The organism is Flavobacterium sp. (assembly GCF_036741995.1).
Taxonomy (GTDB): domain Bacteria; phylum Bacteroidota; class Bacteroidia; order Flavobacteriales; family Flavobacteriaceae; genus Flavobacterium.
Genome location: NZ_DAINRG010000005.1, coordinates 1 through 57,671, shown reverse-complemented (window position 1 = coordinate 57,671; position 57,671 = coordinate 1). Strand labels below are relative to the sequence as shown.

Below are 57,671 nucleotides of genomic sequence, written 5' to 3'. Positions count from 1 at the left end.
GGATTTCAGACGATGAAAACAAAATACCATTGCGAATAAAAGCCAGTCTTGCTGTTGGTTCTATCAAAGCCGATTTAGAAGGATTCAAAGGATTGAAAAATCCTTTTATGGTTAAATTAAATGACTAATGAACACTAAGACACAAACTGACCAATTACTCGAAGCTTTAGAACAAAAATTTGAAGCCATCAATCAAAAAATCGACACTCATCTCGAAGGTTTACTTTGGTCAAAACCTATAACCTACTGGGATTATATTCAAACCGATGCACTACTGAATTTACAAACACAAAGAACCGTTTTGCCTGACGAAATGGTTTTTATCATGTACCATCAGGTCAATGAATTGTTGTTCAAAATGATCCTGTGGGAAATCAATCAGTTGTGTCATACCGATAAACCCCAAACCAATTTCTTTACCGAAAAACTACGCAGAATCAGCCGTTATTTTGACATGCTTACCACGTCTTTCGACATCATGGGCGATGGTATGGAAGTAGCGCAATACATGAAATTCCGAAACACTCTGACTCCGGCCAGCGGGTTTCAAAGTGCACAATATAGAATGATAGAATTCTCTTCAACCGATTTGATTAATTTAATTGATTATCGTTTCAGAGCTTCCATTGACCGAAATACACCTTACACCCATGCCTTTGAACATTTGTACTGGCAAGCCGCAGGAAAAGACCATGCGACAGGTGAAAAATCGTATTTGATTTTGGAGTTCGAAAGAAAATACAAAGAGGAGTTTCTTCGCTATATGGAAGAATACAACACTATCAATATTTGGCAAAAATTCAAACAACTCCCTGAAGCCGATCAAAAAGATTCAAACCTGGTAAAAGCGATGCGTCATTATGACCATACGGTTAATATTACTTGGGTCATGGGACATTTAAACGCTGCCAAAAAATACATAGAAAGCGGTCAAGGCAACGGTGAAGCCACCGGCGGTAGTGATTGGAAAAAATACATGCATCCCAAATACCAACGAAGAATATTTTTCCCTGAATTGTGGAGTGAAGAAGAATTAAAAAACTGGGGCGAATAATCCTGCCCTAAAAATCAGAAGTTTGAAACGAATACTCATACTCTTTTTTGCATTGGCAACATTGGTATCTTGTGATAAAACCGAAAAAAAATCGGAACAAAAACACAAGATGATGCCAATTACCATTGATTTTGGTTTTAAGCTAAATGAATTTAATGTCGTTGAAGACACAATACAGTCCGGAGATACTTTTGGAAGCATTTTAGAAAAACAAAACTTAAACGGGAATCAGGTTTACGATATAGTTGCCAAAGTAAAAGACACTTTTGATGTGCGTTCCATCCGAAAAGGAAAACCTTATCTTTTATTAAGAACGAAAGACAAAACCAATAAACTTCAGGCCTTTATTTACCAACCTGACCGACTGAATTATTACATCGTTGATTTCAGGGATTCGGTGGTGGCTCACAAAAAAACCAGACCGGTAAAATTCACCACCAGAACCATTGCCGGTGCCTTAAACGGTTCCTTATCCGAAACGTTACAAAACTTAAAAGTAGACCCGGCTCTGGCACCAAAAATTGCCAAAATCTATGCCTGGTCCATCGATTTCTTTAAGCTTAAAAAAGGCGATAAATTCGCCATGACCTTTACCGAAAGATTTATAAACGATACTGTTTATGATGGCGTTGACAGCTTAAAAGCTACTTATTTTGAATACAAAGGCAAGAAAATATACGCTTTTCCATTCTCTCCGGATGGTAGCAAAGGCAAGCAACAATACTATGATGACGAGGGAAAAACCCTGAAAAACTTTTTCCTGAAAGCTCCTTTAAAGTTCGTCAACATCACGTCACACTATTCGGCCAATAGATTCCACCCGGTACAATTAATCTGGAAAGCCCACAAAGGAACCGATTATGCCGCGCCAACCGGAACACCCATCATGACCACCGCTGCCGGAGTGGTAGAACAAGCCGGTTTCACCACAGGAAATGGAAATTTTGTAAAAGTAAAACACGACAAAACCTATTCGACACAATATTTACACATGTCCAAAATCTTAGTGAAGCGTGGTCAAAGAGTAACACAAGGCCAAATCATTGGGAAAGTGGGCAGTACCGGCTTAGCCACCGGACCACACGTTTGTTATCGTTTCTGGAAAAATGGCGTTCAGGTAGATGCGTTGAAATTGAATTTGCCAACTTCCACTCCAATGGATTCTAGGCTAAAACCAAAATTCATGGCGCAGATGCTACCTTTGAAAAAAGTTTTGGATAGCATTTCGGATTTGAAATTCAAAAAATAATTCTCAACTACATCGTTAGCGTAAAATATTCCCCTTTTTTTACCAATCAATAGTTGTAAATTTGTCATTCAAATGTAAAAAAATGGCATTACCCAATACAAACCCAACAAGCACATTGGCTTGGCAAAAACTACAACAGCATTTCGCTCAAATGAAGAACGTTTCCATGCCCGAAATGTTTGCCAGCGACAAAGCCCGAGCCGAAAAATTTCACATCCAATGGAATGACTTTTTAGTTGATTATTCTAAAAACATCATCAATCAAGAGACATTAAATTTACTTCAGGACTTAGCCAAAGACGTGAAGCTGAAAGATGCTATTGCCAGCTATTTTGGTGGCGAAAACATCAACCAAACTGAAAACAGAGCTGTACTCCATACTGCTTTGCGTTCTCCGGAAAATGCTACTGTTTTAGTGGAGGGTCAAAATGTAATGCCGGAAATTTTCGAAGTAAAAAACAAAATCAAAACCTTCACAAACGAAGTCATCTCCGGAACCCGAAAAGGGTTCACCGGAAAGGCTTTTACCGATGTAGTGAATATCGGAATTGGCGGTTCAGATCTTGGTCCGGCAATGGTGGTGGAAGGATTACAATTCTATAAAAATCATTTGAATGTTCATTTCGTTTCCAATGTGGATGGCGATCATGTGAATGAAATCATCAAAAAAATAAATCCGGAAACCACGCTTTTTGTGATTGTTTCTAAAACCTTTACCACACAAGAAACGCTAACCAATTCGGAAACCATCCGTTCTTGGTTTTTGAAATCAGCAGCACAGGAAGATGTGGCCAAACACTTTGTAGCGGTTTCTACCAACATTCAAAAAGTAACTGAATTTGGCATCAATCCAGCCAATATTTTTCCAATGTGGGATTGGGTTGGCGGCCGTTTTTCGCTTTGGAGTGCCGTTGGTTTATCCATCAGTTTAGCCGTTGGTTTTGATAATTTTGACGACTTATTGCAAGGCGCTCACGACATGGACAACCATTTCAAAAACGAATCGTTTGACAAAAATATTCCGGTGGTTTTGGCGCTGTTGAGCATTTGGTATAACAATTTTTTTGGTGCCGAAAGCGAAGCCTTGATTCCTTACACGCAATATTTACAAAAGCTGGCTCCCTACCTACAACAAGGCATCATGGAAAGCAATGGGAAAAGTGTGGGACGCGATGGGAAACCTGTTAATTACCAAACTGGAACCATTGTTTGGGGAGAGCCGGGCACCAATTCGCAACACGCTTTCTTTCAGTTAATTCATCAGGGAACCAAATTGATTCCGACCGATTTTATTGGCTTTGTAAAACCTTTATATGGCAACCAAGATCATCATGACAAATTGATGTCGAACTTTTTTGCACAAACCGAAGCGTTGTTAAACGGAAAAACCGAGGCGCAGGTCAAAGCCGAATTTGAGAAACAAGGTGTATCCGGAGAGAAAGTAGCATTCCTGTTGCCTTTTAAAGTATTCGCCGGCAACAAACCAACCAATACTCTTTTGATACAAAAACTAACGCCCAAATCGCTGGGTTCCTTAGTGGCTTTGTACGAACATAAAATTTTCGTTCAAGGGATTATCTGGAATATTTTCAGTTATGATCAATGGGGCGTTGAATTGGGGAAACAACTGGCAAATTCCATTTTAGACGAAATTCATTCCGCCACTGTTAAAAACCATGACAGTTCAACGGAATTCCTTTTAAATCATTTTTTAAAAGCCAAATAACCACAATACAATCTAAAACCTCACCACATCGTGAGGTTTTTTTGTGCGTTTTCTCTATATTTGTTATTCCAAAACAAAATACCATGTACGACTTTATTCAAAAATTCCACTCCGGTTGGGCTTATGTAGCACTGACATTATTAGTTTTCGCCATAATTAATTCACTTATCGGAATGACATCCAAAAGAGAATTTGCCGCCAAAGACAGAAAGATTGCGCTCTTCGGTTTAATTGCAACTCATATACAGTTATTGGTTGGATTAATCTTGTATTTTGTTTCTCCACTTGGTTCAGCCGTTTTTGGTCAAATGAAAGATGCCGCTTTACGACTCACTTCACTAGAACATCCGTTAGTAAATATCATAGCCATTACACTGATAACTATTGGCTGGTCTAAACACAAAAAAGCACAGACCAGTAAGGCAAAATTCAACAGTATTGCGGTTTTCTATGCTTTAGGTTTACTTTTTATTATGAGCAGAATTCCGTGGAATTTGTGGTTCAAACAATAAAAATAAAGTCCTGAAAAGGGCTTTTTTTATCAAGGTATGGTTTTTGCCAAACCTTTTAAACTAAAAAAAGTTCATTTATGAATACCAAAATAACAACCCTTATTTTTTCTTTTATAACCCTTGTTTTTTGCGTCAATGTATGGGCAATCCATCCAAAGCAAAAAGAAAAAAACAAAGGAAAAAGCAAAGAAAAAACAGTTACGCCAAAAGAAACTAAGGAGAAAACCAAAGTAATCTCAGCTGCGAAAATAGATTCGCTGAAAAACAAACCAACAGCCGAAACTCTTCCAATGGTAGATTCTGTGAAAACGGAGATGAATTTAAAGTTCAAATTCTACAAAAAAGATGCACACGCTTCCTATTATGCTCAAAAATTTCACGGCAAAAAAACCGCCAGTGGCGCCCGATTTGACAATACAAAATACACCGCAGCGCACAAAAAATTGCCTTTCGGAACCAAAGTAAGAGTCACGAATGAAGCCAATGGTAAATCAGTAATTGTTGAAATTACAGACCGTGGCCCTTTCTCAAAAGTTCGTGAAATTGATTTAACCAAAAAAGCCTTTATGGAATTGGTAGACAATAAAAATACAGGAGGAGTTATTGTAAAACTAGAAGTAGAAGACAAGTAAACTACCAGCTTTTAAAAGGATGGTTGCTTAAGTAAGCGTTATAATAGCGAGCATCATTCGTTACTTCTTCCCCAAGCCAACTCGGTTTTTCAAAAGCTTCAAATTCGGATTGCAACTCAATTTCGGCAATAATCAATCCTTCATTTTCGCCTGAAAAAACGTCCACTTCGTAGATGTGATTCCCTACTTTTATTTCGTGTCGGATTTTGTCAATCATGCCGCTTTCGCAAATGGCTAGTAGTTTTTCAGCATCCGTCACGGCTATCTGTGTTTCCCATTCCAGCCTAGTTGTGCCAGTTTCGTTTCCTTTGCCTTTGATGGTCAAAAAGCCTTTGTCGTCTTTAATTCTAATGCGAACCGCTCGTTCCGGATTGGAATTTAGATACGCTTGCACAATTCTTTTTTGGGAAAAAGCTTCTTTTGTAAAATCATTCGAAAGGACTAAAAACTTTCGTTCTATTTCTATCATCGGACACAAATTTTATCGAAAGATACTATAAATTTGTGATATGGCTGAACCGATTGCTTACCGAAAAATTATCCACATTGACATGGATGCTTTCTATGCTTCCGTCGAGCAAATGGACAATCCCGAATTAAAAGGAAAGCCATTGGCAGTGGGCGGTAGTGAGATTCGCGGCGTGGTTTCGGCGGCTAGTTATGAAGCTAGAAAATTCGGTGTAAGAAGCGCAATGAGCGGCATTCAGGCCAAGAGAAATTGCCCGGAGTTGATTTTTGTGCGCCCACGATTTGACCGCTACAAAGAGATTTCGAAAAAGATTAGAAAGATATTTCATGACTACACCGATTTAGTGGAACCTCTGTCATTAGACGAAGCTTATCTCGATGTTACGCAGAACAAAAAAGGGAATCCCAGCGCTTCCCTGATTGCGCAGGAAATCAGAAAGCGAATTTTCGAGGAAGTGGGTTTGACCGCTTCTGCCGGAATTTCGGTGAATAAATTTGTGGCCAAAATTGCCAGCGATTATAACAAACCCAACGGGCAAAAAACAGTAAATCCGGAAGAAGTGGAAAGCTTTTTAGAAAACCTGGATATCAAAAAATTCTATGGCATCGGCAAAGTAACCACCGACAGAATGTATCATCTGGGTATTTTTACCGGCAAGGATTTGAAATCAAAATCAAGAGAATTTCTGGAAGAGCATTTCAATAAAAGCGGCTTACATTTTTACAATATCGTCCGCGGCATTCACAACAGCGCGGTCAAGCCCAATCGCATTACCAAATCAGTCGCTGCCGAGCATACCTTTAACGAAAACCTGACTTCGGAGATTTTTATGATAGAACGTTTGGAACGTATTGCCGGCGAATTGGAAAACCGCTTGAAGAAGTATAACATTTCCGGAAAAACGGTAACACTCAAAATCAAATACAGCGACTTTACGACACAAACGCGAAGTAAAACACTGCCTTATTTCATTTCCGACAAAGGATTGCTCTTAGAGGTCGCCAAAGAGCTCCTGTTTCAGGAACGGATGAAAGATTCAGTTCGCTTACTTGGCATTTCGTTAAACAACTTGAATACCGAAATTAAGAAAACAGTGGTAGTGCAATTAAAATTTGAGTTTTAGTCATAAAAAAACCAGCCCGAAAGCTGGTTTACTATTTTTATAAAAAGAATGATTAGTTTCTTCTGCTCATCAAAATCCTTAAAATATACCAGAATAACAACATTACTGAAGCAAAAAGTTGTAAAGAAGCCCCAACATATTGTTGTGTTCCGTACTTGTTTTTTATTTGATCGGTTTGATAAAGGATACTAATCGAAGCCAAGACTACCATTCCTACAGAGAACCAAAGTCCAAGATTAAAACCAAAAATGGCTCCAACAACAATTGTTCCCAAAGAAACGAATCCACCAACGATAAGTATGGTTCTTAAAAAGGAAAAATCGGTCTTGGTTAAGAAAACGACAGCCGTTAAACCCGTGAACATAAACAAAGTCGTCATTGCTGCCTGCATCAATATATCGCTACTACCAGAATAACCGGCGGCAATATAAATCATCGGTAAAAAGATTATAGATTCTAAAATCACATACAATCCTAATCCTAAATACTGTTTCTCTCTTGAGGGATGATACGCTAATTTATTAGATAATACCGAGCCCAACCAAAACAATCCAATGATAAACAACCAAATAAATCTACCGCTAAACATCCATAGAATTACTTCAACGGGTACTGTTTTGACTAAAACGGATTCAACAACTATAAAGGCTAAAATCGCTAAAGCTAAATGCTGATAGGTTTTTTTATAAAACGTTGCTTTTTCAATATCAGTAGCGCTTGAAACTAAAATGTTTTCATTATCCATAAGTTCTGAGTTTTAAAATTTTGTCTAAAATATGTTTTTTTTGGTAAAAATAAAAATCCACTTAAAAATTTTAAGTGGATTCCATACTATGGTTTAAAAAAATTTATTCTATTTCAGAAACACGCAAAGTGTTTACCATTCCTTTATCGGCAACCGGCATAGCGGCTAAGTTGATCAGCATGTCGCCTTTTTTCACGTATCCGTTAGCTTTGGCAATTTCGTTTACATCACCAACAGTATCATCGGTGCTAACAAATTTGTCATAATAAAAAGCATTCACTCCCCAAAGCAGATTCAACTGCGTCAAAATTCTTTTGTTGGAAGTATAAACCAAAATATGTGCTTTGGGTCTCCAGGCCGAAATTTGAAAAGCCGTATAACCACTATTCGTTAATGTCGAAATAGCTTTGGCTTTTATTTCATTGGCCATAATAGCCGCGTGATAACAAATAGATTTGGTGATAAAACGCTTAGTTCTAACGTGAGGCGGATTTTGTGGCACCATAATCAGTGGAGAATCTTCAACCGCTTCAATGATTTGTGTCATTTTTTCGATAACCTCCACCGGGTAATTACCCACCGAAGTTTCTCCGGAAAGCATCACTGCATCAGCACCATCCATCACCGAGTTGGCCACGTCATTTACCTCAGCACGTGTTGGCGTTAAACTCGTAATCATCGTTTCCATCATCTGTGTCGCTACGATTACCGGGATTCTGGCGGTTTTGGCTCTGTGGATTAATTTCTTTTGAATCAGAGGCACTTCGTGCGCCGGAATTTCTACCCCAAGATCACCACGAGCTACCATCAAACCATCACAAAAAGCCACGATTTTATCAATGTTTTCGACGGCTTCCGGTTTTTCGATTTTGGCTACGATTGGAATTTTATAATCCGAATGTTTGGCAATTAAATCCTGTAATTCTTCTAAATCTTTTGGTGTTCTAACGAATGAAAGTGCAATCCAATCCACTTTTTGCTCAATGGCAAACAAAGCATCTTTAATATCTTTTTTGGTCAAAGCCGGTAACGATACTTTGGTGTTTGGCAGGTTGACTCCTTTTTTAGATTTTAACGGTCCGCCTTGAATTACTTTACAAACCACTTCAGTAGTTCCGTTAGTCTCTAGGGCTTCGAACATTAATTTTCCGTCATCCAAAAGAATTTTTTCTCCCGGATTTACATCTCTCGGGAATTCTTTGTAGTTCATGTAAACACGTTCTTTAGTTCCCGGAACGTCTTCAGCAGTTTGGAAAGTGATAATGTCACCGGGATTCACCACTACGTCTTCTTTCATTACGCCTACCCGGAGTTTTGGTCCTTGTAAATCGGCTAAAATAGCCGTGGTATATCCAAATTCATCATTCAATCCTCTGATAATATCGATTCTTTCTTTTACATCTTCATAATCGGCGTGAGAGAAATTAACACGAAACACATTCACTCCGGCATCAATCATTTTTTTAATCACTTCTCTCGAACTACATGCAGGCCCCAGTGTGGCTACAATTTTAGTTTTTTTTCTTGTTGGCATTATCCTTAAAAAATTAAATTATTTTTTGATTTTATTTTTTCTACTTCTACAGCGTAAACCGTGCTTACTCTGTCGATTTTCTTGATACAATTGGCAATTTTTAACACATCTACTGTGGCTTCGGCGTTTTCTATTTTTAAAAAGTAATCTACTTTTTTAAACTCCGGAATCAGATAGATTTTGGTCGAAAATTTGGTGTTGCTTTCGGCAAACAAGCCTTGATTACCTGTTTGCGACGAAACAAAAACAGCGTTTTGATTTTGAATTAAATTCCAGGAAATATCCTTAGTGTCATCTTCAAAAATAAATCTAGTAAATTGGGTTTCCCCTTCTTTACTGCTGATATGAATGTTACAATTGCTCTTTTTAAGATTGATAGGCAGATTTTGATTGATGTAATACGCTAATCGATAATCCTCTAAAGGCGAATGAATAGCAATCAATTGATAATCTATCTCGTCAAACTCATCCAAATGCAATTTGTGAACGGTCATATCTTGCAATTTAAGTTGTAAATATAGCATATCTGTTACAGATTATCACTACCAAGGGATTGAGTTAACGATATTTTATGAACGAAAACGTTATAGTTTTTTGAGAATCTATATTATTTTTTGTTAATTTTTTCCTGAAATGCAAAATAAGCGCGTTGGGATGCTTTTTCTTCTGCTTTCTTTTTGGAAGTCGCCCTGGCTTTGGCCACCACTTTATCATCGATACTCAGTTTGACACCGAAATATTTTTGCCCGTCATTGCCATTGTCATCAAAGACATCGTAATGGAATGATTTTTTTTCTTTTTGACACCATTCAATCAGTAAGCTTTTATAACTGATGACTTTACCCTCTAATTTTTCAATGTCAACATAGGGAGTAATAACACTTCTTTGGATAAATTTTTCACAGAAATCGTAGCCTTTATCCAAAAAAATGGCACCCACTAAAGCTTCAAAAATATTTCCGTGAATGTTTTCGCCAAAGTGTTGTGTGGGCACTTTACTTTCTACAAATCGGATTAAGTTTAGGTCTCTTCCCAATTCGTTTAAATGTTCGCGGCTGACAATTTTAGAACGCATTTTGGTCAAATACCCTTCGTCACCGGCAGGAGCTTTGTTATACAAATGTGCCGCAATTACAGCACTTAACATGGCATCTCCAAGAAATTCGAGACGCTCATAATTCATAGGATTACCTTTCAAATCCATTCGGTTGGTTGAACGATGGGTGAAGGCTTTTTCGTAGTAGATTATCGTTTGGGGCCTAAAACCTATAACTTTTTCAATCTCTTTAAAAAAAATCCCGTCCTCAGTTGAACGGGAATTTTTAAATATTTTTTTTAGAATTCTCATCTAAAGTTTAGTCTTCTAATTTTTTGAATAAAACGCAAGCGTTATGACCTCCGAAACCGAAAGTGTTACTCATAGCTACTTTAACCTCTCTTTTTTGAGCTTTGTTCAATGTTAAATTTAAGCTTGGATCAATGTTTTCGTCCACAACCGTATGGTTAATGGTTGGTGGAACAATACCATGTTTCATAGCTAATATAGAAGCAATAGCTTCAATAGCACCAGCAGCACCAAGCAAGTGACCTGTCATTGATTTAGTTGAATTGATGTTGATGTTTTTAGCATGAACACCAAAAACAGCACTAATGGCTTTCAATTCGGCTACATCACCAAGTGGCGTTGACGTTCCGTGGGTATTGATATGGTCTACTTGATCTGGCAACATTCCTGCATCGCGCAAGGTGTTTTCCATAACAGCGATTACACCAATTCCTTCCGGATGGGGAGCAGTTAAATGATAAGCATCTGATGACATTCCGCCACCGCCAACTTCACAATATATTTTGGCTCCACGAGCTTTCGCATGTTCGTATTCTTCTAAAACTAAGGCACCGGCACCTTCTCCTAAAACAAATCCGTCACGGGTAGCATCAAAAGGTCTTGACGCTGTTTCCGGACTCTCATTTCTGGTAGATAATGCCTGCATTGAGTTAAATCCGCCCATACCGGCAATAGTCACGGCTGCTTCTGAACCTCCTGAAATGATAACATCACACATTCCTAAACGAATGTAATTGAAAGCATCAATCAGGGCATTGGCCGAAGAAGCACAAGCTGAAACCGTGGTATAGTTAGGCCCCATGAATCCATTTCGCATTGAAATGTGTGCAGGAGCAATATCGGCAATCATTTTCGGGATAAAGAACGGATTGAATCTTGGTGTTCCGTCACCTTTGGCATAACTGATAACTTCCTCCTGGAAAGTTTCCAAACCGCCAATTCCGGCACCCCAAATAACCCCTACTCTTTGCTTGTTAATATTGGTATCGGTAATTCCTGCATCTTTAATGGCTTCTTCGCTGGCTGCAATAGCATATTGAGCGAATTTGTCCATTCTACGGGATTCTTTACGATCCATATAGTCTTCGATGTTGAAGTTTTTGACTTCGCAGGCAAATTTTGTTTTATGTTTTTCGGTATCGTAATAGGTGATTGGTGCAGCACCACTTTTCCCGTTTACGAGAGCATTCCAATATTCTTCGATGGAATTTCCAATGGGCGTTAGCGCACCTAAACCTGTTACTACAACTCGCTTTAATGCCATAATGTCTTTTTTACAATTGTATTTAAACAAATAATACCCATGTTTTCTTCAAAGTTAATCATTAAAGAGACAAGGGTATTTCAATATTTTTTAGATTGAATGTCAATCTGTTTTACTCTTTTCAGTAAAAATAATAAAAACCCCGTGAAAAATAGGATTTCTCACGGGTGAATTATTATTATTTTTTTGCTTCTTCGATGTAAGAAATAGCTTGACCTACAGTAGCAATGTTTTCTGCTTGGTCGTCCGGAATTTGGATATCAAATTCTTTTTCGAACTCCATAATAAGCTCAACAGTGTCTAATGAATCAGCGCCTAAATCATTTGTGAAGCTTGCTTCTGTTACAACTTCGTTTTCGTCAACGCCTAATTTGTCTACAATAATCGCTTTTACTCTTGATGCAATGTCTGACATAATTTCTAAATTTTTAATTTTAATTGTTGGCAAAAATAAAAAACTTTATTTTAAAACAACCTTTTTGTTACTAAATGTGTTCACGAAATTAAAAAATTAATTTCAAAATCTTACATAATCATGGTTTTAATTCGCGTAATTATTCTTTTTTTTGTGCTGTCAAACAGCTTTCCCCAATGAAAAAAATTTTGCTTTTCGCCTCAGGCGCGGGTTCCAATGTAGAAAACATCATTCAGTACTTCAAAAACAATAACGAAGTTGCTGTCGTTGGCGTGTTTTCCAACAATCCGGAAGCCAAAGTTTTAGAAAAAGCGCAAGTGCATCATGTTCCAACATTAGTTTTTAATCGAGCCGAACTGAACGAAGGTTTTGTTTTGGCAAAAATCAATGAACTGCAACCTGATTTGATTGTATTGGCTGGTTTTTTATGGAAAATGCCTGAAGAAATTGTGCATCACTATCCAAACAAAATCATCAACATTCATCCGGCACTGTTACCAAAATATGGTGGAAAAGGCATGTATGGCATGAACGTACACAAAACTATTTTGGAAAATAAAGAGCATGAAACCGGTATCACCATTCATTATGTAAACGAACATTATGATGAAGGCGAATTCATTTTACAGCAAACAGTCAACATAGAAAGCTGCCAAACTCCTGAAGAAATTGCTGCTAAAGTACACGAACTGGAACATGAATTTTTCCCAAAAGTAATTGAACAAATCCTAAACCCTAAATCCTAAAATGTCACACCAAGTCCACATCTACACCGACGGCGCTGCTAAAGGAAATCCCGGGAACGGCGGTTATGGCGTGGTAATGGAATTAGTTGGCACACCTTATAAAAAAGAATATTACGAAGGTTTTCGATACACCACTAACAACCGAATGGAATTATTGGCGGTAATCGTAGGTTTGGAAAAACTAAAAAATCCGAACATGAAGGTTTTAGTAGTTTCCGATTCGAAATATGTGGTGGATGCTGTGGAAAAAAAATGGGTCTTCGGTTGGGAAAAGAAAAACTTTGCCGGCAAAAAGAATCCCGACCTATGGATGCGTTTCCTCAAAATTTACCGCAAACACCAAGTAGATTTCAAATGGATTAAAGGTCACAACAACCATCCGCAAAACGAAAGATGCGATGAATTGGCTGTTTATGCTTCGGGGTTGAATAAACTTTCGATTGATGCTTTTTACGAAAAGGAAGAAGGAAAGTTACTCTAAAACATTACAAATTAGCACTAAGACTTCGGTGTTGCAACTCTGAAACTTAAAACTTATCTTTGCGCCTTTAATTTGAATCGCAAATAATGAACAAACTTTTAATAGTAGGAACGGTGGCATTTGATGCTATCGAAACGCCTTTCGGAAAAACAGACAAAATATTAGGGGGTGCCGGAACCTTCATCGGTTTATCTGCCTCACACTTTAATGTAAAATCAGCAATCGTATCGGTGGTTGGAGATGATTTCCCACAGGCTTACTTAGATTTATTAACTGATAGAAATATTGATATTTCAGGAATAGAAATCGTAAAAGGCGGAAAGACTTTCTTTTGGAGTGGTAAATACCACAACGATTTGAACTCTCGTGACACTTTGGCAACCGAACTAAATGTTTTGGCCGATTTCAATCCTGTGGTTCCTCAAGATTTTAAAGATGCTGATGTTGTAATGTTAGGTAACTTACATCCTATTGTACAAAGTGGTGTTTTAGATCAAATGACTGAAAAACCAAAATTAGTAGTGCTTGACACTATGAACTTCTGGATGGATTGTGCGTTACCGGAATTATTAGACGTTATCAAGCGTGTTGATGTAATTACGATTAACGATGAAGAAGCCCGTCAATTATCAGGCGAGTACTCATTGGTAAAAGCGGCTGCAAAAATCCACACTATGGGACCAAAATATGTGGTGATTAAAAAAGGAGAACACGGAGCGTTGTTGTTCCATAACAAAGAAGTATTCTTTGCTCCTGCTTTACCACTAGAAGAAGTATTTGACCCAACAGGTGCCGGAGATACATTTGCCGGTGGTTTTGCCGGTTATATTGCGCAAAGTGAAAACATTTCATTTAACAATTTGAAAAACGCGATTATTCAAGGATCCAACTTAGCTTCTTTCTGTGTAGAGAAATTCGGAACCGAAAGAATGACTAGCCTGAAAAAAGAAGAGGTGCAGGAGCGCTTGAAACAATTCAAAGCTTTAACACAATTTGAAATAGAAATACAATAAATTTATGCCTCGAAACTTTCGGGGCTTTTTTTATGCTAAAAAACACTAAACAAACAACTTACAAACAGAAACAACACAACAACTACTATGAGCGACGCCATTAAACACGAATGTGGAATTGCCCTTTTACGATTAAAAAAACCGTTAGCCTTTTACAAAGAAAAATACGATTCGGCTTTTTACGGAGTACAAAAAATGTATCTCCTAATGGAAAAGCAGCATAACCGCGGTCAAGACGGTGCCGGATTTGCTTCTATCAAATTTGATGTAGAACCCGGCGAAAGATACATCAGTCGAGTACGCTCGAACAAAGCGCAACCGATTCAGGACATTTTTGCACAAATCAATGAAAGAATCAACGAAGAGCTGAGCCTGCATCCGGAATACCAGGAAGACGTACAATTGCAAAAAGACAATATCCCATACATCGGTGAATTATTCCTGGGGCATGTTCGTTACGGAACTTTTGGCAAAAACAGTTTAGAAAGCGTACATCCTTTTTTGCGTCAAAACAACTGGATGCACCGAAACCTCATCGTTGCCGGAAACTTCAACATGACAAATGTTACGGAGCTTTTCAATAGCTTAGTCGAATTGGGACAGCATCCCAAAGAAATGGCAGATACTGTAACTGTGATGGAAAAAATTGGTCATTTCCTGGATGATGAAGTAACCGATTTGTATCAGGAATGCAAAAACAACGGTCTGTCCAAAAGAGAAGCTTCACCAGTGATTGCCGAGAAATTAGATTTAGCCAAAATATTAAAAAAAGCCTCCAAAGGTTGGGATGGCGGTTATGCGATGGCAGGCTTGTTGGGTCATGGCGATGCTTTTGTTTTCAGAGATCCCGCTGGAATCCGTCCTGCTTATTTTTATGAAGATGACGAAATTGTAGTAGTGGCTTCAGAACGACCGGTTATCCAAACCGTTTTTAACGTTCCGTTTGAAAAAGTACAGGAATTACAACCCGGCCATGCTTTAATCGTAAAGAAAAACGGAATCATTTCGCAAGAAGAAATCATCACGCCAACAGTAAAAAAAGCGTGTTCGTTTGAACGCATCTACTTTTCCCGCGGCAGCGATGCCGAAATTTATCAGGAGCGAAAAGAGCTCGGGAAATTAATTTTACCAGCTGTATTGGATGCTATTGACAATGATACTGACAACACCGTTTTCTCTTATATCCCCAATACGGCGGAAACTTCTTTCTACGGAATGGTGGAAGCCGCGAATGACTTTTTGAATCACAGAAAAAATCAATTTATCCTTGACAACCGAAAAACGTTAACCAAAGAAAAATTGGAACAAATCCTTTCGGTAAAAATCAGAACCGAAAAAATTGCCATTAAAGATGCCAAACTCAGAACCTTTATAACTGAGGACAGTAGTCGGGATGACTTGGTGGCACATGTTTATGACGTAACGTATGGTGTGATTAAACCGGAAGACAATTTGGTTATCATCGACGATAGCATCGTGAGAGGAACTACTCTTAAGAAAAGCATCCTCAAAATGATGGATCGCTTAAATCCGAAACGCATAGTGGTGGTTTCTTCAGCTCCTCAAATCCGTTATCCGGATTGTTACGGGATTGACATGGCCAAGCTGGAAGGATTGGTAGCATTCCAAGCGGCACTGGCTCTATTGAAAGAACGCAATTTATATCATATTGTAGATGACGTTTATACCAAGTGTAAAGCGCAAGCCAATTTCAAAGACAAAGAAGTAATAAACTATGTTACCGAAATATACAATCCTTTTACAGACCAAGAGATATCAGATAAAATAGCTGATTTACTAACTTCTGAAGATATTAAGGCAGACGTTAAAATTATCTTCCAAAATGTGGAAAATCTGCACAAAGCCTGTTCTAAAAATCTAGGGGATTGGTACTTTACCGGAGACTATCCAACACCCGGAGGAAATAGAGTTGTAAACAAAGCCTTTATGAATTTTTATCAAGGAAAAGATGCTCGCGCTTACTAAAATTTTAACATTTTTTGAAGTTAAACGATTATTGATGCAGTTCATCTAAATTTTTTGTGTGCTGAATATCAATGTACTTACATTTGACCTTACCATAGCATTAGTAGGTTAAGTTTATGGTAGATTTGGGGCAAAAAGGGTGAAAAGAAATTTTCACCTTTTTTATTTTATACCCTCAATACTTCAGCCAAAAAACCTTTAACGATTATACTTGCCGTTTGTCTATTTTATTTTTTTAACAAGGGTTACACCAATACATTTGAATCACCATAGCATTAGTAGGTTAAGTTTATGGTAGATTTGGGGCAAAAAGGGTGAAAAGAAATTTTCACCTTTTTTATTTCACAAAAGTCTTAAAATTATTAAAAAAAGGCAGTTTACACTCTCATTTGCCTATCATCCCAATATATTTTTAACAAAAACTCTTGTTTTTTAGACGGTTGTCCTTAGTTTTGTCCTACCATAGTATTTAGTAGGTTAAGTTTATGGTAGATTTGGGGCAAACAGGTGGAAGCAATTCCGCCTGTTTATTTTTATCCCAATTCCAAATAAAAAAACCGATTGCTTTCACAATCGGTCTCTTCTGAACAAATTATATATTGTTTTTATTTTTCAGTAGCGTATAGTCTGGCTACTTCTGTCCAGTTGATTACATTGAAGAACGCTTCAATATAATCCGGACGACGGTTTTGATAATTTAGGTAGTAAGCATGCTCCCAAACATCCATACCAAGAATTGGGAAGCCACCACAACCAGTATCCGGCATTAACGGATTATCCTGATTTGGCGTTGAACATACTTCCAGCTTTCCACCTTTGTGTACACAAAGCCAAGCCCAACCTGAACCAAAACGAGTAGCCCCGGCTTTTGCAAATAAAGCTTTGAATTCTTCAAACGATTTAAAATCTCTTTCGATAGCTTCCAGAAGCTCTCCTGTTGGCAAACCTCCAGCGTTCGGAGCCATTACTCTCCAGAATAAATTGTGATTGTAAAAGCCGCCACCGTTATTACGAACCGCAGCGTTTTTCATATCGAGATTAATCAGAATGTTTTCAATTGTTTTTCCTTCCATATCTGTTCCTTCAACGGCGGCGTTCAGATTGGTGGTGTAAGCGTTGTGATGTTTTGAATGATGAATTTCCATCGTTCTGGCATCAATATGGGGTTCTAATGCATCGTATGCATAAGGCAATTGCGGTAATTCGAAAGCCATGATATTTTTATTTTAGTGATTATTAAATTGAATTCAAATTTATACATTTAACTTCGTAAAAAGAAATTCTATTTCTTAATTAAACCATAAATAAAACCAATAATGCCGTTTGACCTTCAGCCTGTCCATTTACAAAATGAATTTATTCAATTGATTCCGCTTCAAGAAACTGATTTTGAGGAATTGTATGCTGTGGCCTCCGATCCGTTGGTTTGGGAACAGCACCCGAACAAATTGCGGTATCAGCGCGACGTTTTTCAGAATTATTTTGAAGGCGCAATGCTGTCCAAAGGCGCATTTCTAATTCGCGACAAGCAAAACGGTGAAGTGGTGGGCAGCAGTCGGTTTTATGATTATGACGAAAAGAACAATTCCGTTTTGATTGGCTATACATTCATTGGGCGGAAATTTTGGGGCAGCGGACACAACAAGGCTTTGAAAAAACTGATGCTCGAGTATGCTTTTCAGTTCGTAGATAAAGTTTACTTCCACATTGGTGCTTATAATATCCGTTCGCAAAAAGCGATAGAAAAAATCGGTGCAGTGAAAGTAGATGAATATGAAGTCGAATACTATGGCGAAGACTCGAAGTTGAATTTTGTTTACCTAATCAACAAACCCTAATGCAAAAACCAGCTTTCTCCATTTACGACGCATCCGCCGGTTCGGGCAAAACCTATACTTTGGTAAAAGAATACCTGAAAATTATTCTCCTATCCAAAAAACCCGATGCGTATCGCAACATTCTTGCCATTACGTTTACCAACAAAGCGGTACACGAAATGAAAAGCCGTGTGGTGGAAAGTTTGTCGGAGTTTGCCAAAGAACATCCTTCGGACAAAGCCCTGCAATTGATGCAGGATATTCAAGTAGAAACCGGATTGTCATTGGCCACTATTACCCAAAAAGCCAAAAGCATCATCAAAAATCTGATTCACAATTACGCTGCTTTCAACATTTCGACCATTGATAAATTCACCCACAAAGTCATTCGCGCGTTTGCTCACGATTTGAAGCTGCCCATTACATTTGAAGTGTCATTGGATACCGAAACTCTTTTGACCGAGGCCATCGATGCCATTATTGCGCAAGCCGGAGAAGATGAAACACTAACTAATCTGCTCGTGGATTATACGATGGAGAAAACCGATGATGATAAAAGTTGGGATGTGTCGCGCGACATTATGGAAACCGGAAAGCTGATTTTGAATGAAAACAATCGCGAAGAAGTGGCGCATTTTCACCATAAAACCATCGCAGAATTTATTGAAATCAAAAACAAACTCTCGGAATTTTGTGCAGAACTGGAATCGGAAACCGTTGATTTGGCAACGGAAGCTTTTGTAATACTCGAAAACAATGGCGTTGATCTGAATTCCTTTCCTTATGGCACTTTCCCGAAGCATCTGGAATTTATCCGAACTAATGACAGCAGAGCCAACAACCATCGATTCAAAGCCATTGAAGACATCAAAATAAAAAAAGACGCACGAGATTCAACCATAATTGAAAGTTTGATTCCGGGTCTTTTGAATATTTTAGATTTGATTTATAAAAAACTGGAAAAGAAAAACTTCTATGAAGCTTTCTTAAAAAACATTACGCCGCTTTCGTTGTTGCATACCGTTAGCAACGAGTTGGCCAAAATCCAAAAAGAACAAAACATTCTTTCAATTGCTGAGTTTAACAAACTGATAAACGAACAAATCCAAAACCAACCGGCGCCTTTTATTTACGAGCGTTTGGGCGAAAAATACAAGCATTTTTTTATTGATGAATTTCAGGACACTTCCGAAATGCAGTGGCAGAACCTGATTCCGTTGATTGATAATGCGCTTTCGAGCGAAGATTTGAGTGGCGAAAGGGGTTCGCTAATGATTGTTGGCGATCCCAAACAATCCATTTACCGCTGGCGTGGTGGAAAAGCGGAGCAGTTTATTGAACTGAGCAAAACCAAAAATCCGTTTATTAATCCTGATAAGAAACTGTTTTCCCTAGGAACCAACTATCGCAGTTATTCTGAAATCATTGATTTTAATAATCAACTATTTGGCTTTTTATCGGGACAATTTTCGAATGAAGATTATAAAGATTTGTACCAAAACCACAGCCATCAGCAATTCAATGCCAAAACCGGCGGCTATGTCAACATTTCGTTTATTCCGAAAATTGAAACCACTGACGAGGATAGTTTAGACAAAACCGGATTGTATCTGCAAGCCACGCTGCATAAGATTTTGCAAGTGCAGCAAAACGGATTCCGTTACAAAGACATCGTCATTCTGACCCGGAAAAAAACACACGGAACACAAGTCGCCAATTATTTGACCGAAAACGGCATTCCGATTTTGTCTTCGGAAAGTTTGTTGCTTGGCGCCTCTTCGGAAGTGCAGGGCATCGTGAACGTTTTGCGTTATCTAAAAAACAACAACGATTTACAGTCGAAAGCCAATTTTCTTTACTATTTGGCTTCGCAGCAAGAGGCATTGGCGATTCACGATTTCATTGCCCAAGGTATGGAGCAAAGCAACGAATCGGATTTTCAACAATGGTTAACAGAATTTAATATCGATTTTTCATTTCAACATATTCGAAAAAAATCGTTGTATGAAGCTGCCGAAATTATCATTGCCAAAGTTATACCCATGGCAAAACGCAACGCTTATGTACAGTTCTTTTTGGACATAGTGTTGGAGCGCGATATAAAAAACCAAGCGGGGATTTCGGATTTCCTGTATTATTGGGACAACAATTCCGAAAAACTGAGCATCCCATCGCCGGAAGGCAATGACGCGGTGCGCATTATGACCATTCATAAATCGAAAGGATTGGAGTTTCCTGTCGTGATTTTCCCATTTGCAGAAGAAGATTACACCAAAGGGCCACGCGAAAAAATGTGGCTCAATGCCGATGAAGAAGAAGTAGGTTTGCCCAAAGCTTTAGTCGACAAAAACAGCAAAGTAGATGACTATGGCGAAGACGCTTCGGTAGTTTACCAACAAAAAAAACAGGAAGAATTGCTGGACAACATCAATGTGTTGTATGTGGCGCTGACCCGTGCCGAAGAACAATTGTACATCATTTCCGCTATGAACATTGGTAAAACAGGAACGTTACCCAACAACATGTCTTCCTTTTTCATCCAATTTCTCGAAAACAAAGGTTTTGAAGAAAGCAAAACGGAATATGAATTTGGCAAAGCCCAAAAACTTTCCGATAGCAAAATACTTCAAGACGCGACCGAAACCATTCCGCAATTATCGGCAACACTGAATCCGAAGAGCATTAAAATTGCGCAGCGCGAAAGTTTGATGTGGAATACCACTCAGCAAAAAGCCATTGAATACGGGAATATTTTACACGAAATTTTATCTTTTGTCAAAACCAAAGACGATATTGATTTGGCACTCATCAAAGCGATAGAAAACGGATTGATTGTGGCTTCGCAACGTTCAACAGTGGAAAAAACGATACAGGAAATTGTCAATCATCAAGATTTACAACTGTTTTTTTCCAGTCAGCACACTGTTTTAAATGAAAAAACCATCATTCAAAAAGAGGGCGGCCTGGTTAAACCTGACCGCATGATTATTAACCACAAAGAAATTTATTTACTGGATTACAAAACCGGATCCCATCAAGCCAAATATACCCTGCAATTAGAAAATTACCAAAATGCCATTGAAAAAATGGGCTTTAAAGTCACTAAAAAAGCGTTGGTTTATATTGGAGACGGAATTGAAATTGTAAATTTGTAACCTCTAAAATGGAGAATAGACTTTGACAAACACTTAACTACAAATAACAATCATGTACGGAAAAATTCAGCAACACCTACAAAATGAATTGAATACCATTGAACAAAACGGTATTTTCAAAAGAGAAAGAATCATCACTTCACCACAAGGCGCCGAAATTACGGTAAACGGCAAAACCGTTTTGAACTTTTGCGCTAATAATTATTTAGGGTTATCATCACATCCTGAAGTGATTCAGGCGGCAAAAGATGCTTTAGATACGCATGGTTTCGGAATGTCATCGGTGCGTTTCATTTGTGGTACTCAGGATATTCATAAAACCTTGGAACAAAAAATCGCCCATTTCTACGGAACAGAAGATACCATTCTTTATGCAGCCGCTTTTGATGCCAATGGTGGTGTTTTCGAACCGTTATTGGGCGAAGAAGACTGTATTATTTCGGACAGTTTGAACCATGCTTCCATTATTGATGGCGTTCGTTTGTGTAAAGCGGCTCGTTATCGGTATGAGAATTCCAATATGGAAGATTTGGAAAACCAATTGAAAAAAGCCGTTGAAGCCGGGCATCGTTTCAAACTAATCGTTACGGATGGAGTTTTCTCTATGGACGGATTGGTAGCGCCATTGGATAAAATTTGCGACTTAGCGGATAAATATGATGCTTTGGTGATGGTTGACGAATGCCACGCAGCCGGTTTCATAGGCGCCACCGGAAAAGGCACTATGGAAGCCAAAGGCGTTATGGGAAGAGTGGATATCATCACTGGTACTTTGGGAAAAGCATTGGGTGGTGCTATGGGTGGTTATACTACTGCCAAAAAAGAAGTGATAGAAATCCTGCGTCAGCGTTCACGCCCTTATTTGTTTTCAAACTCTTTAGCCCCGGCAATTGTTGGCGCTTCTATCAAGGTTTTTGAACTTTTGGAAAAAGACACTACCCTCAGAGATAAACTGGAGTGGAATACCAATTACTTCAAAGCCGGAATGAAAGCGGCAGGGCTTGATATCATTGATGGTGATTCGGCTATTGTACCGGTTATGTTGTATGATGCCAAATTATCGCAAGTAATGGCAGACGAGTTGTTAAAAAAAGGAATTTATGTGATTGGCTTCTTTTATCCGGTAGTTCCTAAAGACAAGGCCCGAATCAGAGTTCAGCTCTCTGCTGCCCACTCCAAAGAACATCTTGACAAAGCCATTGCTGCTTTTACAGAGGTTGGAAAGATGTTAAATGTTATTTAATCAGTAGTTAACTTTCAAAATTTATCAAAATGATTACATAATTTCCATATTTTAACCATAACATTTTGATATTATATTAATACGTATTACTTTTGCTTCATTATAATTATTATAATCTAATCAAATTAAGTATGAAACATCTTAACAAATTATTCGTTGTTATGCTAATGTTAGCTGGTTTCAGCTCACAAGCTCAAGACAGCAACAATCCTTGGGCGATTTCGTTTGGGGTTAACGCAGTAGATACAAGAGTAAGTGCTGCATCAAAATTAGAGGATCAGTTCTCTCAGTATTTTAATGCTAAAGACAACTGGAACATTCTTCCTTCTGTATCTTACGTTAACGTATCTAAGTACGTTGGTAGCAATTTCTCTTTCGGAGTTACTGGTTCTGTTAACAAAATTACCAGATACGTACTTCCAAGAGTTGGCGAAGGTCCTTATGAAGTAATAAATCCTGGTGATTTAAACTATTATGCAGTTGATGGAGTAATCAACTATAGCTTGATGAGCTTAATCAAATCTAAAAAAATTGACCCATCTATCCATATTGGTGGAGGTTACACTTGGATTGGTGAAGATTTACACGCTGGTACATTAAACGGAGGTTTAGGATTAACATATTGGTTTACTGAAACTGTTGGTTTATCAATCCGTTCAACTTACAAACAATCTTTCGAAGATGTACGTGAAGATATGCCATCTCACATGCAACACTTTGCTGGTCTTACTTTCAAATTTGGAGGAAAAGATACAGATGGTGATGGAATCTACGATAAAGACGATGCTTGTCCAGAAGTTGCTGGTTTAAAACAATTCAACGGTTGTCCTGATACAGATGGCGACGGAATTGCTGATAAAGATGATGCTTGTCCAGAAATTGCTGGTCCAGTTGAATTCAACGGTTGTCCTGATACAGACGGAGATGGAATTGTTGACAAAGACGATGCTTGTCCAGATGTAGCTGGTTTGAAATCATTAGGCGGATGTCCTGATGCTGACGGTGATGGAATTACTGATAAATCAGACAAATGTCCAGACGTTAAAGGTCCAAAAGAAAATGGTGGATGTCCTTGGCCAGATAGAGATGGTGATAAAGTTTTAGATAAAGATGACAAATGTCCAGATGTTGCAGGTACTGTAGCTAATAATGGATGTCCAGAAGTATCTGACGAAGTAGTTAAAAAATTAAATGACTACGCTAAAACTATCTTATTCAACTCAGGTAAAGCTACTTTCCAACAACAAACTTACCCAGTGTTACAATCAATTGCTGCTATCTTAAAAGAATATCCTTCTTCTAAATTCAGCATCGAAGGTCACACAGATAGCGATGGAAAAGATGCTGCTAACCAAAAATTATCTGAAGACAGAGCTAGTGCTGTTAAAAACTACCTAGTTGAAAATGGTGTTGCTGCTGAAAGATTATCTTCAGTTGGTTTCGGTGAATCTAAACCAATCGACACTAACAAAACTAAAGCTGGTAAAGCTAACAACAGAAGAGTTGAAGTGAAATTAGTAAAATAATTTCTTCTCAAAATATTTTCTAAAAACGCCCCGAAGTTCGGGGCGTTTTTTTTATTTTTATACAATGTCAAAACCAACTTTTCTTCACCAACTAGCCCAAGAAATTTTAAAAAATCATCCTGATTCCTTTTCAGAGTTGGTCGTGGTGCTTCCCAATAAAAGAGCCAAAGTTTTCTTGTTGGAAGAACTAAAAAAGTTAGTCCCTACTAATGTTTTTGCCCCAGAAATCATTAGCATTGAAGAGTTTGTCCAAGATGTGGCTGGCATTCGTTCCATTGACAGCGTCGAAATCCTTTTTGAGTTTTATGATGTGTATCTTTCGGTAACCGAAAAAGACCAACAGGAATCCTTTGAAACCTTTGCCAATTGGGCCAAGACATTACTACAGGATTTTAATGAAATTGACCGCTACCTGTTAGATCCAAACCATGTGCTGAAATACCTCGAAAACATCAAGGAAATTGAGCATTGGGCTGTTGACAGTAACAAAAGAACCGAACTCATCGAAAACTATTTAGTCTTTTGGAAAAAACTTCCGGATTACTACCATTCGCTTTACCAACATCTGCTTAACAAAGGCGTCGGCTACCAAGGATTAATCTATCGCGAAGCCGTGGAGAATTTGAATCATTTTTCCGAAAACAACAGCAACCAATTTGTATTTGCCGGTTTCAATGCCCTCAATCAGGCCGAAGAAAAGATTATTCAGCATTTATTAGCTTTAGATAAAGCCCGAATTTATTGGGACATTGATGAGACCTTGCTCCACGATTCCTTTCATGATGCCGGCTTATTTCAGCGCAAATTCAAATCGGATTGGATTTACTATAAAACCCATCCTTACGAATGGATGGTCAATGATTTTACCGAGACCAAAAACATTCAAGTCATTGCAACATCAAAAGCTATCGGCCAAGCCAAAATTGCCGGAAGCATTATTGAAAAACACGCCAACGAATCCAATTCTAATCTGCAAAACGTGGCTTTAGTACTTGGCGAAGAAAACCTATTACTTCCCGTTTTACATTCGTTACCGGCGAATGTTACTGCTTTGAATATCACCATGGGGTTTTCGAGCAAAAACAATCCGGCGCAGTTGCTTGTTGCCAAATTATTCAAAATGCACACCAATGCCTTGTCGAGAAATGCTGCTAATTATGTGCTCTATTACAAAGATGTACTCGATATTTTGACGCATCCGCTGATTGAGCCTTTTGTCAATGCCAATCCATTGGTTACTCGCATTAACAAAAACAACTATTCATTCCTTACCCATAAAAAACTCGAAGAACTGCATCCGGAAGGCAATGAATTGTTTCAATCGTTATTCCAAAAATGGAACAGCAGTTCCGTGACAGTGCTTGAAAATCTGTCCCAAATTTTACTCAAGGTTAAAGCCAATTTGAGTTATGAAAACGTGGAAGAAAAAATCACTAACGCCTTTGTGTATTCAATCTTCAAAGTCATCAACAAAATGATTTCGTATTTTGATGAACATCGCAACATTGACGATATCAAAACACTATACGCCATTTACAAGCAAGTCATTGACGTGGCAGAAGTTTCTTTTGAAGGCGAGCCTCTAACCGGCTTACAAATCATGGGTGTTTTAGAAAGTCGCGTCCTCGATTTTGAAACGGTTATCATTACTTCGGTGAACGAAGGCAAATTCCCGGCGGGCAAAAGCATGAATTCTTTTATTCCGTATGATGTGAAACGTGAACTGGGTTTGCCAACCTACAAAGAGAAAGACGCTATTTACACCTACCATTTCTATCATTTGCTGCAACGAGCCAAAAATATTTATCTCATTTATAATTCTGATAGCGATGGTTTTGATGCCGGCGAAAGAAGTAGATTCATCACCCAGCTGGAAGTCGAAAAACAACCGAACCACCACTTGTCTTTTCACTATTACAACCCCGATGTGCCCAACATTGCCCATCAACCGATAGTAGTTCCAAAAACAGAAAGCATCCTGTTGCGCTTGCGCGAAATTGCCGAGAAGGGCTTCTCTCCTTCTTCACTCACGACTTATATCCGCAATCCGATACAGTTTTATTTTCAGCGGGTGCTGCGCATATCCGAAACCGATGAAGTAGAAGAGAACATCGCAGTCAATACGTTGGGAACTATTATCCATGGCGCTTTGGAAGAATTGTACAAACCGTTTATCGGAAGACTTTTAACCAAGGAAGACCTAAAAAGCTGCATTACTAAAATTGATGCCGAAGTTTTGGCACAGTTCAAAGAAGTGTACAAAGAAGGAGAAATTAAAAAAGGCCGCAACCTATTGGCTTTTGAGGTGGCCAAACGCAATGTGCTGAACTTTCTGAAACTCGAACTGGAAGCTTTGGAAAACGGTGACGAAATACAAATCATAGCTTTAGAAGCCACCTTTGAGCGAGTATTAGAAGACGCCCGCCTGCCGTTTCCGATATTGATTAAGGGGAATGTGGATCGCATTGAACTTCGCAACGGAAAAATTAGAATCATTGATTATAAAACGGGGAAAGTGGATAAGCTAGGCGTAACTTTAAAAGACTGGAATGGTTTGACAGAAGATATCAAAAACGACAAAATCATTCAGGTTTTAGCTTATGCCTTTATGTTTGAGAAAGACGCCAACGACCGTGAAATTGAAGCCGGTATTATTTCGTTTAAAAATTTAAAATCGGGATTTTTGCCGTTTAATTTCAAGCAGGACAAGGAGGTTTCAGAAAGCATTACGCCAGAAATTATGGAAAACTATCTGGAACAAATTGTAATCTTACTACAAGAAATTCTGAATATCGAAATTCCTTTTGAAGAGAAAATCAACTAAACTTTCTTTAGGAAATCTGTCAGTACTTTTAGCAATTCTTTTTCGTTTTCTATGTGCGACATGTGTCCGTCAGGGAAAGTGGTGAGTTCTACTTTCGTGCCTTCAATTTGGTCGATGTTGTCTTCATAAATCAAAACGCCGTCTTTTTTACCCAAAACCAATTGGATAGGATAAGGTGCAAAATGCAACAATACTTCACGGTCTTTCCGGATTTTCATGCCTTCGAGCGCCGCGACTATCCCTTGCAACGGTGTTTTTAAAGCTTGTTCCTTAACTCTTTCAATGTCTTCGGCTAAACGTTCCCGGTTATCTTCGCTGAATAAATTAGCGATAGACATGCTGACGAAACTAGTGTAGTTCTGCTTCACGCAAACCACAGCCCGATCGCGGTTGATTTTCCGTTCGGCACTATCTGCCCGGGAAGTTGAGTTTAAAAGAAATATTCCTTTAACATTATCCGGATACAATTCAGCGAAAGCCAAAGCCACATAACCACCCATAGAATGACCCACCAGCACTATCTTCCTGATTTTTAAATACAGCATCAAAGCATACACCATATCGGCCTGGTCTTCCATCACATGCACATAACCGAGACATTCGGTTTCGCCGTGGCCCAATAAATCAATAGTGATGACGCGGTATTTGTTGGCAAGCACCCCCACATAAGCATCCCACATCGTTTTGTTTTCCAAAAAACCATGCAGCAAGACTACCGCCGTGCCTTTGCCTTGGTCGGTATAAGAGATTTTAGTGTTTTTGTAAACGAGTAGTCTAGTCACAGTTATCAGTCGCAGTTATCAGGGTCAAAAATAGTGTTTCGCTATGAATGCAGGAAGGGTTGTTGATAAATAAGCTGCTCATTCCACTCATCCCATAGGTAACTGTTGCTTTTCCGAAACTTGTATATAGTGTCTGTTCCGGATTGCTTTTTTAGATGATACGGTTCCAAAAAGGATTGTAAGCGTACCATAAAATCAAATGATAAGGAAGTATTTTTTAATTCCCGTACAGGAATTGTATAATTGCTGTACAGAAATGACCTCATTTCCGTACGGAAGTTGAGTCATTTCCGTACGGAAATTAAAAAATGGTTCCGGATGAGATAAAAACCCAGTACTGATAAGACAAAAAAGATTCCCTGAGTAGTTTATTTTCTTTACCTGAAAAGTCTTTTAACTTTTGAGATTGCAATTCTTCTATTTGAGGAAAGGATTTGAATATAACAGATAGCCCTGAATTAAGGACATAATTACAAAACGGCCTGCCAAGGTGAATCATATTTTTCTTGTTTCTTTTATCTTTGCTTAAATTATCATTTTTAAACCATTATGTTCACCATTCCACAAATTAAAGAAGCCCATTCCAAAGTAAAAAGTGGTGCTGATTTTCCGCGTTATATGCAGGATATTATTGCCCTTGGCGTAACTTCGTTTGAAACGTTTGTCTTTGATAATCACACTAATTATTATGGAGAAGACGATTTTAAAATTGCTTCAACAGGTTTTACAGCAACCTTAACAGTAATGGATAAAAGCGATATTGAACAATTCAAATTAGATTTAAAATCACACCAACAAGGTCATACGGATTATGGGACTTTTTTGCAGGACTGTGCTAAATCGGGGATAGAAAAGTGGATTGTGGTGATGGCTAAAATGACTTGCACCTACTATGACAAAAACGGGAATGCCCTTTTAGTAGAAACCATCCCGGCAGTTTAGTTTTGTAGAACAAAAAAACGACCCACTTCCGTGAGTCGCTTATACTGTAAACTGTGACTGTGACTGAAAACTAATTACGAATTCATAATACTCTCAATCTCCTCCACCTCAATCGGAATGTTTCGCATTAAGTTGAACGCTTCGCCTTTGGCTTGAATTACTACATCATCTTCAATACGAATTCCGAAACCTTCTGCCGGAATGTAAATCCCAGGTTCTACGGTGAAAACCATGTTAGCTTGCATGGGTTCGTGTAGTAATCCGTAATCATGGGTATCGAGTCCCATGTGGTGGGAGGTTCCGTGCATGAAATATTTTTTGTAAGCCGGCCAATCCGGGTTTTCGTTTTGTACATCGACTTTGTCGATTAGACCAAGACCCAGCAATTCCGAAGTCATGATTTTGCCTACCTCAACGTGGTATTGTTTCCAAAGCGTACCAGGAACCAACATTTTAGTAGCTTCGTTTTTCACACGCAACACAGCATTATAAACTTCTTTTTGTCTGTCTGAAAAACGTCCGGAAACCGGAACCATACGCGTCATGTCGCTGGAATAATTGGCATACTCAGCACCAACGTCTAGCAATATCAAATCCCCGGCTTTGCATTGCTGGTTGTTTTCGATGTAGTGCAATACATTGGCGTTGTTTCCTGAGGCGATAATGGGTGTATAAGCAAATCCTTTGGAACGATTTCTTAGGAATTCGTGAGCAAACTCAGCTTCGATTTCATATTCCATCACATTAGGTTTAACGAAATTCAAAACTCTGCGATAGCCTTTTTCAGTGATGTTGCAGGCTTGCTGAATCAAATCGAGCTCTTCACTTTCCTTGATGGAACGGATGCGTTGCAGAATAGGATTTGATTTTTCGACTTTGTGTGCCGGATAGTTTTCTTTCCACCATTTCACAAAGCGGGCTTCGCGGGTTTCAGTTTCTATTGAGGCTCGGTAATGCTCATTCGTATTGATATACATTGTTTCGGCGTAAGCCATCACTTCTTTCAAAGTCTTGTGAAAATCCTGCAACCAAATTACTGATTTGATGCCCGATACTTCAAAAGCCCGGTCTTTAGTGAGCTTCTCGCCTTCCCAAATGGCAATATGTTCGTTGGTTTCTTTCAGAAAAAGAATTTCTTTTAGATGCTCGTAAGGCGCATCCGGGAAAAGCAATAAGATGCTTTCTTCCTGGTCAACTCCACTTAAATAAAAGATATCGCGGTGCTGTTCAAACGGCAATGAACTATCGGCTGACACCGGATAAATATCATTGGAATTGAACACTGCCACACTGTTCGGTTTCATTTGTGCCGTGAATTTTGCTCTGTTTTTGATAAACAATTGACGGTCTATTTGATGGTATTTCATGTTTAGATTGTTAGATTATTAGACTGCTTAGATTGTGGTATCAAAATTACACAAAGAAAAAAACTAACGAGTAGCCAAATGGCGTTATTTTATAGTTTTTCGGATTCGGCTCATGTGTCGGGAAGAAATTCCCAGAAAAGTGGCTAAGTAATGCAACGGTACTTCCTGCAGCAACTTTGGTTCGGAAGCTAAAAGCTTCACATACCGTTCTTCGGGAGTCATTGTAAGCAAATCAATTCGATACTCATCGATTAAGCAAATTTGTTTTTCGAGGATGGTGTAATACAGTTGGAAAAAGGCTTTGTTCTCTTTTTTTAATTTCAAAAACCTTTCTAAATCAATAATCCAAAGGGTACAATCCGTCAGGGCTTTGATGCTTTTGCGCGATGGGGTTTGATTTAAAAAACTGTAAAGCGAACTGGTCACCGAGTTTTTCAACGCAATGTAGGTTGTCTTCTCGCTCCCATCTACTTCAATAGCGTGTTGCAAAATCCCCGTTTCGATATAACAGAAATAGCGACAAACTTCCCTTTCTCTGACTAAAAAATCATTCTTTTTTACTTTCCGTAATTGGAACGCTTCGGTTATTTCCTGTCTTTCTTTTTCTGAATCTTCGGGAGTGGCTGTTGTAATGAAATTGACAAACATTTTATTTAATTTGTATTTATCAAATGTAATAAAAATAGATATTTGCCGTTATTATGTAACACTAAGTGACTATAATCGTCTTAGTTTATAAATTCGTTTGAACTAAATCCTTTCACAAAAATGAAAAAGATCTATATAATTTTAGTGCTATTGCTGGCGGCTATTCCTTTCTTTTCCTGCACCAGCGATGCTACAACCACAGAACCCATGTTGATTATCAAATTTAAGTTTGATCCTAATCAGGCTCGATTAAATAATTTGGGACAACCTGCTGCTGTAGCTGCCGGGAATGCGGCGCAAAGCCCGATTTTCAACACCATTTCCTCGCATTATGTAGAAATGGCACCAACAGCAACTACCCAACTAGGAAATGGAACGATTTTATACCACGCCCCGGAAACTACAGCCGGCGGCACCAATGCGATTGATTTTAGCAAGGCTAAAATTGTAGCCGAAGGAGAAACCTTTTTAAAAATACCGTTAAAAGATGTTTTGGCCGGTACCTATCAATGGATGCGGGTTTCCTTATCGTATCAAAATTATCAAATCGCTGTACGGGCCAGTAACGGAACAGATTATACCGGTAATTTAGCCAGTTTTGTTGGGTTCAATACTTATATTACTACTTTCAATATCGGAAATTATCCTTTTACGGTAAATGCCAATAGAGCTCAGGGTTACTGGGCGTTTGGGTTAAATGGGTTCAATTATTCCAACTCAGGCCAGGCAGCCGCCGGTGCCACAACCGTTCCGAATCCGATTAGTTCAACCTCTCCAATCCCTGCCGGTTCTTGCGTAGTGACCGGAAAATTCGCCAATGATTTAGTGATTGATGGTACCGAAACTAATGATGTGGTGATTACCCTTTCGTTGTCTATCAACAACAGTTTTGAATGGCATGAAGTGAATGCTGACGGAAAATACGAGCCTTCAGCGGGAGAAAATGTGGTTGACATGGGATTACGCGGTTTAGTGCCAACTTATACGAAGTAGATTTGTTGAATGTTTTATGGTGAAAATCACCATATAATCCTTTGAAAATCAACAACTGTTAAAGCCACTTTAAATTCATTATAAATTACTCCGAAAAGGTTGTAGTTAATATCAAATAGCTGTATTTTTGTGTGATTTTTTTAAACAAATTATACACAATTATGGCAAAATCTGCACTTTTAAAGTCATCTCTGGCAAAGAAATATTGGATGGCTCTTACAGGTTTATTTTTATGCTTGTTTTTAGCGGGTCATTTAGCTGGAAATCTCCAATTAATCTTTAGTGATGCATTACATTTCAATCAGTATGCATTGTTCATGACCTCTAATCCTGCGGTAAAAATCCTTTCTTATCTTACTTACGCTTCTATTTTATTTCACGCCGTTGATGGTTTTTTATTGACCTATCAAAACGTAAAAGCTAGACCTATTGGGTACGCCAAAAACAATCCGTCTAAAAACAGTAGCCTTTCTTCAAGAAATATGGCGGTTTTGGGAACTTTGATTTTAGTTTTCATTGTAACACACATGGTTAATTTTTGGGCTGTAATGCATTTTGACAAAAACATGCCGTTGCAAGCCATCACTATTGATGCAATGGGACAAAAACAAGATTTGTATGTTACGACAAACGGTGGTTATATGCCAGTCAATCAAGTGGCGAAAAGTTATGAGGAAGCAACAAAAATGGGTGCTCAAAGTTACATAGATCACAAAACAGATTTTTACAATACGCAAGCGAGAGTTAAAATTGGCGAAGGCTATAAAGATTTGCACAAAATCACTGTGGCGTTCTTCAAGAGTCCAAAATTTGGTCTAATCGCTACTTTACTGTATGTTTTAGCCATGTTGGTGTTGGCATTCCATTTGCTACACGGATTCAGCAGTGCATTCCAATCCCTTGGAATAAACAACCCGAAATACACTCCGGCTATCAAAGGTTTCGGAAAAGCATTTGCCATTATAGTGCCGCTATTATTCGCCATTATTCCGGTTTACATTCACTTTTTTCTAAAATAATCAACATCAGTATAAATCATGAAGTTAGATTCTAAAATACCAGAAGGACACATTTCTCAGAAATGGACCGATTATAAAGATCATTTAAAATTGGTTGCTCCCAACAACCGCCCAAAAATTGACATTATTGTAGTAGGAACAGGCTTAGCCGGAGCTTCGGCTGCTGCTTCACTGGGAGAAATGGGGTATAATGTAAAAGCCTTTTGTTTTCAGGATTCACCAAGAAGAGCACACTCCATTGCGGCTCAGGGTGGAATCAATGCTGCCAAAAATTATCAAAATGACGGCGACAGTGTCTTCCGTTTGTTTTATGACACTATCAAAGGTGGCGATTACAGAGCCCGTGAAGCGAATGTTCACCGTTTGGCAGAAGTTTCCGGAAATATCATCGACCAATGTGTGGCACAAGGGGTTCCTTTTGCCCGTGATTATGGCGGATTATTAGACAACCGTTCGTTTGGCGGAACACAAGTACAACGTACATTCTACGCTGCCGGACAAACCGGACAACAATTATTATTAGGTGCCTATTCGGCTTTATCCAGACAAATCGGATTGGGGCGTGTTGAAATGTACAACCGTCACGAGATGTTGGATTTGGTAAAAGTAGACGGAAAAGCCCGTGGCATCATAGCCCGTAACTTAGTTACCGGTGAAATCGAAAGACATTCGGCTCACGCGGTTATCATTGCCTCAGGAGGCTACGGAAATGTATATTTCCTTTCCACCAATGCGATGGGAAGTAATGTAACTGCCGGTTGGAAAGTACACAAACAAGGAGCCGCTTTTGCTAATCCGTGTTATGTACAAATTCACCCAACCTGTATTCCGGTTCATGGAACTAATCAATCAAAACTGACTTTGATGTCGGAGTCGTTGCGTAACTCAGGCCGTATTTGGGTGCCTAAGAAAAAAGAAGATGCCGAAGCGATTCGTGCGGGTAAATTAAAACCAACACAAATTGCCGAAGAAGATAGAGATTACTATTTAGAAAGAAGATATCCTGCGTTTGGTAACTTGGTACCACGTGACGTGGCTTCGAGAGCTGCCAAAGAGCGTTGTGATGCCGGTTTCGGAATTGAAGCGAATGACACCAATGAAGGAGTTTATCTTGATTTCTCTACCGAAATCCAAAATAAAGGAAAGCAAGCGGCTTACGCCAAAGGAAACCATCATCCGACAGCGGAAGAAATTACCGCTTTAGGAAAACAATGGTTGGAAGAGAAATACGGGAACTTGTTTACCATGTATCAAAAAATCACTGACGAGAATCCATACGAAACTCCGATGAAGATATATCCTGCTGTTCACTACACTATGGGTGGTGTTTGGGTGGATTATAATTTACAGTCTACTATTCCGGGTTGTTTCGTTGCCGGAGAAGCGAACTTCTCTGATCACGGTGCCAACCGATTGGGAGCCTCTGCTTTGATGCAGGGATTAGCGGATGGATATTTCGTATTGCCTTACACGGTTTCTGATTACTTGGCCGATGATATCCGAACAGGTAAAATATCTACACAATCGGCAGAATTCGATGAAGCCGAAAAAAGAGTAAAAGACTCTATCCACTTCTTCCTAAACAATAACGGAACTAAAACCGTAGATCATTTCCACAAGCGTTTGGGATTGATTATGTGGAATAAAGTAGGGATGGGCAGAAATGAGCAAGGATTGAAAGAAGCTATTGCCGAAATCGCAGCCTTAAAAGAGGAATTCTACAAAGATGTATTCGTGCCGGGCAGTGCTGACGAATTAAATCCTGAGTTAGAGAAAGCACTCCGTGTAGCTGACTTCATCGAATTAGGACAATTGATGGCGATGGACGCTTTGCAACGTAAAGAATCATGCGGAGGCCACTTCCGTGAAGAATACCAGGATTCCGAAGGAGAAACCCTTCGTGATGACGAAAACTTCAAATTTGTTGGCGCTTGGGAATACCAAGGCGACGACATCAGCAAAGAAATTCTGAATAAAGAAGAATTGAAATACGAGTTCATTAAAATAGCCGCTAGAAATTATAAGTAATAGAATTATGAGTACAGCAAAAAATATCAATATAAACCTTAAAATTTGGCGTCAAAAAAACGCTAAAACGAAAGGGAGCATGGAAACTTATAAATTAGATAATGTTTCTACCGCGAGTTCGTTTTTGGAAATGTTAGACCAATTAAACGAACAATTAGTAAACGAAAGAAAAGAACCCATCGCCTTTGATCACGACTGTCGTGAAGGAATCTGCGGAATGTGTTCCCTATACATCAATGGCCGTGCGCACGGACCGGATACCGGAATCACCACTTGTCAGTTGCACATGCGTATGTTCAAAGATGGCGATACTATTTATGTAGAACCATGGAGAAGTAAGGCATTCCCCGTAATCAAAGATTTAGTAGTTGACAGAAGTGCTTTCGACAGAATTCAGCAAGCCGGTGGTTTCGTTTCGGTAAATACTTCCGGAAACACCATTGATGCCAATGCTACGCCAATCAACAAAGACGATGCTGACAAGTCATTTGAAGCAGCCGCTTGTATTGGTTGCGGAGCTTGTGTAGCCACTTGTAAAAACGGTTCGGCTATGTTGTTTGTCGGCGCCAAAGTATCGCAATATGCTTTATTACCACAAGGAAAAATCGAAGCTACCAACCGTGTGTTGAACATGGTGCGTCAAATGGACGAAGAAGGATTCGGAAACTGTACTAATACTGGTGCCTGCGAGGTAGAATGTCCAAAAGGAATTTCTTTGGAAAACATTGCGCGCATGAACAGAGAATATTTAAAAGCAAGCATCAAGTAATTCATTACTGATTATAAATACAAAACGCATTCATTGATTTGAGTGCGTTTTTTTATGGCGTAAAATCAAATCCAGTATCTTTACGTAAACAAACAACACATTTATTCACATGAAAAAAATCTTCTTTTCAGTGCTGACATTTTTGGCTTTAGGCGCTACATCTTCGGCGCAAAACCTAAAACTAATCACCTACAACATCCGTTTAGATTTGGCTTCTGATGGCGAAAATGCCTGGCCCAATCGAAAAGACTATTTCTGTTCCCAATTGGCTTTTTACGAACCCGATATTTTCGGTATTCAGGAAGCCCTGCCACATCAAGTTACGGATATTGCTTCGTTATTACCCAAGTACAACTATGTTGGAATTGGTAGAGATGGCGTGGGCAAAGGAGAATCTTCGAATATCTTTTTCAAAAAAGACCGATTTAAAGTACTGGAAGAAAACACCTTTTGGCTTTCGGAAACTCCGGAAAAAATATCTAAAGGTTGGGATGCTGCGCTGAACAGAGTCTGCACTTATGCTTTGTTAAAAGACAATCAATCAAAAAAAACATTCTGGGTCTTTAATACACATTTGGATCATATTGGCGAATTGGCTCGTACCAATTCCATTCTCCTGATACTCTCCAAAATTAAAACCCTTAACACTAAAAACTATCCGGTTATTTTCATGGGCGATTTTAATTCGGAACCCACAGAAGAGAGGATTATTCACTTAAAAACCGAAATGCTCGACACCCAGGCCATCTCGGAAGAAAAGCCTTTCGGCCCATCAGGAACTTTTAACGGATTCAAACATAACGAAGCAGTAACCACCAAAATTGATTATATCTTTTTATCCAAAAACAGTCCGTTTAAAGTTAAGAAATATGCCGTTTTGAGTGATTCCAAAGAGTTGAAATATCCGTCCGATCATTTGCCGGTGTATGTGGCATTAGTTTTTAAGTAAAGCGTTTTTTATCTTTGGATTTACAAACACACTACACTTTGAAAAAACTTCTTTCTTTTCTCCTTTTAGGCCTGTCGCTAGTTACTTTTGGTCAAAACTACCGTCAGTATGTCAATCCAATGATTGGTACCGGGGGTCATGGCCATACTTATCCCGGCGCCACAGTTCCCTTCGGAATGGTGCAACTATCGCCTGACACTCGCATAGATGGCAGTTGGGATGGTTGCTCGGGTTATCATTATTCGGATACTGTAATTTACGGTTTTTCGCATACGCATTTAAACGGCACCGGCTGCTCGGATTATGGCGATATCATGCTGATGCCTTCCATGGGAAAAGGGAAAATTCTAAATCCTGATTTCTATTCTTCCTCTTTTTCTCATTCTAACGAAAAGGCTACCGCAGGTTATTATGCCGTCAAACTCGATAAGAACAACATCGATGTACGCTTAACTTCCTCAACGCGTGTGGGTTTTCATGAATACACCTTTAACACTGACGGCGATGCCAATATTACACTGAATTTAAACCACCGGGATAAACTATTATTCGGTGAAATACGCGTTATTGACAATAAAACGATTGAAGTTTTTAGAAGAAGCGAAGCCTGGGCGAAAGACCAATATGTATATGCGCGGATAGAGTTCAGCGTTCCAATGAAAATACAGGGACAAGCAAACCAAACTCAAAGCGAAAAGTTATTTTCCGGGACAGAAGTTGCCGTCTACTTTACCAAAAAAGTAACTAAAGGTGAAAAAATACTGGCTAAAGTCTCATTGTCTCCAACAAGCTATGAAGGTGCCAAACTAAACATGACTGAAGTCAAAGGGTGGGATTTTAACAAGGTGAAACAAAAAGCCGAGCAGCTTTGGGACAAACAACTTTCCAAAATTGATATTACAGACTCCAATAGGGACAAACTAACCGTTTTCTACACCGCTTTATACCATACGATGGTGCAGCCGAATATCGCGCAGGACATCGACGGAAAATACCGTGGCCGTGACAACCAAATTCATCAGGCAACCGGCTTTGATTATTATTCGGTTTTCTCGCTTTGGGATACGTTTCGGGCGGCAAATCCTTTGTACACTTTAATCGAAAAGAAACGCACATCCGATTTCATCAATACCTTTTTAAAGCAATACGAGCAAGGTGGCCGATTGCCGGTTTGGGAACTTTCTTCCAATGAAACCGACTGCATGATTGGCTATCACTCGGTTGCTGTCATGGCCGATGCGATGGCAAAAGGCATTACGGGTTTTGATTATGAAAAAGCTTTCGAAGCGGCAAAACATTCTGCTATGCTTAACCATTTGGGTTTGGAAGCTTATAAAAAACAAGGGTTTATCTCGATGGATGACGAGCACGAAAGCGTTTCCAAAACACTGGAATATGCATATGACGATTGGTGTATTGCGCAAATGGCACAACTTTTATCAAAACAGGAAGATTATGATTACTTCATGAAGCGTTCCCAAAGCTGGAAAAATGTCTTCGATTGGAATACCGGTTTCATGCGACCAAAGAAAAACAGTGGTTGGGACAAACCATTCGACCCCAAAGAAATCAACAACAACTTTACCGAAGGCAATTCGTGGCAGTATTCCTTTTTTGTGCCACAGGATATTCCCGGCATGATTGAAGCCTATGGTGGGAAGGCAAAATTGGAAGCCAAACTTGACGAAATGTTCAACAGCGAAAGCAAAACCACCGGTCGCGAGCAAGCCGATGTTACCGGTTTGATAGGGCAATATGCGCACGGAAACGAGCCCAGTCATCATATTGCCTACCTATATGATTATGTGGATAAACCCGAAAAGACGACGGAAAAAGTGCATTACATCTTAGATAATTTCTATAAAAACACTCCCGATGGTTTGATTGGCAACGAAGATTGTGGCCAAATGAGCGCCTGGTACGTGTTAAGCTCAATAGGGATTTATGCCGTGACGCCAGCTGATAAAATTTGGTGTACAGCCAAGCCTAATTTTAATAAAATTATACTCCATCTTGAAAATGGTGAAAGTAGAATTATTGACAAACCATTTGAACACGTTTTTTCTGATTTGGCATTTGAAAGAGGCCCAGTCGAAGTGAGCACTTTAACTTATGAAAAAATAATTCCGGTTCCGGTGATTCAGGCCGAAAGTAAAGCATTTAAGGATAAAATGACTATCACTATCGTTTCACAAAATCCGGCTGACAAAATCTACTATTGGATCAAAAATCCGAATGACTATTTAAAAGAAAAAGATTGGATGTTATATAGTGTTCCGCTAGATATACATGAATCGACAGAGATTTTGGCAAAAGTTAAAAACGAAACCAAAGAAAGCAATGTCATCTCGGCTCATTTCTTCAAAAAACCCAACAACTATACCATAGCAATCAAATCAACCTACAACCCGCAATACCATGCCGGCGGCCCCGAAGGTTTGATTGACGGCATTTTTGGCTCCGAAAACTGGCGCAAAGGAGATTGGCAGGGCTATCAGGGACAGGATTTTGAAGCTGTTATTGATTTGCAAAAACCACAAAGCATTACGAGTTTCTCAGCTAATTTTCTGCAAGATTCCCGCTCTTGGATAATGATGCCGAAGGAAATTAACTTTTTTGTTTCGGATGATAATGTGATTTTTCGACCAGTTGGTGGCACTGAAACTGAGGGTATCGATCCAAAAGAAACCAAAACCATAATTCAGGGTTTTGGAATTAAAACGCACTACCCTGTTAATGCCCGTTATGTAAAAATCATTGCTAAAAACTTTGGCAAATTACCCGAATGGCATCAGGGTTTTGGTGGTGATGCCTTTATATTCATTGATGAAATTACAATCCAATAACCATGAAAATAGCTTTAGTACAAACAACACTCGCTTGGGAAAACCCAACAGAAAACCGAAGTCATTTGGTTCAAAAAATTAATGGCTTTTTAGAAGACGTTGATTTGATTGTGCTGCCCGAAATGTTTGCTTCCGGATTTACGATGAATCCCAAAGCCGTGGCTGAAACCATGCAGGGAGAAACCATTTCCTGGATGCAACATTTGGCGAAAGCCCGCAACTGCGCCATCACCGGAAGTTTAGTAATTGAAGAAAATGACCATTTCTACAACCGCTTGGTATTTGTTTTCCCGAATGGAGACATCAAAACTTACGACAAACGGCATTTGTTTACATTGGCCGGAGAAGACAAAGTTTATACTGCCGGAACCGACAAACTAATTCTAGATTATAAAGGTTTTAAAATTTGTCCGTTGGTTTGTTATGATTTGCGATTCCCGGTTTTTTCCAGAAATGTGGAAGACTATGACCTTTTGCTTTATGTAGCCAATTGGCCTAAACCCCGCGTCAATGCCTGGGATATTTTACTAAAAGCGCGTGCTGTGGAAAACATGTGCTACGCCATTGGTGTAAACCGAATTGGAACCGACAACAATAATTTGGATTATGTTGGGCATTCGCAAGCCATAGATTTTCTTGGAAATTACATACTCGAACCCAAAGAAACAGAAGGGGTTTTCATAGTGGAATTAGACAAAAACAAACTACTGGAAACGAGAAGCAAATTGGCTTTTTTAAACGACCGGGATACTTTCGAACTTAGTTAGTGCCTACATCAAAAGGTTGTTCCACATCCCAATTGGCGCGGACATCAATTTCTTTCGGAAAATAAATCACCTCTTCGGATTGGCGTTTTTCCATATAATTTCCCGTGTCCCACTCCTTGTTTTTGTTATCGTCATAAATCAGTCGCAAAGTGTACAAGGCTGGCTCTATGGCATCAAAAGTAATGGTGGTATTTTTTTCTGAGTATTCGGTGGCTTTTATTTTTCCGTCTTTATCGGTCAGTTCAACAATCACGGGGAACCGTTTTACTTTTTCCAATAACACTCTCAAATTGCCATAATCAGAAGCATTTTTGGTGGTAATGGTATAGTTTAAAGTGTCGTTTTGGGCTTCATAAAAATCAGTCACAGCACCCGGCATCAAAGCGATTTTGTATTTTTCCAAAGGTTCTTTGTTGAAATTCAAATAGAATTTTTGTTGGAAATCATCATACTCCGTATCAAAAGGAACTGCAATGGAATCTTTATTAAAAACCGTAATTTTTGATTTGTCAAACTTCACTAAAGGAATCGAACTGTTTAAGGCAAAGCGCTCCCGAAGCGGCAAATTACCACTGAATTCAGGGCTTAAAGACAACGTGTCGGCTTTTTGATTTTTGATTTTCACCATAAATTCTTTGCTGAAATTGTCTTTCTGAACGGCAACGTGCAACGAATCGGCTTTGATGGGTTGGTACCAAATTTGAAGCGAATCCTTTTTAGGAAAATTAGTCACCAAAGACGGAATAACCTCAGCACCGTTTTTCACCGTTACCTTTACTCCTTTGGGCTTGCCTTCGTATCCCATCAACAGTCTGCTTTTGGACGCTTGTGAGGGTTTGATGGCTTTAAAGGGCAGGATTTCTTTAAACAATTCGACTTCAAAAACCGTGTCATTCGGAATCGTAATGTATTGCTTTTGAAACCCAATTTTATCCGATTTCGGATTGTATTTGTTATTGCCGTTGTCTTTCAGGGCCACCAAAAGATATTTTCCGGCTTTGATATTTTCAATCTTTACCTGTTGTAAACTATCCAGTGTATTGGTAATATATCTTGGCGTTTCTTTATAAATAGTGGAGTCGTTAAACTTTTCATTCTTTTCATACAACATCACCGAAACAAAATGATCCGGCGTCTTTTCCAAAGCGTCTTTTATTTTGACATTCAGCGCCAAAGAATCAATATAGGCGCCGGTAGAAAAAACAAATTTGAACTGCGACAACGGATTGCCCTCATTATTATCTTCAATACTTTGTCCAAAATTGAAACTATAAGTCGTGTTGGGCTGCAGCGTGTCTTTTAGTTTTATGGTCAATATTTTACTCGCGGTTTGCGGTAAAATCTCCGGCTGATTTTTCATGGGCGGCGAAATAATCAGCTGCTTATTGATGTTTTTCAGCTTTACATATTCGTCAAAAACCAACTTGATTTCATTTCCATTAAAATTGGTCGAAAGATTTTTGGGAAAACTCGCTTTCAAAACCGGAGCTAAAGTATCTTTTGAACCACCGGTTATAGTACCACGCTTGGCACAACCAATGGTTAATAAAAGTAAAAGCAGCGAAAAATATTTCAAATTATTTTTGGGCATAAAGCATTTTTTCAAAGCACAAAATAACAATTATATTTAGTGTGAACGAAATCTTTTTAAGTAAACTTAACAGTTGGGATGAATTGGTGTGAAACTAATTTATTAATTAGGCCATTGCATTTCACCCATATTTCCTACCGGGCTGGGATTGGCAATTAAAATGGCTACCACTGTGGAAGCCGCAAGAGCTGGAATCAGTGCAATGGTCTTTACCATTGAGAATTTCTTTTTTCGAATACTGGTAATCTCATTTAGGGGAATCTGTATTTCTTTCCCATTTCTTAATCTGGATACAACTATGGTGCTATCGGCAGCTCTAGTATAAAAGTATTTTCTGGTTTTATGGTTTCTTTCTATTTTATATTTTTCCCCCATAACCATGGCACTCGAATTGACTTCATGCCTGTAACTAAAACAACTTTGAAATAAAAATGCAACGGCTACTAATAAGAATAGTTTTTTCATGGTATACAAATTTCAGGTTAGACATCTATTTATAACGTAATAATTTGAATTTTAGTATTTTGACTTCCATTTAACTGTGCGCCATCGCCATACAGACAATGCTGATTTTTGCATCGGGAATTTTCAGCAAAGCGCGACTACAGGCTTCGAGCGTAGAACCTGTGGTAATCACATCGTCAATCAGTAGAAAATGTTTGCCGTGATGATTTTCCGAAAAATCTACATCAAAAACGGTAGCAATAACATCTGCTCGGCCCAAAAGGTCTTTTTTGGTTTGGGTTTTCGTATGCAGTTTTCGGTATAAAAGTTGGTCTTCATAAGGAATCGTAAGAGTTGCTGACAAGGCTTTGCCAAAACCTTCCACCTGATTGTAGCCGCGTTCCCGCAATCGTTTTTTATGCAGCGGTACCGGAATGATGTAGTCGATTTCTTTTATTAACTCCAAATCTTCTAATTCGGCAGCGTACCAATGGCCAACCATGTCGCTGATTTCTTCGTGGCCTTTGTATTTCAGTTGGTGAATCATTTCCTGAACAATCCCTTTTTTATGAAAATAAAACAACGCCGAGCCAAACTCCAGCGGAATTCTTCCATAAAACTTTTGCATCACTTCATTCTGTTCGATGGTATGATGATTCGTCAACGGAATTTCGTGCCGGCATTGCGTACAAAGCACCTTTTCGTCATGCAATAAAAAGGAATGACAACCGGCACAGGACTTTGGAAAAAATAAGTTTAACAGATGGCGAAGCATAAAAAAGATAATTTTCTTACATAAAATTATAAAAAAATTGTATTCTAATTGATTTTTAAGGCTTTTTTTATAATCGGTTTTTATATTTTTGCAGCATTATGGCAAAACAAGAAGATTTATTTAAGAACGTAGTTTCGCATGCAAAAGAGTACGGATTTATATTTCCGTCCAGCGAAATTTACGATGGGTTGAGCGCCGTGTACGATTACGCGCAAAACGGAGTAGAATTAAAAAAGAACATTAGGGAATATTGGTGGAAAGCCATGGTGCAAATGCATGAAAACATTGTTGGTTTAGACGCCGCGATTTTGATGCATCCAACCACCTGGAAAGCTTCGGGCCACGTTGATGCCTTCAACGACCCGCTGATTGACAACAAAGACTCTAAAAAAAGATACAGAGCTGACGTTTTAATTGAGGATTATGCCGAAAAATTAAACCTGAAAGCCAAAAAAGAAATTGAAAAAGCCCGCGAGCGTTTTGGCGCTTCGTTTGACGAAGAGCAATACAAAACCACAAATCCGCGTGTGATGGAATACTTGGCCAAAGAGCGTGAAATTCTGGAAAGAATGGGCCGTTCGTTGGGCGCCGGTGATTTAGAAGATGTAAAAGCCTTAATCGAAGAATTGGAAATTGCTGATCCGGAAACGGGTTCCCGTAACTGGACCGATGTGAAGCAATTCAACTTAATGTTCGGAACAAAACTGGGCGCTTCTGCCGAAAACGCGATGGATTTATACCTGCGTCCGGAAACGGCACAAGGGATTTTTGTTAATTTCCTAAACGTGCAAAAAACCGGTAGAATGAAGATTCCATTCGGAATTGCACAAACCGGAAAAGCCTTTAGAAACGAAATCGTGGCTCGTCAGTTCATCTTCCGCATGCGCGAGTTTGAACAAATGGAAATGCAGTTTTTTGTAAAGCCAGGCGAAGAAATGAAATGGTACGAATACTGGAAAACCACTCGTTTGAATTGGCATTTATCACTTGGTTTAGGCAAAGAAAATTATCGTTTCCACGACCACGAAAAATTAGCGCACTATGCTAATGCTGCTGCTGATATTGAGTTCAATTTCCCATTCGGATTCAAAGAACTGGAAGGAATTCACTCGAGAACCGATTTCGATTTAAAAGCCCACGAACAATACTCCGGTAAAAAATTACAATACTTTGACAACGATACCAATTCCAACTACGTTCCTTATGTAGTAGAAACTTCGGTTGGTTTGGATAGAATGTTCCTGTCGGTTTTTGCTACCTCTTTAAAAGAAGAAACTTTGGAAGACGGTTCAACACGAACAGTTTTACGTTTGCCATCCGTTTTGGCACCAACCAAAGCCGCCGTTTTACCATTGGTAAAAAAAGACGGTTTGCCGGAAGTCGCTCAGAAAATCATCGAAGATTTGAAATGGGATTTCAACGTAGCCTATGACGAAAAAGATGCGGTTGGCCGTCGTTACCGAAGACAGGATGCTTTGGGAACTCCTTTCTGTATCACTGTGGATCACCAAACGTTGGAAGACGAAACGGTAACCATTCGTCACCGCGATTCCATGGCACAGGACCGTGTTAAAATTGCCGATTTGAAAACCATTATCGGAAATGAAGTATCAATGCGAAACTGGCTGATGAAAATCTAGTTAACTATACTTTTAAATATAAAAATCCCAAATTCCGAAAAGAACTTGGGATTTTTTGTTTTGTAAGGATTTATCCGAGCTAAAACGCACATATTAACAGTATTAGCGTTTCTGTCAACAATTTTCACCATTCATTGTCCAAAATTCTAATTTCGTTACAACGAAAATCGAGACGTTTAATCGTTTTTATTTTTGCGGTTAATATTTTAGCGCAATCTTAGCCGAACAATTAGTTTCCCCAAAACTACCTGTTCCTTTTACCTAATGATGCTTTCCCTAAATCAACGGAAAAGCGTTCATGAGTCACACCTTTATTATCATTGATGACAATCAAGACGATGTCACGAAAACTCAGGCTATTGCTGAGCGTTTTCGCAATTTGTCTTACGTTGGCACAGCTGCTAGCTATGATGAAGGCGTGAATTTAATCCTGGAGCACCAACCGCATTTAGTATTTCTAGAAATTGATCCTTCTGACAAAAAGAGCAATCTTTCCCTTTCGCTTATCAACGAATTGTACCGCTATTTAACCGTAGTTCCTAAGATTATCATTACCACTTCCAAGAAAGAATTGGCCTATGATGCGCTCAAATATGAAGTGATTGATTATTTACTGAAACCTTTAGACATCAACGATTTTAGAAAAGCCATTCTGAAATTTGACCGCGCCATAAAATCGGATTTGCCACATTTGGAAGTCAAAAATCCGGCGGCAACCTTTGAAGTTTTAGACGAAACAGTAACAGAAACACTCGAAGCAGAAACCGAACACGATGTTACCGTAAAAACCGTTGCGGTAGCTGACAATCCTTTTGTTATTCAAAAAAAGTCACTTATCATTTGCATCAAGTCCTATGGCGATTACCGTTACATTGATTCCAATGACATTCTCTATTTCGAAGCCGATAACAACTCTACGGATATTCATTTGAACAATGGCGAAATGATTACAGCATTCAAAACCCTGAAACACTTTGAAACCGTTTTACCGGAATCACAATTTTTACGCATCCATAACAGTTACATCATCAATGTTGACCAAGTTTCCCGTATTCACACCGGAAACACCGTATGTTACATCAAAAACTCTACAACCAAACTTCCGTTCTCCAAATCCTATAAAGACAATGTCGATTTGATTATCAATCGCATCGCCGGAGGTAACTATTTGGAAATTTAGACGAAAAATAATACATTTACCAAAACTTTTGTATGGAGGTAAAGGTATTAATGATTGATGATCATCCGCCGATTATTGAAGGTTATAAGTCGATTTTGACTTTAAACCCATATGGTTATGACCTAAATACAACCACAGCATTTAGTTGTGAAATAGCTTATAAAATTATCACAACCACCAAAATTCCGTTCGACATTGTTATGGTGGACATTACATTACCGCCTTATCCAGAGAAAGGTATAAATTCAGGAGAAGATTTGGTGATTTTGGTCAAAAAATATTTACCGAACACCAAAGTTATGGTGTTGACCTCTCACGCAGAATCACTTGTTTTATATCGTATTTTAAAAGAATGTAATCCGGATGGTTTATTAGTGAAAAGCGATTTCTTATCGGATGAGTTTTTAATTGCTTTTGACACAATAGTAAAAGGGGATACTTATCATAGTATTTCTGTGAAAAATCTAAAAACAGACTTAGTTCCTTCTACAAAGTATCTGGATAATTATAATAGACAAATCATCATCTTACTCGCTCAAGGAATACAGACTAAGAGTCTTTCAGAACGTCTAAACCTATCCAAAAGCGCTATTGACAAAAGAAAAGCAATTATCAAACAATATTTTGGCATTGAAAAAGGAACTGATGAAGATATTCTAAGAGAAGCCCGAAAACAAGGATTGATTTGATTGTGTACGTTTAACATCATTATTCTATTCTTTCAGTCACAACTAATATATGCAAATGCATATTGTGTCTTCAACAAACCTATTATTTTGCATCTGTCTGTATTTTAATAACTAAATCTAAAAAAAAGACTTTCGTCCTACTTTTAAATTTTAACATAATATACACTTTTTGTGTACTAAAATGTAATAGTATCCTTTTAATTTTACTCTATCGAAAAATTAAAACTACAGAATTCGGTAAAAAAGGAGACTTACCCTCTCAAGTATGATGTCTTTCAGAAGTGGTATTTTGAAGACAAAATTAATGGAATTTCATCTGTTTATTTTGAGGTTTGTTATTAGACAGATATTAAAACACTTAAACAACCAAAAAAGCAGCCCCAGCTTTTATGTTTTGGACGACACTAAGCGGGGCTGTAATAATTTAAACTATATACTGAGTCATGAAAAATTTATTATTTGTCTTTACAGCCACATTTTTATTTTCATTTAATGGAAATGCTCAAGAAAATAATGAAAGAATAGAATCTGCGTATCTATCAATAACATCAGATAATGAAGTAACCACATACAGGTTTGACAGTATAAAAGACCTTGAAGAAAACTCCCCCAAAATACTAGATGAAATTTCATCAAAGACAGAAAAAAACAAAGATGATAAATGCCTAATCTCTCTTATATTTTCCTTCTCAGTTTCTAATGGAACTCTTACTAAAACTCTTACTAGCGCAATAACGACTTACTATTCTGTAATTGCAGAAGAAACAAAAAAAATACAGGACGAGTTAATAGCCATAATAAAATAAAATTAGGTTTTTTTGATTAAGGAATAAAATTCTACTAATCAAATCAAAATTTCAAAAAACAATTAATTCAAATAAAACAATTTAGGTAAAAAAGTGGCTTACCCCCATAATGTGACACAGTATAAATGTTTTTTATATTGAAAAAAATGCTATTTTTCTGTTTATTTTAGAGGTTTGTTATTAAACGGAAAGCAAGACCAAACCAACCAAAAAAAAGCAGCCCTGCTTTTATATGTTTTCGAGGACACAAAACAGGACTGCAATAATTAAAAATTATTTACAAAAATATGAAAAAATTAGTATTTGGCTTAATCGCCACAGTATTATTCGGTCATCTTTCTTTCTGTCAAGAAAAATTTGATGCTTCAAATTCAGAAAACGAATTTGATTATATTGGAAAAGCACACAATGAAGGTTTAGCAAAAATTCTTGAAGAAAGAGAGAATTTAGAATTGTTTAAAAAAGACCCTATAAGAAGTACAACCAAAACAATTCACCAAATCGGCTATGACTGTAATGGTTTTACCAGATTAGTTTATGATTGTAAGTTACAAAATGAAAATGGAGAATTTGAATTTTCAAAATCACCTTTAACAGAAGAAACAATTAATACATACAACGAAAAAAAAGAAATTTCTAATGATGTCAAAGAAAATCTAATACAAATTTTAGATTTGCTTAATAATGTTGATAAAGGCATGGATTTCAATGAATTTAAAGAAAGGATGATTCAAATTGAGACGAGAGTAGATGCCTATGATAAAAACGATCGTGAATTTTTATTATCTATGTGCTCAATATCAAGATATTCTGTAATGTTTTGGATGGCTCATCCATTTGAAAACAATAGTGCTCGAGGCGGCTCAGTTGGTGGAGCAGCGGCTACAGATTTAGGTGGAGCTGTTGCCGGCGGTATAAGATATGGTGTTGGGTTATTGATTGCCGGTCCCTTTGGCTGGGGAGCATTAGGTGTTGCATGTCTAGCTGGTGGTTTAGGAGCTTCTGCTGCATATGGTGTTTACCATCTTTTTTATTAGAATTTGTTTAACTATGAGAAACTTTTAATAAAATTTAAATATGAAAAAAATACTTCTTTTTGCATTACATTTTATAGTTTCGGTATCTACTTTGATACTATTATCAAAAATATCGGGCAATAAATTAAACAAAGAAAATGCAATTTTAACCACAATTATTACTCTGTTTGGAGTTATGATAATCCCTAAAGGAAAGCGTTCAAATTTGTTTTTTATAGTACAATTAATTACTACTATAATATTATCATTAGGAATTTATTTGTTTTTCGAAAAAATTTTAAACTAGTTTCTTATTCATGAATTTTTCATAGATTATGAAATTGAAAAAAATTACCATTGTTGCTTTCCTATTCCCTTTGCTTATTTCTGGACAATCTGATCTTGAAAATGCAATTAAAGGTGGTGAAATGCTCTTAAGTGGTTTATCCATACTTAAGGTTTCTAAATCAAAAGGAAATAGTACCGTAATTGAAAGTTTGTGTGTGAAAAACAAACTCACCGAAAAGATAACATTCAAATTAGTGGGCAAAAACGAGGAAGGAGATGAGATTAAAAAAGAACTTGTCATTCCAAAAGATGGAAAAGAATGTTTGCTAATGGTGCCCAAAGGCATTTATGCGTACGAAATTACACTCTCCAACAAAGAAATTTATAAGAAAGGAGAGTATAGATTCGATGAGGATATAGTGATGACTATAAAACAGGATTAACAAAAGTGAGTTTTAACTTTACCGTTAGAACTCACTTTATTTTTAACTAAACTTAATTTGATGATTAAAATTTTACGTTGTTGTTGTTTTATCCTAGTCGTTTTTTTAGGTAGTTGTGCTAAAACTACAAAAGATAAAACTGAGACGGCTACTAATGACTCCATTCAAAAATATCTTGACTTGGCGAATGATGATACTTTGGCTTTTGACCAAAGGATAAAATACAACGACAAAGCTTTATCTTTTATTGACTTGAATAAAAATGACAGTTTGTACAGGGAGTTTCTTAATATTATAGTTTACAACTACCTAAACACAAAAAAATGGGACAGCTATAAAAAAATTTCAAAAATTTATTTTCAAAAAAGTGTAGACGCTAAGGATACATTAGGATTAGCAAGATATTATAGATATAAAGGAATATATTTTAAAAACTTTTTAAAATATGATAATGCCTTTTATAATTATTTAAAATCTGAGAAGTTATATTTAAAAACAAAAGACCATTATGGATTAAACAAAGTTTATTTAAATTTAGCTTTTATTCAATATTCAGTTGATGATTATTTGGCTAGCGAATTATCTACAAAAAAAGCCTATAAATATTTTAAAAACAGCAAGGAAACTTTTGAAACATATCAATGCTTAATTAATTTGGGGAATGTATATCATGATTTAAAACAGTACAATAAAGCTATCTCTTTCCTAAAACAAGCTCAAACTTTAGCTGTAAAATATAAAATTCCGGATAAACCTAATAGCTGTCTAATAAGTTCCTGTCTCAACAATATTGGTAATGCATATAGAGAACAAAAAAAGTATAATATAGCTATATTTTATTTCAAAAAGGCTTTAACTAAAAAAAGACTATTTACGAAAGACCCGGTTTTGTATTCAATTCTATTAAATAATTTAGGCTACTGTTACCTACAATTAAATCAAGAAAGTAAACTGCCTTATTTATTTTACAAGTCAGCAAAACTATTAGATAGTTTAAATGTAAAAAATGAATGTGCAGTCAGTTATCTATATTTATCTCAATTTTATTTTAAAAAAAAAGACATTTTAAATGCACGAATATTTGCTGAGAAAGCTTTAAAATTTAGCAAAGAAGCTAAAGCCCCTTATTACTATTTAACAGCGTTAAGTAATGCTGGATATATCAATAGTCAAAAAGCCTCTCAATATATCAAGGAATATCACGAAAAAAATGATAGCCTTATTTTCTCTGAAAGGAATGCAAGAAATCAATATTATAAAATCCAGTTAGAAACTGATGAAATAACTCAAGAAAAAGATAAAGCTATACATCAAAAATGGGTTATTGTTAATATTGCTATATTTATATTATTAATCGTTGTTTTAATATTGATTATTAATCACCAACGAGCTAAACAAAAAGAACTACAACTTTATCAATCAGAACAAACTGCTAATGAAAAAGTCTACCAACTAATGCTTACACAAAAAACGAAGGAAGAAGAGGTAAGACAAAAGGAAAAAAAACGTATTGGATTAGAGCTTCATGACGGCATAATGAATAAGCTTGCCAGTGCACGTCTTAATCTTTCGACATTAGTAAATAAAAATGATACTGATGCAATTCAAAAGTACTTAGCACAAATTGCATCTATACATCAGATTGAACAAGAAATCAGAAGTATTGCTCATGATATGAACACAAATATATTTCAAAAATCAAATAGTTATATTCAATTATTGCAAGATCTTATAATGGATAAAAATAATACTTGTGAAATTAATTATGAATTGGAAGTAGATAAAGACATTGATTGGAATTCAATATCAAGTGAGGTAAAAATGAATTTGTATCGGATCATCCAGGAAGCATGTTACAATATTCATAAATATTCAAAAGCAAAAAACGCAATAGTTAGTTTTACATTTGACAACAATAATATATGCCTTTCAATAACTGACAATGGAATTGGTTTTAAAAATGGAGCAAATCTAAACGGCATCGGAATTCAAAACATGAAATATCGAGTGAAAGCACTTGGGGGAAAGTTTGCCATCAATTCTTCACCTAATAAAAGTACTTCTATCAATATTGCCATTCCTGTTTAGAATTCAACCTATGTAGTTTTAATCCCAGGCTTTACAAATTAGAACCACATCTTTCAAAAACAATATTTTTTTAGAATTTAAATTTTAAAAAGCAATCATACTAAATTAGTATTGTTTCTAAATGACATTAATTAATGTCTAAATTCCCAAAAACCATCCACTCGCATTTGACCCTCATTTACTATCAAACGAGGTCATTCTACCATAAACACCTCTATATATAGGACTTAACAGAGACATCCTTTTTAGTTTTACATCGTGAAAGTGCAATAGCCTCAAATCAACAACTAAGGCACACACCACAAAATCGAAACAAAACATTAACAATAAAAAGTCTCAAATTATGAAAAAATTAGCAACAACATTCGGATTATTAGCTCTTATGCTCATTGTCACGTCATTCACAACTCCAAATGAAATTGGTGGAAGACAGCAAGATCCTATTCAACCTTTCTCAATTGGTGGAAGACAACAAGATCCTATTCAACCTTTCTCAATTGGTGGAAGACAACAAGATCCTATTCAACCATAAAAAACATTTAAACCATATCTAAAAAACTACCGATAATATCGGTAGTTTTTTTTTATAAAAAATTTAGTATTTTTGAAAAAACTCAATCTTCATTGAAATACCTATTTTATATATTATTGTTTATTTCTTATTCCTGCAACAAGCGGGAGAAGTCGGATAATATTCCTAGAAAAAAAAACAATCAAGACCTCGAAATTATTTTATCCACTTTAAAAAACAACAAACTTACAACGTATAAAAAAAAAGCCCTACTAGACAAAGCCTTTGATATATCAAAATCTCAAGCAAACACAAAGAAGAATAGAGATAATATTTCAAGTATAATTTTTGAATATTTTTATATAAATGACTTTGAATACCTTAGAACATCCTCTAATACTTTAATCGAAAAATCTAGTAAAGCCAAAGACAGTGTTAATTTGGGAATCGGTTTTAGGTTTAAAGCATATTATTATAAAAACGAAAGGATTTTTGATAGTTCTTTTTACTATTATTCAAAGGCCGAAAAACTTTATTTTAAAACAAAAGATAATTTAAATTATGCCAATGTTTTACTTAATAAAGGAAATGTCCTTTATAATACCGGTGATTATTTAGGAGCTGAATTAGCATTTAGGACAGCTTTAAATATTTTGAGAAATTCCACTGACAAAACGAAAATCTATGAAGTTTTAAATTCATTAGGAAATGTTTCAGATGAACTAAAAGATCACGACAAAGCAATTTATTATTATAATGAAGCTCTAAACATTGTTAATGAATATAATTTAAATGAAAACACACATAGAAAATCAATTCTATATAATAATTTAGGATATACTTACCAAAACCTAAACAACCACAAGCAAGCTATTATCAATTTCAAAAATGGTTTAAAAGATAAAGAAATCAGAAACTCCTTCCCTGAACTTTATGCCAACTTAACCGATAATCTTGCATATTCTAATTTTAAAATTAGAAATTATAAAGAGTTACCCAAGAAATTTTTTGAAGCTTTAAAAATTAGAGACAGTATAAAAACTGCTTCTCCAATAGTTCTAAGTCAAATCCATCTTTCTGAATTTTATTTTATTCAAAGAGATACCTTAAAATCTCAAAAATTTGCTAAACTAGCTTATAATCTTTCTACACAATCGAAAACCCCTTCGGCAGTATTATTGTCCTTACAACAATTATCAAATGTTGATAGAAAAAACTCTTCAAATTATACAAGAAAATATATAACATTAAGTGACAGTCTCCAATTAGCCGAAAGAAAATCTAGAGATCGTTTTAATCGTATTAAACTCGAAACCGACGAAATCATTCAGGAAAAAGACGATCTGGTCGAAAAAAACAGAACCCTGCTCTATGTCTTTGTCGTCTCGTTTATAGTAGTGGTATTATTATTTGTGGTAAGAGCCCAGCGCGCCAGAACAAGAGAGTTGTTATACAAACAGGCCCAACAAAAAGCCAATGAAGACATCTATAACCTCATGATGTCACAACAGGCCATTATAGACGAAAGCCGAAACAAAGAAAAGAAACGCTTGGCACAAGACCTTCACGATGGGGTATTAGGCAGAATGTTTGGCCTTCGATTAAATCTAGATAGCTTAAACTCAAATACCGATACCGAATCGGCTCAAAGAAGACTTGAGCTGCTCAATGAATTAAAAACCATCGAGCAGGACATTCGTGAAATTTCCCATGATTTGAATAGAGAAAAACAAGTTTTAATTAATAACTTTGTTTCCATCGTTCATAATTTACTCGAAGAGCAAAAAACATCCCACGAAGCTAATTTGAACTATTCTATTGACAATGATGTAGTCTGGGATAAAGTAGCCAATGCCATTAAAATCAACATGTATCGCATTTTGCAGGAAGGTTTGCAAAACATCAACAAATATGCTAACGCCAAAAACATTAGCGTAGAAATAAAAGGTGATAAAGAAAATGTATATTTGAAAATCCAAGACGACGGAATTGGATTTGATGTTACCCGAAAAAGCAAAGGCATTGGTATGCAAAACATGATATCCCGAACGCACGATTGCCTGGGAATCATCGACATCAGCTCTAAGAAAAACGAAGGAACAAAAATTGTAATCACATTACCAATTGAATCAAAACAACTAATTGTAGAACACGAATGACAAGCCCAATCAACATTTTAATCGTAGATGATCATCCTTTTATCATCGAAGCCTACAAAAATGCTATCAATAAGTACAGCCAACAAGGCATTGAATTTACTATAACGCAAGCCAACAACTGCAAAAGCGGTTATGAAAATATTGTTGACCAACCCAAACCCTTTGACATTGCTTTTTTTGACATCAGCATGCCCGAATATGCTGAAAAAGGAATCTATTCCGGCGAAGATTTGGCCATGCTCATAAAAACGGAAATGCCCAATTGCAAAGTGATTTTGCTTACCATGCATACCGAATTACTCAAAATCAATAATATCATCAAGAATATTAATCCAAGCGGATTAATCATCAAAAACGATTTGACCTTTGACGAACTGCTTTTTGCTTTCGATAAAATCATCAAAAACGAAAGCTACTACAGTCAAACCGTAATCAAATTAGTGGGTCAGGCACAATACAACAACATTGAACTAGATGTTTTCGACAAACAAATCTTGTTCCATTTATCCAAAGGCGTGAAAACCAAAGATTTACCACAATACATTCCGCTTTCTTTGAGCGCTGTCGAAAAACGCAAACTAAACATCCGTGAAATATTGGAAGTAAAAGGCGGAAGCGACATCGATTTAATCAATGAAGCCAAGAATAAAGGTGTCATTTAACGATTTTACGGGAAACCGTAACGAAATATGCGGGAAACCGTAATTGCATGCTTACCTACAATGACTAATTTAGCTGAATGATTTCAGGGTTAGTATTTGTAGATTCAAAAAGAGGTAGTACAACTCAAAAATTACCACTTGATTTACAAGACTTAGGGGGAAGCGATACTTTCGGGTATCGCTTTTTTTATGCCTCTAAAGCATCCCAGCCACGGGCTTTCAAAGGAATTTTAGTATTCGCTCGGGTTATCAGGTGAACACCTTCGCTTTCTTGCGTTAAATGCCCAATAACGGTAAAATTTGGATTGGCTTTTATCTTATCAAAGTCTTCTAAAGCAATGGTAAACAGCAACTCATAATCTTCGCCACCATTGATGGCAACAGTGGTAGAATCTATATTAAATTCTTCGCAAACATTGATAAACTGAGGATCTACCGGAATTTTTTCTTCGTATAAATTACAACCCACTTTACTTTGTTTGCAAATATGAATAATCTCCGAAGACAATCCATCCGATATATCAATCATCGAAGTCGGTTTTACTTCCAGTTTTTCTAACAAAGTCTTGATATCATGACGCGCTTCCGGCTTTAATTGTCTTTCAATTAAATAAGTGTAGGCATCCAAATCAGGTTGATTATTCGGATTCACCTGAAACACTTGCTTTTCGCGCTCCAAAACCTGCAATCCCATATACGCCGAACCTAAATCGCCGGTAACCACTAATAAATCCCCATCTTTAGCGCCATTTCTGTATATAATCTCCTCTTCATTGGCTTCACCAATAGCGGTTATTGAAATTATCAATCCTTTTTGCGAAGAAGTAGTATCACCACCAATGACATCCACATTATAAAATTTGGCTGCCAAGGCAATCCCGTCAAACAGTTCTTCCAAAGCTTCCAGCGGAAAACGATTAGAAACCGCCACAGAAACCGTTATTTGCGTGGCTTTGGCATTCATAGCACAAATATCCGAAACATTCACCACAACGGCTTTATAGCCCAAATGACGCAACGGCATATACGACAAATCAAAGTGAACTCCTTCAATCAACAAGTCGGTTGAAACCACTACTTTTTTGTCTTTAAAATCCAAAACAGCGGCATCATCACCTATACTTTTTAAAGTCGATGGCTGTTTGACATCAAAGTTTTTGGTCAAATGGTCAATCAAACCAAATTCGCCCAATTGAGAAAGTGAAGTGCGCTGCGGAGTTTTATCTTCTAACATTTTTTCTAAGGTTCTAAGGCGCAAAGATACTAAGGTTCTAAGGTTTATTCCAACAAAAAAACCCAACAACTTTCGCCATTGGGTTTCTCTATCTCTTTAAACTTCGTACTTTTAATCGTTCAGCTTAAGAACCGCCATAAACGCTTCCTGCGGAATTTCTACATTCCCAACTAAACGCATACGTTTCTTTCCTTTTTTCTGTTTTTCCAACAATTTTCTTTTACGCGAAATATCACCACCATAACATTTGGCGGTAACGTCTTTTCGTAACGCTTTTATCGTTTCACGCGCAATGATTTTCGCACCAATAGCCGCCTGAATCGGAATGTCAAATTGCTGTCTTGGAATTAATTCACGCAGTTTTTCACACATTTTTTTACCAATATGATACGCATTACTCTCATGAATCAAAGCCGAAAGCGCATCTACCGATTGGGCATTTAATAAAACATCTAATTTTACTAATTTAGACGCTCGCATTCCAATTGGGGAATAGTCAAAAGACGCATAACCCTTAGAAACTGTTTTCAATCTATCGTAAAAATCGAATACAATTTCCGCCAAAGGCATATCAAAGTTCAATTCTACTCTTTCTGTTGTCAAATAGGTTTGATTGGTAATAACACCTCTTTTTTCAATACACAAACTCATTACATTTCCAACATAATCCGCTTTGGTAATGATGGTGGCTTTGATATAAGGCTCTTCAACTCGATCCAATTTGGATGGTTCCGGCAAATCAGACGGATTGTTGACCACTAACCCCACTTCCGGTTCTTTTTTGGTATACGCCAAATAAGAAACGTTCGGAACCGTAGTAATTACAGTCATATCGAACTCTCGCTCTAATCGCTCCTGAATAATCTCCATGTGCAACATTCCTAAGAATCCGCAACGGAAACCAAAACCTAAAGCGGCTGAACTCTCGGGTAAAAACACCAAAGAAGCATCATTCAACTGCAGTTTCTCCATGGAAGAACGCAAATCTTCATAATCTTCGGTGTCAACAGGATAAATTCCGGCGAAAACCATGGGTTTTACATCTTCAAATCCTGTAATCATATTCGTTGTCGGCGTTTTAGCATCAGTAATTGTGTCACCTACTTTTACTTCTTTCGCCTCTTTAATTCCTGATATTAAATAGCCAACATCGCCTGTAGAAATAACATTCTTTGGCACTTGGTTTAACTTCAACGTTCCGACTTCATCCGCAAAATATTCATTGCCGGTAGCCATAAACTTGATTTTTTGCCCTTTTTTGATTTCGCCGTTTTTCACACGGAAAATAACTTCAATCCCTCGGAAAGGATTGTAATGGGAATCGAAAATTAATGCCTGTAAAGGTTCGTCTTTAATGCCTTTTGGTGCCGGAATTTTTTCAATAATGGCTGCCAAAATATTTTCCACACCAAAACCGGTTTTCCCCGAAGCATGAATGATATCTTCTAATTTGCATCCTAATAAATCAATGATATCGTCACTAACTTCTTCCGGATTGGCACTTGGCAAATCCACTTTATTCAATACCGGAATGATTTCCAAGTCATTTTCTAAAGCCAAATACAAGTTAGAAATCGTTTGTGCTTGTATGCTTTGCGCCGCATCTACAATCAACAAAGCCCCTTCGCAAGCCGCAATAGAACGGGAAACTTCATATGAAAAATCCACGTGCCCGGGAGTATCAATAAGGTTTAGGATATAATCTTCGCCTTTGTATTTGTATTCCATCTGAATGGCGTGACTCTTAATCGTAATCCCACGCTCACGCTCCAAGTCCATATTGTCAAGCAATTGGGCTTTTTCTTCACGAGCGGTAACGGTTTGAGTGGCACCAAGCAATCGGTCCGCAAGCGTACTTTTTCCGTGGTCAATGTGTGCAATAATGCAAAAATTTCTAATATGCTTCATCTTCTGTGTCTGTCAATTTTTGGGCAAAAACGCGCGTGCGTTTAATCGGCAAATATAAGGCAAAGTTTTGATTTAAAAGGATTGGAAGCTCAAACCAACAAAATTTAGTATTTTTGCCAAAAAATTACAGCATGCCAAAAATCGGCAACATCATATTACCGGATTCCCCTTTGTTACTTGCACCCATGGAAGACGTGAGCGATCCGCCGTTCCGCAGATTGTGTAAGTTGCACGGGGCCGACTTGATGTACTCGGAATTTATCTCTTC

At 37.6% G+C, this 57,671-nt stretch carries 51 protein-coding genes (1 of these 51 running past the window's edge); 35 read left to right on the top strand and 16 right to left on the bottom strand.

Going from position 1 to position 57,671, the window contains the following annotated elements; genetic code table 11:
* The 6 genes from V7D82_RS03730 to V7D82_RS03705 form a co-directional block, all read left to right on the top strand.
* A protein-coding gene (locus V7D82_RS03730) for a DUF3108 domain-containing protein (RefSeq protein ID WP_333599631.1) crosses the window boundary here: on the top strand, window positions 1-128 show its final stretch. The gene continues 649 nt to the left of window position 1, outside the view; 128 of the gene's 777 nt are visible here — the last part of the coding sequence; its start codon lies off the left edge, out of view; the stop codon is at window positions 126-128.
* Window positions 128-1,054: a tryptophan 2,3-dioxygenase family protein gene (locus V7D82_RS03725; protein WP_333599630.1), complete on the top strand. Its 927-nt coding sequence runs from the start codon at window positions 128-130 to the stop codon at window positions 1,052-1,054. The genes V7D82_RS03730 and V7D82_RS03725 overlap by 1 nt, the downstream gene beginning before the upstream one ends.
* 22 nt (window positions 1,055-1,076) lie before the next feature.
* Window positions 1,077-2,303, top strand: coding sequence for a M23 family metallopeptidase (locus tag V7D82_RS03720; protein ID WP_333599629.1), 1,227 nt, complete (start codon window positions 1,077-1,079; stop codon window positions 2,301-2,303).
* Between the two features lie 82 nt (window positions 2,304-2,385).
* Window positions 2,386-4,029 (top strand): glucose-6-phosphate isomerase, encoded by a 1,644-nt coding sequence (pgi, locus tag V7D82_RS03715; RefSeq protein ID WP_333599628.1) that lies wholly within the window; start codon window positions 2,386-2,388, stop codon window positions 4,027-4,029.
* A gap of 83 nt (window positions 4,030-4,112) precedes the next feature.
* Complete coding sequence (locus V7D82_RS03710; protein WP_333599627.1) at window positions 4,113-4,541, top strand: hypothetical protein; 429 nt, start codon at window positions 4,113-4,115, stop codon at window positions 4,539-4,541.
* Window positions 4,542-4,618: 77 nt separating this feature from the next.
* Window positions 4,619-5,173, top strand: coding sequence for a septal ring lytic transglycosylase RlpA family protein (locus V7D82_RS03705; protein WP_333599626.1), 555 nt, complete (start codon window positions 4,619-4,621; stop codon window positions 5,171-5,173).
* A 1-nt stretch (window position 5,174) separates the two neighbouring features.
* Here the strand turns inward: V7D82_RS03705 and V7D82_RS03700 are convergent, their stop codons facing one another.
* Window positions 5,175-5,642, bottom strand: a complete 468-nt coding sequence (locus tag V7D82_RS03700) for a CYTH domain-containing protein (protein ID WP_333599625.1) — start codon at window positions 5,640-5,642, stop codon at window positions 5,175-5,177.
* A 40-nt stretch (window positions 5,643-5,682) separates the two neighbouring features.
* Here V7D82_RS03700 and dinB point away from each other — a divergent pair, with 40 nt between their 5' ends.
* Window positions 5,683-6,765 (top strand): DNA polymerase IV, encoded by a 1,083-nt coding sequence (dinB, locus tag V7D82_RS03695; RefSeq protein ID WP_333599624.1) that lies wholly within the window; start codon window positions 5,683-5,685, stop codon window positions 6,763-6,765.
* A gap of 52 nt (window positions 6,766-6,817) precedes the next feature.
* On the opposite strand, the gene V7D82_RS03690 is transcribed toward dinB, so the two are convergent.
* The 6 genes from V7D82_RS03690 to V7D82_RS03665 form a co-directional block, all read right to left on the bottom strand.
* Entirely contained in the window at window positions 6,818-7,510 is a 693-nt protein-coding gene (locus V7D82_RS03690) for a Bax inhibitor-1/YccA family protein (RefSeq protein WP_333599623.1), read from the bottom strand.
* Window positions 7,511-7,613: 103 nt separating this feature from the next.
* Window positions 7,614-9,044: a pyruvate kinase gene (gene pyk, locus V7D82_RS03685; protein ID WP_333599622.1), complete on the bottom strand. Its 1,431-nt coding sequence runs from the start codon at window positions 9,042-9,044 to the stop codon at window positions 7,614-7,616.
* A gap of 5 nt (window positions 9,045-9,049) precedes the next feature.
* Entirely contained in the window at window positions 9,050-9,538 is a 489-nt protein-coding gene (locus tag V7D82_RS03680) for an IPExxxVDY family protein (protein WP_333599621.1), read from the bottom strand.
* Between the two features lie 113 nt (window positions 9,539-9,651).
* On the bottom strand, window positions 9,652-10,392 hold the full coding sequence (gene rnc, locus V7D82_RS03675; protein WP_333599620.1) for a ribonuclease III: 741 nt from the start codon (window positions 10,390-10,392) through the stop codon (window positions 9,652-9,654).
* A gap of 7 nt (window positions 10,393-10,399) precedes the next feature.
* Entirely contained in the window at window positions 10,400-11,653 is a 1,254-nt protein-coding gene (fabF, locus tag V7D82_RS03670; RefSeq protein WP_333599619.1) for a beta-ketoacyl-ACP synthase II, read from the bottom strand.
* Window positions 11,654-11,831: 178 nt separating this feature from the next.
* Window positions 11,832-12,068: an acyl carrier protein gene (locus V7D82_RS03665; protein WP_007137004.1), complete on the bottom strand. Its 237-nt coding sequence runs from the start codon at window positions 12,066-12,068 to the stop codon at window positions 11,832-11,834.
* Between the two features lie 176 nt (window positions 12,069-12,244).
* On the opposite strand from V7D82_RS03665, the gene purN reads away from it, so the two are divergent.
* From purN to V7D82_RS03645, 4 genes are all read left to right on the top strand, one after another.
* Window positions 12,245-12,814, top strand: a complete 570-nt coding sequence (gene purN / locus V7D82_RS03660) for a phosphoribosylglycinamide formyltransferase (protein ID WP_333599618.1) — start codon at window positions 12,245-12,247, stop codon at window positions 12,812-12,814.
* Between the two features lies 1 nt (window position 12,815).
* Window positions 12,816-13,295, top strand: coding sequence for a ribonuclease HI (gene rnhA / locus V7D82_RS03655; protein WP_333599617.1), 480 nt, complete (start codon window positions 12,816-12,818; stop codon window positions 13,293-13,295).
* Window positions 13,296-13,381: 86 nt separating this feature from the next.
* Entirely contained in the window at window positions 13,382-14,308 is a 927-nt protein-coding gene (locus V7D82_RS03650) for a PfkB family carbohydrate kinase (RefSeq protein ID WP_333599616.1), read from the top strand.
* Between the two features lie 87 nt (window positions 14,309-14,395).
* Window positions 14,396-16,294: an amidophosphoribosyltransferase gene (locus V7D82_RS03645; RefSeq protein WP_333599615.1), complete on the top strand. Its 1,899-nt coding sequence runs from the start codon at window positions 14,396-14,398 to the stop codon at window positions 16,292-16,294.
* A gap of 605 nt (window positions 16,295-16,899) precedes the next feature.
* Here the strand turns inward: V7D82_RS03645 and V7D82_RS03640 are convergent.
* Window positions 16,900-17,508 carry a superoxide dismutase gene (locus V7D82_RS03640; RefSeq protein ID WP_333599614.1) on the bottom strand — a complete coding sequence of 203 codons (609 nt, stop codon included), beginning with the start codon at window positions 17,506-17,508 and terminating at the stop codon, window positions 16,900-16,902.
* A 102-nt stretch (window positions 17,509-17,610) separates the two neighbouring features.
* On the opposite strand from V7D82_RS03640, the gene V7D82_RS03635 reads away from it, so the two are divergent.
* The 5 genes from V7D82_RS03635 to V7D82_RS03615 all read left to right on the top strand — a co-directional run bounded on the left by V7D82_RS03635 (window position 17,611) and on the right by V7D82_RS03615 (window position 26,859).
* Complete coding sequence (locus V7D82_RS03635; RefSeq protein WP_333599613.1) at window positions 17,611-18,132, top strand: GNAT family N-acetyltransferase; 522 nt, start codon at window positions 17,611-17,613, stop codon at window positions 18,130-18,132.
* Window positions 18,132-21,266 (top strand): UvrD-helicase domain-containing protein, encoded by a 3,135-nt coding sequence (locus tag V7D82_RS03630; protein WP_333599612.1) that lies wholly within the window; start codon window positions 18,132-18,134, stop codon window positions 21,264-21,266. Before V7D82_RS03635 ends, V7D82_RS03630 begins: the two co-directional genes overlap by 1 nt.
* Window positions 21,267-21,318: 52 nt before the next feature.
* On the top strand, window positions 21,319-22,509 hold the full coding sequence (kbl, locus tag V7D82_RS03625) for a glycine C-acetyltransferase (protein WP_333599611.1): 1,191 nt from the start codon (window positions 21,319-21,321) through the stop codon (window positions 22,507-22,509).
* A gap of 131 nt (window positions 22,510-22,640) precedes the next feature.
* Window positions 22,641-24,035 carry an OmpA family protein gene (locus V7D82_RS03620; protein ID WP_333599610.1) on the top strand — a complete coding sequence of 465 codons (1,395 nt, stop codon included), beginning with the start codon at window positions 22,641-22,643 and terminating at the stop codon, window positions 24,033-24,035.
* 64 nt (window positions 24,036-24,099) lie between these two features.
* The gene (locus tag V7D82_RS03615) at window positions 24,100-26,859 is read left to right on the top strand and encodes a PD-(D/E)XK nuclease family protein (RefSeq protein WP_333599609.1); all 2,760 of its coding nucleotides are present in this window, start codon (window positions 24,100-24,102) and stop codon (window positions 26,857-26,859) included.
* Here V7D82_RS03615 and V7D82_RS03610 read toward each other — a convergent pair.
* Entirely contained in the window at window positions 26,856-27,641 is a 786-nt protein-coding gene (locus V7D82_RS03610; RefSeq protein WP_333599608.1) for an alpha/beta fold hydrolase, read from the bottom strand. The two genes, V7D82_RS03615 and V7D82_RS03610, sit on opposite strands and share 4 nt — an antisense overlap.
* 549 nt (window positions 27,642-28,190) lie before the next feature.
* Here V7D82_RS03610 and V7D82_RS03605 point away from each other — a divergent pair.
* Window positions 28,191-28,583, top strand: coding sequence for a DUF1398 domain-containing protein (locus V7D82_RS03605; RefSeq protein ID WP_333599607.1), 393 nt, complete (start codon window positions 28,191-28,193; stop codon window positions 28,581-28,583).
* A 74-nt stretch (window positions 28,584-28,657) separates the two neighbouring features.
* Here the strand turns inward: V7D82_RS03605 and V7D82_RS03600 are convergent, their stop codons facing one another.
* A complete protein-coding gene (locus V7D82_RS03600) occupies window positions 28,658-29,950 on the bottom strand; it encodes an aminopeptidase P family protein (RefSeq protein ID WP_333599606.1) in 1,293 nt (430 codons plus the stop codon).
* Window positions 29,951-30,034: 84 nt separating this feature from the next.
* Window positions 30,035-30,598 (bottom strand): Crp/Fnr family transcriptional regulator, encoded by a 564-nt coding sequence (locus V7D82_RS03595; protein WP_333599605.1) that lies wholly within the window; start codon window positions 30,596-30,598, stop codon window positions 30,035-30,037.
* Window positions 30,599-30,718: 120 nt separating this feature from the next.
* Here V7D82_RS03595 and V7D82_RS03590 point away from each other — a divergent pair, with 120 nt between their 5' ends.
* The 7 genes from V7D82_RS03590 (at window position 30,719) to V7D82_RS03560 (ending at window position 39,969) form a co-directional block, all read left to right on the top strand.
* Window positions 30,719-31,591: a hypothetical protein gene (locus tag V7D82_RS03590; RefSeq protein WP_333599604.1), complete on the top strand. Its 873-nt coding sequence runs from the start codon at window positions 30,719-30,721 to the stop codon at window positions 31,589-31,591.
* A 161-nt stretch (window positions 31,592-31,752) separates the two neighbouring features.
* Window positions 31,753-32,610, top strand: a complete 858-nt coding sequence (locus V7D82_RS03585) for a succinate dehydrogenase cytochrome b subunit (protein ID WP_333599603.1) — start codon at window positions 31,753-31,755, stop codon at window positions 32,608-32,610.
* An 18-nt stretch (window positions 32,611-32,628) separates the two neighbouring features.
* A complete protein-coding gene (locus tag V7D82_RS03580; protein WP_333599602.1) occupies window positions 32,629-34,638 on the top strand; it encodes a fumarate reductase/succinate dehydrogenase flavoprotein subunit in 2,010 nt (669 codons plus the stop codon).
* 7 nt (window positions 34,639-34,645) lie between these two features.
* On the top strand, window positions 34,646-35,407 hold the full coding sequence (locus V7D82_RS03575; protein ID WP_333599601.1) for a succinate dehydrogenase/fumarate reductase iron-sulfur subunit: 762 nt from the start codon (window positions 34,646-34,648) through the stop codon (window positions 35,405-35,407).
* Between the two features lie 109 nt (window positions 35,408-35,516).
* Window positions 35,517-36,356, top strand: coding sequence for an endonuclease/exonuclease/phosphatase family protein (locus V7D82_RS03570; RefSeq protein ID WP_333599600.1), 840 nt, complete (start codon window positions 35,517-35,519; stop codon window positions 36,354-36,356).
* A 38-nt stretch (window positions 36,357-36,394) separates the two neighbouring features.
* Window positions 36,395-39,202, top strand: coding sequence for a GH92 family glycosyl hydrolase (locus V7D82_RS03565; RefSeq protein WP_333599599.1), 2,808 nt, complete (start codon window positions 36,395-36,397; stop codon window positions 39,200-39,202).
* A gap of 2 nt (window positions 39,203-39,204) precedes the next feature.
* On the top strand, window positions 39,205-39,969 hold the full coding sequence (locus V7D82_RS03560; protein ID WP_333599598.1) for an amidohydrolase: 765 nt from the start codon (window positions 39,205-39,207) through the stop codon (window positions 39,967-39,969).
* Here the strand turns inward: V7D82_RS03560 and V7D82_RS03555 are convergent.
* The 3 genes from V7D82_RS03555 to V7D82_RS03545 form a co-directional block, all read right to left on the bottom strand.
* Window positions 39,962-41,560, bottom strand: coding sequence for an Ig-like domain-containing protein (locus V7D82_RS03555; RefSeq protein WP_333599597.1), 1,599 nt, complete (start codon window positions 41,558-41,560; stop codon window positions 39,962-39,964). The two genes, V7D82_RS03560 and V7D82_RS03555, sit on opposite strands and share 8 nt — an antisense overlap.
* 102 nt (window positions 41,561-41,662) lie before the next feature.
* Window positions 41,663-42,025: a hypothetical protein gene (locus V7D82_RS03550; protein ID WP_333599596.1), complete on the bottom strand. Its 363-nt coding sequence runs from the start codon at window positions 42,023-42,025 to the stop codon at window positions 41,663-41,665.
* Window positions 42,026-42,095: 70 nt separating this feature from the next.
* Window positions 42,096-42,779: a ComF family protein gene (locus V7D82_RS03545; protein WP_333599595.1), complete on the bottom strand. Its 684-nt coding sequence runs from the start codon at window positions 42,777-42,779 to the stop codon at window positions 42,096-42,098.
* Window positions 42,780-42,877: 98 nt separating this feature from the next.
* On the opposite strand from V7D82_RS03545, the gene V7D82_RS03540 reads away from it, so the two are divergent.
* The 10 genes from V7D82_RS03540 (at window position 42,878) to V7D82_RS03495 (ending at window position 54,261) form a co-directional block, all read left to right on the top strand.
* A complete protein-coding gene (locus V7D82_RS03540; protein ID WP_333599594.1) occupies window positions 42,878-44,419 on the top strand; it encodes a glycine--tRNA ligase in 1,542 nt (513 codons plus the stop codon).
* Between the two features lie 298 nt (window positions 44,420-44,717).
* Window positions 44,718-45,599, top strand: coding sequence for a LytR/AlgR family response regulator transcription factor (locus tag V7D82_RS03535; protein WP_333599593.1), 882 nt, complete (start codon window positions 44,718-44,720; stop codon window positions 45,597-45,599).
* 32 nt (window positions 45,600-45,631) lie between these two features.
* Entirely contained in the window at window positions 45,632-46,288 is a 657-nt protein-coding gene (locus V7D82_RS03530; protein ID WP_333599592.1) for a response regulator, read from the top strand.
* A gap of 443 nt (window positions 46,289-46,731) precedes the next feature.
* On the top strand, window positions 46,732-47,094 hold the full coding sequence (locus V7D82_RS03525) for a hypothetical protein (RefSeq protein WP_333599591.1): 363 nt from the start codon (window positions 46,732-46,734) through the stop codon (window positions 47,092-47,094).
* Window positions 47,095-47,381: 287 nt separating this feature from the next.
* A complete protein-coding gene (locus tag V7D82_RS03520) occupies window positions 47,382-48,131 on the top strand; it encodes a hypothetical protein (protein ID WP_333599590.1) in 750 nt (249 codons plus the stop codon).
* A 320-nt stretch (window positions 48,132-48,451) separates the two neighbouring features.
* Entirely contained in the window at window positions 48,452-48,841 is a 390-nt protein-coding gene (locus V7D82_RS03515; protein WP_333599589.1) for a hypothetical protein, read from the top strand.
* A 60-nt stretch (window positions 48,842-48,901) separates the two neighbouring features.
* Window positions 48,902-50,929: a tetratricopeptide repeat-containing sensor histidine kinase gene (locus tag V7D82_RS03510; protein WP_333599588.1), complete on the top strand. Its 2,028-nt coding sequence runs from the start codon at window positions 48,902-48,904 to the stop codon at window positions 50,927-50,929.
* A 343-nt stretch (window positions 50,930-51,272) separates the two neighbouring features.
* On the top strand, window positions 51,273-51,461 hold the full coding sequence (locus tag V7D82_RS03505; protein WP_333599587.1) for a hypothetical protein: 189 nt from the start codon (window positions 51,273-51,275) through the stop codon (window positions 51,459-51,461).
* A 92-nt stretch (window positions 51,462-51,553) separates the two neighbouring features.
* Window positions 51,554-53,599: a tetratricopeptide repeat-containing sensor histidine kinase gene (locus V7D82_RS03500; RefSeq protein WP_333599586.1), complete on the top strand. Its 2,046-nt coding sequence runs from the start codon at window positions 51,554-51,556 to the stop codon at window positions 53,597-53,599.
* Window positions 53,596-54,261, top strand: a complete 666-nt coding sequence (locus tag V7D82_RS03495; RefSeq protein ID WP_333599585.1) for a response regulator — start codon at window positions 53,596-53,598, stop codon at window positions 54,259-54,261. The genes V7D82_RS03500 and V7D82_RS03495 overlap by 4 nt, the downstream gene beginning before the upstream one ends.
* Window positions 54,262-54,448: 187 nt before the next feature.
* Here the strand turns inward: V7D82_RS03495 and thiL are convergent, their stop codons facing one another.
* Window positions 54,449-55,495, bottom strand: coding sequence for a thiamine-phosphate kinase (gene thiL / locus V7D82_RS03490; protein WP_333599584.1), 1,047 nt, complete (start codon window positions 55,493-55,495; stop codon window positions 54,449-54,451).
* Window positions 55,496-55,606: 111 nt separating this feature from the next.
* A complete protein-coding gene (lepA, locus tag V7D82_RS03485; protein WP_333599583.1) occupies window positions 55,607-57,403 on the bottom strand; it encodes a translation elongation factor 4 in 1,797 nt (598 codons plus the stop codon).
* Window positions 57,404-57,534: 131 nt separating this feature from the next.
* On the opposite strand from lepA, the gene V7D82_RS03480 reads away from it, so the two are divergent.
* On the top strand, window positions 57,535-57,671 hold a 137-nt coding region (locus V7D82_RS03480), incomplete at its 3' end, for a tRNA-dihydrouridine synthase (protein WP_333599647.1).

Coding starts and splice junctions, on each gene's coding strand:
- V7D82_RS03725 (WP_333599630.1), top strand. CDS start 128: ATGAACACTAAGACACAAACTGACCAATTACTCGAAGCTTTAGAACAA.
- pgi (WP_333599628.1), top strand. CDS start 2,386: ATGGCATTACCCAATACAAACCCAACAAGCACATTGGCTTGGCAAAAA.
- V7D82_RS03710 (WP_333599627.1), top strand. CDS start 4,113: ATGTACGACTTTATTCAAAAATTCCACTCCGGTTGGGCTTATGTAGCA.
- V7D82_RS03705 (WP_333599626.1), top strand. CDS start 4,619: ATGAATACCAAAATAACAACCCTTATTTTTTCTTTTATAACCCTTGTT.
- V7D82_RS03700 (WP_333599625.1), bottom strand. CDS start 5,642: ATGATAGAAATAGAACGAAAGTTTTTAGTCCTTTCGAATGATTTTACA.
- dinB (WP_333599624.1), top strand. CDS start 5,683: ATGGCTGAACCGATTGCTTACCGAAAAATTATCCACATTGACATGGAT.
- V7D82_RS03690 (WP_333599623.1), bottom strand. CDS start 7,510: ATGGATAATGAAAACATTTTAGTTTCAAGCGCTACTGATATTGAAAAA.
- pyk (WP_333599622.1), bottom strand. CDS start 9,044: ATGCCAACAAGAAAAAAAACTAAAATTGTAGCCACACTGGGGCCTGCA.
- V7D82_RS03680 (WP_333599621.1), bottom strand. CDS start 9,538: ATGACCGTTCACAAATTGCATTTGGATGAGTTTGACGAGATAGATTAT.
- rnc (WP_333599620.1), bottom strand. CDS start 10,392: ATGAGAATTCTAAAAAAAATATTTAAAAATTCCCGTTCAACTGAGGAC.
- fabF (WP_333599619.1), bottom strand. CDS start 11,653: ATGGCATTAAAGCGAGTTGTAGTAACAGGTTTAGGTGCGCTAACGCCC.
- V7D82_RS03665 (WP_007137004.1), bottom strand. CDS start 12,068: ATGTCAGACATTGCATCAAGAGTAAAAGCGATTATTGTAGACAAATTA.
- purN (WP_333599618.1), top strand. CDS start 12,245: ATGAAAAAAATTTTGCTTTTCGCCTCAGGCGCGGGTTCCAATGTAGAA.
- rnhA (WP_333599617.1), top strand. CDS start 12,816: ATGTCACACCAAGTCCACATCTACACCGACGGCGCTGCTAAAGGAAAT.
- V7D82_RS03650 (WP_333599616.1), top strand. CDS start 13,382: ATGAACAAACTTTTAATAGTAGGAACGGTGGCATTTGATGCTATCGAA.
- V7D82_RS03645 (WP_333599615.1), top strand. CDS start 14,396: ATGAGCGACGCCATTAAACACGAATGTGGAATTGCCCTTTTACGATTA.
- V7D82_RS03640 (WP_333599614.1), bottom strand. CDS start 17,508: ATGGCTTTCGAATTACCGCAATTGCCTTATGCATACGATGCATTAGAA.
- V7D82_RS03635 (WP_333599613.1), top strand. CDS start 17,611: ATGCCGTTTGACCTTCAGCCTGTCCATTTACAAAATGAATTTATTCAA.
- V7D82_RS03630 (WP_333599612.1), top strand. CDS start 18,132: ATGCAAAAACCAGCTTTCTCCATTTACGACGCATCCGCCGGTTCGGGC.
- kbl (WP_333599611.1), top strand. CDS start 21,319: ATGTACGGAAAAATTCAGCAACACCTACAAAATGAATTGAATACCATT.
- V7D82_RS03620 (WP_333599610.1), top strand. CDS start 22,641: ATGAAACATCTTAACAAATTATTCGTTGTTATGCTAATGTTAGCTGGT.
- V7D82_RS03615 (WP_333599609.1), top strand. CDS start 24,100: ATGTCAAAACCAACTTTTCTTCACCAACTAGCCCAAGAAATTTTAAAA.
- V7D82_RS03605 (WP_333599607.1), top strand. CDS start 28,191: ATGTTCACCATTCCACAAATTAAAGAAGCCCATTCCAAAGTAAAAAGT.
- V7D82_RS03600 (WP_333599606.1), bottom strand. CDS start 29,950: ATGAAATACCATCAAATAGACCGTCAATTGTTTATCAAAAACAGAGCA.
- V7D82_RS03595 (WP_333599605.1), bottom strand. CDS start 30,598: ATGTTTGTCAATTTCATTACAACAGCCACTCCCGAAGATTCAGAAAAA.
- V7D82_RS03590 (WP_333599604.1), top strand. CDS start 30,719: ATGAAAAAGATCTATATAATTTTAGTGCTATTGCTGGCGGCTATTCCT.
- V7D82_RS03585 (WP_333599603.1), top strand. CDS start 31,753: ATGGCAAAATCTGCACTTTTAAAGTCATCTCTGGCAAAGAAATATTGG.
- V7D82_RS03580 (WP_333599602.1), top strand. CDS start 32,629: ATGAAGTTAGATTCTAAAATACCAGAAGGACACATTTCTCAGAAATGG.
- V7D82_RS03575 (WP_333599601.1), top strand. CDS start 34,646: ATGAGTACAGCAAAAAATATCAATATAAACCTTAAAATTTGGCGTCAA.
- V7D82_RS03570 (WP_333599600.1), top strand. CDS start 35,517: ATGAAAAAAATCTTCTTTTCAGTGCTGACATTTTTGGCTTTAGGCGCT.
- V7D82_RS03560 (WP_333599598.1), top strand. CDS start 39,205: ATGAAAATAGCTTTAGTACAAACAACACTCGCTTGGGAAAACCCAACA.
- V7D82_RS03555 (WP_333599597.1), bottom strand. CDS start 41,560: ATGCCCAAAAATAATTTGAAATATTTTTCGCTGCTTTTACTTTTATTA.
- V7D82_RS03550 (WP_333599596.1), bottom strand. CDS start 42,025: ATGAAAAAACTATTCTTATTAGTAGCCGTTGCATTTTTATTTCAAAGT.
- V7D82_RS03545 (WP_333599595.1), bottom strand. CDS start 42,779: ATGCTTCGCCATCTGTTAAACTTATTTTTTCCAAAGTCCTGTGCCGGT.
- V7D82_RS03540 (WP_333599594.1), top strand. CDS start 42,878: ATGGCAAAACAAGAAGATTTATTTAAGAACGTAGTTTCGCATGCAAAA.
- V7D82_RS03535 (WP_333599593.1), top strand. CDS start 44,718: ATGAGTCACACCTTTATTATCATTGATGACAATCAAGACGATGTCACG.
- V7D82_RS03530 (WP_333599592.1), top strand. CDS start 45,632: ATGGAGGTAAAGGTATTAATGATTGATGATCATCCGCCGATTATTGAA.
- V7D82_RS03525 (WP_333599591.1), top strand. CDS start 46,732: ATGAAAAATTTATTATTTGTCTTTACAGCCACATTTTTATTTTCATTT.
- V7D82_RS03520 (WP_333599590.1), top strand. CDS start 47,382: ATGAAAAAATTAGTATTTGGCTTAATCGCCACAGTATTATTCGGTCAT.
- V7D82_RS03510 (WP_333599588.1), top strand. CDS start 48,902: ATGATTAAAATTTTACGTTGTTGTTGTTTTATCCTAGTCGTTTTTTTA.
- V7D82_RS03505 (WP_333599587.1), top strand. CDS start 51,273: ATGAAAAAATTAGCAACAACATTCGGATTATTAGCTCTTATGCTCATT.
- V7D82_RS03495 (WP_333599585.1), top strand. CDS start 53,596: ATGACAAGCCCAATCAACATTTTAATCGTAGATGATCATCCTTTTATC.
- thiL (WP_333599584.1), bottom strand. CDS start 55,495: ATGTTAGAAGATAAAACTCCGCAGCGCACTTCACTTTCTCAATTGGGC.
- lepA (WP_333599583.1), bottom strand. CDS start 57,403: ATGAAGCATATTAGAAATTTTTGCATTATTGCACACATTGACCACGGA.